At 71.7% G+C, this 57,671-nt stretch carries 42 protein-coding genes and 1 pseudogene (1 of these 43 running past the window's edge); 21 read left to right on the forward strand and 22 right to left on the reverse strand.

Translation table 11 applies throughout. From position 1 onward, the window contains the following. Both GTY47_RS38785 and GTY47_RS38790 read right to left on the reverse strand, forming a co-directional pair. Nucleotides 1-637 (reverse strand): maltotransferase domain-containing protein (locus GTY47_RS38785; RefSeq protein ID WP_158688418.1); only part of this gene is annotated, 637 nt, incomplete at its 3' end. A gap of 215 nt (nt 638-852) precedes the next feature. Then, nucleotides 853-2,055, reverse strand: coding sequence for a S8 family peptidase (locus GTY47_RS38790; protein ID WP_010041661.1), 1,203 nt, complete (start codon nt 2,053-2,055; stop codon nt 853-855). A gap of 288 nt (nt 2,056-2,343) precedes the next feature. Here GTY47_RS38790 and GTY47_RS38795 point away from each other — a divergent pair, with 288 nt between their 5' ends. Continuing rightward, entirely contained in the window at nt 2,344-4,965 is a 2,622-nt protein-coding gene (locus tag GTY47_RS38795; RefSeq protein ID WP_010041662.1) for a glycosyltransferase family 1 protein, read from the forward strand. A 49-nt stretch (nt 4,966-5,014) separates the two neighbouring features. Here the strand turns inward: GTY47_RS38795 and GTY47_RS38800 are convergent, their stop codons facing one another. The 8 genes from GTY47_RS38800 to GTY47_RS38835 all read right to left on the reverse strand — a co-directional run bounded on the left by GTY47_RS38800 (nt 5,015) and on the right by GTY47_RS38835 (nt 19,696). Next, a complete protein-coding gene (locus tag GTY47_RS38800) occupies nt 5,015-5,554 on the reverse strand; it encodes a DUF1990 domain-containing protein (RefSeq protein WP_086012533.1) in 540 nt (179 codons plus the stop codon). A 70-nt stretch (nt 5,555-5,624) separates the two neighbouring features. Further along, a complete protein-coding gene (locus tag GTY47_RS38805; protein ID WP_010041667.1) occupies nt 5,625-7,277 on the reverse strand; it encodes a M4 family metallopeptidase in 1,653 nt (550 codons plus the stop codon). Nucleotides 7,278-7,486: 209 nt separating this feature from the next. Further along, nucleotides 7,487-9,547: a M4 family metallopeptidase gene (locus GTY47_RS38810; protein WP_029181297.1), complete on the reverse strand. Its 2,061-nt coding sequence runs from the start codon at nt 9,545-9,547 to the stop codon at nt 7,487-7,489. A gap of 170 nt (nt 9,548-9,717) precedes the next feature. After that, nucleotides 9,718-11,490, reverse strand: coding sequence for an ABC transporter ATP-binding protein (locus GTY47_RS38815; protein ID WP_010041671.1), 1,773 nt, complete (start codon nt 11,488-11,490; stop codon nt 9,718-9,720). Further along, nucleotides 11,487-13,262, reverse strand: coding sequence for an ABC transporter ATP-binding protein (locus GTY47_RS38820; protein ID WP_010041673.1), 1,776 nt, complete (start codon nt 13,260-13,262; stop codon nt 11,487-11,489). Before GTY47_RS38820 ends, GTY47_RS38815 begins: the two co-directional genes overlap by 4 nt. Before the next feature lie 314 nt (nt 13,263-13,576). Continuing rightward, entirely contained in the window at nt 13,577-15,622 is a 2,046-nt protein-coding gene (locus GTY47_RS38825) for an NACHT domain-containing protein (RefSeq protein ID WP_231911234.1), read from the reverse strand. 370 nt (nt 15,623-15,992) lie between these two features. Next, complete coding sequence (locus GTY47_RS38830) at nt 15,993-17,870, reverse strand: ABC transporter ATP-binding protein (protein WP_010041677.1); 1,878 nt, start codon at nt 17,868-17,870, stop codon at nt 15,993-15,995. Then, nucleotides 17,867-19,696 carry an ABC transporter ATP-binding protein gene (locus tag GTY47_RS38835; RefSeq protein WP_010041679.1) on the reverse strand — a complete coding sequence of 610 codons (1,830 nt, stop codon included), beginning with the start codon at nt 19,694-19,696 and terminating at the stop codon, nt 17,867-17,869. Before GTY47_RS38835 ends, GTY47_RS38830 begins: the two co-directional genes overlap by 4 nt. Before the next feature lie 182 nt (nt 19,697-19,878). Here GTY47_RS38835 and GTY47_RS38840 point away from each other — a divergent pair, with 182 nt between their 5' ends. The 5 genes from GTY47_RS38840 to GTY47_RS38860 all read left to right on the forward strand — a co-directional run bounded on the left by GTY47_RS38840 (nt 19,879) and on the right by GTY47_RS38860 (nt 24,544). Further along, nucleotides 19,879-20,784, forward strand: a complete 906-nt coding sequence (locus GTY47_RS38840) for an ABC transporter ATP-binding protein (RefSeq protein WP_010041681.1) — start codon at nt 19,879-19,881, stop codon at nt 20,782-20,784. Continuing rightward, nucleotides 20,781-21,530 carry an ABC transporter permease gene (locus GTY47_RS38845; protein ID WP_010041683.1) on the forward strand — a complete coding sequence of 250 codons (750 nt, stop codon included), beginning with the start codon at nt 20,781-20,783 and terminating at the stop codon, nt 21,528-21,530. The genes GTY47_RS38840 and GTY47_RS38845 overlap by 4 nt, the downstream gene beginning before the upstream one ends. 25 nt (nt 21,531-21,555) lie before the next feature. Next, the gene (locus GTY47_RS38850) at nt 21,556-22,806 is read left to right on the forward strand and encodes a sensor histidine kinase (RefSeq protein WP_010041684.1); all 1,251 of its coding nucleotides are present in this window, start codon (nt 21,556-21,558) and stop codon (nt 22,804-22,806) included. Next, complete coding sequence (locus GTY47_RS38855; RefSeq protein WP_010041685.1) at nt 22,799-23,464, forward strand: response regulator transcription factor; 666 nt, start codon at nt 22,799-22,801, stop codon at nt 23,462-23,464. Before GTY47_RS38850 ends, GTY47_RS38855 begins: the two co-directional genes overlap by 8 nt. Before the next feature lie 87 nt (nt 23,465-23,551). Beyond that, entirely contained in the window at nt 23,552-24,544 is a 993-nt protein-coding gene (locus GTY47_RS38860) for a ScbA/BarX family gamma-butyrolactone biosynthesis protein (protein WP_102514989.1), read from the forward strand. 76 nt (nt 24,545-24,620) lie between these two features. Here GTY47_RS38860 and GTY47_RS38865 read toward each other — a convergent pair whose 3' ends face one another. The 4 genes from GTY47_RS38865 to GTY47_RS38880 all read right to left on the reverse strand — a co-directional run bounded on the left by GTY47_RS38865 (nt 24,621) and on the right by GTY47_RS38880 (nt 28,799). Beyond that, a complete protein-coding gene (locus GTY47_RS38865) occupies nt 24,621-26,072 on the reverse strand; it encodes an MFS transporter (protein WP_102514988.1) in 1,452 nt (483 codons plus the stop codon). A gap of 125 nt (nt 26,073-26,197) precedes the next feature. Further along, the gene (locus GTY47_RS38870; RefSeq protein ID WP_010041691.1) at nt 26,198-26,923 is read right to left on the reverse strand and encodes an HAD-IA family hydrolase; all 726 of its coding nucleotides are present in this window, start codon (nt 26,921-26,923) and stop codon (nt 26,198-26,200) included. Nucleotides 26,924-27,051: 128 nt separating this feature from the next. Next, nucleotides 27,052-27,750 (reverse strand): hypothetical protein, encoded by a 699-nt coding sequence (locus tag GTY47_RS38875; protein WP_010041695.1) that lies wholly within the window; start codon nt 27,748-27,750, stop codon nt 27,052-27,054. Nucleotides 27,751-27,806: 56 nt separating this feature from the next. Further along, on the reverse strand, nt 27,807-28,799 hold the full coding sequence (locus GTY47_RS38880; RefSeq protein WP_029181299.1) for an aldo/keto reductase: 993 nt from the start codon (nt 28,797-28,799) through the stop codon (nt 27,807-27,809). Between the two features lie 361 nt (nt 28,800-29,160). On the opposite strand from GTY47_RS38880, the gene GTY47_RS38885 reads away from it, so the two are divergent. From GTY47_RS38885 to GTY47_RS38900, 4 genes are all read left to right on the forward strand, one after another. Next, nucleotides 29,161-30,171, forward strand: coding sequence for a beta-ketoacyl-ACP synthase III (locus tag GTY47_RS38885; protein ID WP_010041704.1), 1,011 nt, complete (start codon nt 29,161-29,163; stop codon nt 30,169-30,171). Between the two features lie 77 nt (nt 30,172-30,248). Continuing rightward, complete coding sequence (locus GTY47_RS38890; protein WP_010041707.1) at nt 30,249-30,488, forward strand: phosphopantetheine-binding protein; 240 nt, start codon at nt 30,249-30,251, stop codon at nt 30,486-30,488. Beyond that, entirely contained in the window at nt 30,488-31,720 is a 1,233-nt protein-coding gene (locus GTY47_RS38895) for a beta-ketoacyl-[acyl-carrier-protein] synthase family protein (RefSeq protein ID WP_010041709.1), read from the forward strand. Before GTY47_RS38890 ends, GTY47_RS38895 begins: the two co-directional genes overlap by 1 nt. Before the next feature lie 79 nt (nt 31,721-31,799). Next, nucleotides 31,800-32,564 (forward strand): alpha/beta fold hydrolase, encoded by a 765-nt coding sequence (locus GTY47_RS38900; protein ID WP_010041711.1) that lies wholly within the window; start codon nt 31,800-31,802, stop codon nt 32,562-32,564. Between the two features lie 5 nt (nt 32,565-32,569). Here the strand turns inward: GTY47_RS38900 and GTY47_RS38905 are convergent, their stop codons facing one another. Further along, complete coding sequence (locus GTY47_RS38905; RefSeq protein WP_010041713.1) at nt 32,570-33,388, reverse strand: AfsR/SARP family transcriptional regulator; 819 nt, start codon at nt 33,386-33,388, stop codon at nt 32,570-32,572. Nucleotides 33,389-33,645: 257 nt separating this feature from the next. Between GTY47_RS38905 and GTY47_RS38910 the strand changes: the two genes are divergently transcribed. Both GTY47_RS38910 and GTY47_RS38915 read left to right on the forward strand, forming a co-directional pair. Then, nucleotides 33,646-37,473 (forward strand): type I polyketide synthase, encoded by a 3,828-nt coding sequence (locus GTY47_RS38910; protein WP_078602865.1) that lies wholly within the window; start codon nt 33,646-33,648, stop codon nt 37,471-37,473. A gap of 104 nt (nt 37,474-37,577) precedes the next feature. Next, nucleotides 37,578-38,258, forward strand: a complete 681-nt coding sequence (locus tag GTY47_RS38915; protein ID WP_050810262.1) for a TetR/AcrR family transcriptional regulator — start codon at nt 37,578-37,580, stop codon at nt 38,256-38,258. An 85-nt stretch (nt 38,259-38,343) separates the two neighbouring features. Here GTY47_RS38915 and glgX read toward each other — a convergent pair whose 3' ends face one another. Next, nucleotides 38,344-40,605 carry a glycogen debranching protein GlgX gene (gene glgX / locus GTY47_RS38920; protein WP_010041718.1) on the reverse strand — a complete coding sequence of 754 codons (2,262 nt, stop codon included), beginning with the start codon at nt 40,603-40,605 and terminating at the stop codon, nt 38,344-38,346. Between the two features lie 186 nt (nt 40,606-40,791). Here glgX and GTY47_RS38925 point away from each other — a divergent pair, with 186 nt between their 5' ends. From GTY47_RS38925 to GTY47_RS38955, 7 genes are all read left to right on the forward strand, one after another. Further along, nucleotides 40,792-42,036 (forward strand): Ig-like domain-containing protein, encoded by a 1,245-nt coding sequence (locus GTY47_RS38925; RefSeq protein ID WP_029181300.1) that lies wholly within the window; start codon nt 40,792-40,794, stop codon nt 42,034-42,036. A gap of 159 nt (nt 42,037-42,195) precedes the next feature. Continuing rightward, a complete protein-coding gene (locus GTY47_RS38930) occupies nt 42,196-43,428 on the forward strand; it encodes an Ig-like domain-containing protein (protein ID WP_010041721.1) in 1,233 nt (410 codons plus the stop codon). A gap of 78 nt (nt 43,429-43,506) precedes the next feature. Continuing rightward, nucleotides 43,507-44,274 (forward strand): enoyl-CoA hydratase-related protein, encoded by a 768-nt coding sequence (locus tag GTY47_RS38935; protein WP_010041723.1) that lies wholly within the window; start codon nt 43,507-43,509, stop codon nt 44,272-44,274. A gap of 167 nt (nt 44,275-44,441) precedes the next feature. Then, nucleotides 44,442-45,050, forward strand: a complete 609-nt coding sequence (locus tag GTY47_RS38940) for an ATP-binding protein (protein ID WP_078602867.1) — start codon at nt 44,442-44,444, stop codon at nt 45,048-45,050. A 107-nt stretch (nt 45,051-45,157) separates the two neighbouring features. Continuing rightward, the gene (locus GTY47_RS38945) at nt 45,158-46,336 is read left to right on the forward strand and encodes a PQQ-binding-like beta-propeller repeat protein (RefSeq protein WP_010041726.1); all 1,179 of its coding nucleotides are present in this window, start codon (nt 45,158-45,160) and stop codon (nt 46,334-46,336) included. Between the two features lie 59 nt (nt 46,337-46,395). Further along, nucleotides 46,396-47,310, forward strand: a complete 915-nt coding sequence (locus GTY47_RS38950; RefSeq protein ID WP_010041728.1) for a MerR family transcriptional regulator — start codon at nt 46,396-46,398, stop codon at nt 47,308-47,310. Nucleotides 47,311-47,371: 61 nt separating this feature from the next. Further along, the gene (locus tag GTY47_RS38955) at nt 47,372-47,584 is read left to right on the forward strand and encodes an EF-hand domain-containing protein (protein WP_010041731.1); all 213 of its coding nucleotides are present in this window, start codon (nt 47,372-47,374) and stop codon (nt 47,582-47,584) included. Between the two features lie 66 nt (nt 47,585-47,650). Here GTY47_RS38955 and GTY47_RS38960 read toward each other — a convergent pair whose 3' ends face one another. Continuing rightward, nucleotides 47,651-48,442, reverse strand: coding sequence for an ATP-binding cassette domain-containing protein (locus GTY47_RS38960; protein ID WP_010041733.1), 792 nt, complete (start codon nt 48,440-48,442; stop codon nt 47,651-47,653). Further along, nucleotides 48,439-50,151, reverse strand: coding sequence for a 2-isopropylmalate synthase (locus GTY47_RS38965; RefSeq protein WP_010041735.1), 1,713 nt, complete (start codon nt 50,149-50,151; stop codon nt 48,439-48,441). The genes GTY47_RS38960 and GTY47_RS38965 overlap by 4 nt, the downstream gene beginning before the upstream one ends. A 195-nt stretch (nt 50,152-50,346) precedes the next feature. Here GTY47_RS38965 and GTY47_RS38970 point away from each other — a divergent pair, with 195 nt between their 5' ends. Further along, nucleotides 50,347-51,039 (forward strand): FCD domain-containing protein, encoded by a 693-nt coding sequence (locus tag GTY47_RS38970; RefSeq protein ID WP_010041738.1) that lies wholly within the window; start codon nt 50,347-50,349, stop codon nt 51,037-51,039. 49 nt (nt 51,040-51,088) lie between these two features. Then, nucleotides 51,089-51,781 (forward strand): annotated as a pseudogene (locus GTY47_RS38975) (NAD(P)-binding domain-containing protein); the annotation flags it as partial. A 34-nt stretch (nt 51,782-51,815) separates the two neighbouring features. Here GTY47_RS38975 and GTY47_RS38980 read toward each other — a convergent pair. The 4 genes from GTY47_RS38980 to glyA all read right to left on the reverse strand — a co-directional run. After that, a complete protein-coding gene (locus GTY47_RS38980; RefSeq protein ID WP_010041745.1) occupies nt 51,816-54,278 on the reverse strand; it encodes a SpoIIE family protein phosphatase in 2,463 nt (820 codons plus the stop codon). 115 nt (nt 54,279-54,393) lie between these two features. Then, entirely contained in the window at nt 54,394-54,951 is a 558-nt protein-coding gene (locus GTY47_RS38985) for a glycoside hydrolase family 25 protein (protein ID WP_010041747.1), read from the reverse strand. A 196-nt stretch (nt 54,952-55,147) separates the two neighbouring features. Then, nucleotides 55,148-56,515 (reverse strand): L-serine ammonia-lyase, encoded by a 1,368-nt coding sequence (locus tag GTY47_RS38990; protein WP_010041749.1) that lies wholly within the window; start codon nt 56,513-56,515, stop codon nt 55,148-55,150. Between the two features lie 82 nt (nt 56,516-56,597). Further along, a protein-coding gene (gene glyA, locus GTY47_RS38995; RefSeq protein WP_010041751.1) for a serine hydroxymethyltransferase crosses the window boundary here: on the reverse strand, nt 56,598-57,671 show its 3' portion. It continues 201 nt past the right edge of the window; only the last 1,074 of its 1,275 coding nucleotides appear in the window; the start codon falls outside the window, past its right edge — the gene reads right to left on this strand; the stop codon is at nt 56,598-56,600.

Genomic DNA, 57,671 nt, shown 5'->3' on the forward strand with positions numbered 1-57,671 from the left:
CCTCCGGCGTCAGCGCCGCCGCCAGCCGCGCCGCCGCCGGGCGGTTCTCGTCCCGCAGGGCTTCGACGGCCGCGCGGATCACGTCCCGCGGGCCCCCCTCCTCGGGCACACCGGCGGCCGCCCTCTCGTACAGGCGCGCGCCCTCCTCCAGGACGACGTCCGTGTCCATGCCCGCCGGGATCTTGATCTGGGCGTGATGGCGCCAGGTGCTGACCGGGTCGCCCCACGCTTCCACGGCGAACGTCCACAGGCCGGGCTCACCGGCGGTGACCTCGGCGCCCCACCGGTCCGTCCCGGGGGCCAGCTCGCGCATCGGTGTCCACGGGCCGGGGCGGCCCTCCGGATCCCTCAGGACGACGTTGGCGGCGACCGCGTCGTGCCCCTCCCGGAACACGGTCGCCGAGATCTCGAAGGTCTCGCCGGTCACGGCCTTGGCCGGCCGGCGTCCGCGCTGGACGACCGGGCGGACATCGAGAACGGGTATGCGCCCGACGGCGGTCGCGTCGCCCACGGGGGGCGGTGTCGGGACCGGCGGACCGGCGTCGGCCGGGCGCGCGGGGCGTGCTTCGCCGCCGGGAGCGCGCGCCCCGGTGGTGCGGCGGTTGGGGGGTGCTGGCGAATGGTGCTTGGCGGGCATGACCGCTCCTGTCCGCGTCAACGTGGGTGGGCGGATGTCTGTGGGGAGGTGGGTCCTGCATGGTGCTCCTGAGAGGGGTACCCGGAGGAGCCTTCCCACCCTATTCGGGTGGGCAATCCGGCACTTTGTTAACTACTCACGCGTATGTCGACACACAAGACCGGCCTCGTCCGCGACGGACGAGGCCGGCCCCTTCGCGTGGCTGTTCCTTCGCCCTAGGTCCGCGGCACCCGCAGTAACTTGTCCGGCGAACCGAGACCCCGGCCGGAGACCTTTCCGGTCGCCGCTCCCGCGGTCAGGGCCCTCCCGACCTGGGCCGGAGCCGCCTTCGGGTGCTCCGCCAGATACAGCGCGGCCGCGCCCGCGGCGTGCGGTGCCGCCATCGAGGTACCCGAGAAGGAGGCGTGTGCCGTGTCGCTCGCGGCGGACGCGGAGGTGATGTGCACGCCCGGGGCGAAGAGATCCAGGGCCGGACCGTGGTTGGAGAAGGCCGGTTTCGTATCCCTCCGGTCGGTCGCGCCGACCGTGATCGCCTGCTTGACGCTCCCCGGGGAGTACAGGCCGGCCGGCCTGCCGTCGTTGCCCGCGGCGACCGTGTACGTGACGCCGGAGGCGATGGAAGCGCGGACGGCGGCGTCCAGCCGGTCGTTGCGCGGGCCGCCCAGGCTGAGGTTGGCGACGGCGGGCTTCTTCGCGTGCCGGGTCACCCAGTCGATCCCGGCGATCACCCGGGCCGTGGTGCCCGCCCCCGCGGCGTCGAGGACGCGTACGGAGACGATGCGGGCCCGCTTGGCGACACCGTGGGCCCTCCCGGCGACCGTGCCGGCGACGTGCGTGCCGTGGCCGTTGGCGTCCGACGCGACCTCGTCGTCCCCGACGAAGTCCCAGCCGTGGCTCGCCCGGCCGCCGAAGTCCTGGTGCGTGGTCCGGACACCGGTGTCGATCACGTACACCGTCACCCCGGCGCCCGCCGACTCGGGCGAGGTGTAGCTCCGGTCCAGCGGCAGACTCGGCTGGTCGACGCGGTCCAGCCCCCAGGAGGGCGGCTCGGGCTGTGCGCGGTCCAGCCGCACGCGGGTGTCCTGGACGACCGAGGCGACCCGGGGGTCGGCGGCGAGCCGCCCGGCCCGTCTCGCGTCGGTCCTGATCGCGTAGCCGTTCAGGACGGTGCCGTAGGTGTGGCTGATGTCCACCCCGTACGTCTCGGCGAGGGCCCTGCCGGCCGCCGACGGAGCCCGTATGCCCTCCTTCAGTGTCACCACGTAACTTCCGTGCACGGAGCCGGGTTCTCCGGCGCCGAGTATCCGCCCCTCCGGTACGGCGTGCGCGGGCAGGGTGATGGCCGAAAACGCCGCGGCGCAGACCGCCGCCACCAGGCCCCCCGTCCAGCGCAGACGCCGTGTGCGCGTCCGTCCCATGGTCCGAGTTCCCCTCCTCGACTCGGCGTACGGCTGCCGCGCGGCACCGCGTACGGCAGGCGCGGGCCGGTACGCCAGGGGCAGCCTCTCGTGGCAGGTGAAGCGCCACAAGGACGCCTGTGGGACGGAATCGGCCATATCCGTGGATGGTCCGGTTCCGGCCGATCGGGGGTCGGGAGGCGGAGCTTCAGCGGCGGCGGCGCCGACGCCGGTACTGTCGTAGGTGACGTCGATGAAGCCCTGTGTCAGAACCCTGCGTCATCCTGCGAACGCGCCGAGGTGGAACCCGTGAAGGCGATCCGTCGATTCACCGTCCGACCCGTTCTCCCCGAACCCCTCCGGCCGCTCAGTGATCTGGCCCGCAATCTGCGCTGGTCGTGGCATGCGGAGACCCGTGACCTGTTCCAGTCCGTCGATCCCGAGCGCTGGGCCGCCTCGGGCGGCGACCCGGTCCGGCTGCTGGGCAGCGTGCCGCCCGCGCGGCTCGCGGACCTGGCCTCGGACCGCCGCTTCCTGCGCCGCCTCGCCACGGCCACGGGCGATCTGAACGACTACATGACCGGCGACCGCTGGTACCAGGCCCAGCCCGACGAACTCCCCGCCGCGATCGCCTACTTCTCACCCGAGTTCGGCATCACGGCCGCCCTGCCCCAGTACTCCGGCGGCCTCGGCATCCTGGCCGGCGACCACCTGAAGGCCGCCAGCGACCTCGGTGTCCCGCTGATCGGAGTCGGCCTGCTCTACCGGCACGGCTACTTCCGCCAGACCCTGTCCCGGGACGGCTGGCAGCAGGAGCACTACCCCGTCCTCGACCCCCACGAGCTGCCCGTGGTCCTCCTGGAGGAGCCGGACGGCAGCCCCGCCCAGGTCGCCCTCGCCCTGCCCGGCGGCAGGCGACTGCACGCCCGGATCTGGCTGGCGCAGGTCGGCCGGGTCCCGCTGCTGATGCTGGACTCGGACGTCGAGGAGAACGACCTCGGCGAGCGCGGCGTGACCGACCGGCTCTACGGCGGCGGCAGCGAGCACCGGCTGCTCCAGGAGATGCTGCTCGGCATAGGAGGGGTCCGGGCGGTGCGCACGTACTGCCGGCTGACCGGGCACCCCGAGCCGGAGGTGTTCCACACCAACGAGGGACACGCCGGGTTCCTCGGCCTGGAGCGGATCGCCGAGCTCTGCGCCGGGGGCCTCGACTTCGACTCGGCGCTGGAGGCGGTCCGCGCCGGGACCGTCTTCACCACCCACACCCCCGTCCCGGCCGGCATCGACCGCTTCGACCGCGAGCTGGTCGCCCGCCACTTCGGCCCCGACGCCGAGCTGCCCCGCATCGACGTCCAGCGCGTCCTCGGGCTCGGCATGGAGACCTACCCCGGCGGCGAGCCCAACCTGTTCAACATGGCCGTGATGGGCCTGCGCCTCGCCCAGCGCGCCAACGGCGTGTCCCTGCTGCACGGCAACGTCAGCCGCGAGATGTTCTCGGGACTGTGGCCCGGATTCGACGCCGACGAGGTGCCGATCACCTCGGTGACCAACGGGGTGCACGCGCCGACCTGGGTCGCGCCCGAGGTGTTCCGGCTCGGCGCCCGGCAGATCGGCGTCCAGCGCGCCGAGGACGCCCTGACCGTCGGCGGCTCGGACCGCTGGGACGCGGTGGCGGACATCCCCGACCAGGAGATCTGGGAGCTGCGGCGGGGCTTGCGCGAGCAACTGGTGACGGAGGTGCGGGAGCGGCTGCGGGCCTCCTGGCGGCAGCGCGGCGCCGGCACGGCCGAGCTGGGCTGGATCGACGGCGTGCTCGACCCGGACGTCCTCACCATCGGTTTCGCGCGGCGGGTCCCGTCGTACAAGCGCCTGACGCTGATGCTGCGCGACCGGGACCGGCTGATGGGCCTGCTGCTGCATCCCGAGCGGCCGGTCCAGATCGTCGTGGCGGGCAAGGCACACCCCGCGGACGACGGCGGGAAGCGGCTGGTGCAGGAGCTGGTGCGGTTCGCGGACGATCCGCGGGTACGGCACCGGATCGTGTTCCTGCCGGACTACGGCATGGGGATGGCGCAGAAGCTCTACCCCGGCTGCGACATCTGGCTGAACAACCCGCTCAGGCCACTGGAGGCCTGCGGCACCTCCGGGATGAAGGCGGCGCTCAACGGTTGTCTCAACCTGTCCGTCCTGGACGGCTGGTGGGACGAGTGGTTCCAGCCGGACTTCGGCTGGGCCATCCCCACGGCCGACGGGGTGGGGACCGACCCGGACCACCGCGACGACATAGAGGCCGCGGCGCTGTACGACCTGCTGGAACAGCGGGTGACGCCGCGCTTCTACGAGCGTGGTGGCCAGAGCGGGCTGCCGGACCGCTGGATCGAGATGGTCCGCCAGACCCTGAGCCTGCTCGGGCCGAAGGTGCTGGCCGGGCGGATGGTCCGCGAGTACGTCGAGCGGCTCTACGCGCCCGCTGCGCTCTCCCACCGGTCCATGGGCCCGGACGCGGCGCGCGATCTCGCCGAGTGGAAGACCAGGGTGCGGGCGGCGTGGCCGGGGGTCACCGTCGACCATGTGGAGACGTCGGCGTCGGCGGCGCTGGCGGAGCTGGGTACGACGCTGGGGCTTCGCGTGCGGGTCGGTCTCGGTGAGCTCGGACCGGACGACGTGGAGGTGCAGGCCGTTTCGGGGCGGGTGGACGAGGAGGACCACATCGCCGACGCGGCGGTCGTTCCGTTGAAGCCGGTGGGCTCCGCCGAGCAGGACGGGCGGTGGGTTTATGAGGGGCCCTTGTCGCTGGATCGCACCGGGCCTTTCGGGTATACGGTGCGGATCCTGCCTGCGCATCGGCTGTTGGCGTCCAGCGCGGAGTTGGGGCTTGTGGCCGGACCGTCCGAGGAGTTGGTGGAGGCGGCGGGGCTGTTGATGCGTTGAGTCTCGTCTGCGGGTGCGTGGGGGGTGAGCGCGCAGTTCCCCGCGCCCCTCAGGGCAACTCGCCACCCGGCGTCGCCAGGTTCCGTAGGACGGTGCCGCACCTGCGTGCGTAAGCGTGCTGGAAGCCTCTGGTCGCCGGGCCGCCCGCCTTCGCGTACCACTTGGCGCCGCGGCTGAAGGCGTTCACCGTCAGCCAGACCGTGCCGTCGCCCGTGCGGTCCACCACGAAGGACTCCTCGCCGGTTTCCGGGTGGCCGGGCAACGTGCCGTACGCCCAGCCCGCGCGGCGGGGTTCCTCGACCGTCCACACCACGCGGCAGGGGGCCTTGATCATGCCGGCCAGGGTGACGGTGACGTCGACGCCGGGGGCGGCCCGGTCCGCGCCGGCGTCGATGCCGACGCCCAGGGCCCGGTGCATCTCCCAGGTGAGCACCGCCTCCGAGGCCCGGCGGAAGACCTCCTCGCCCTCGCCGAGACGGGTGCGCACGTTCATGGGATGGAAGCCCGGCGGGCAGAAGCCCTCGTCGCGGGTGGCGCCGACATCGGCGTAGGTGAAGTCCTTCGGATCCGGATAAGACACGGTCACCAAGAGTAGGGCGGCACCCGGGTCTGCCTTCGGTCCGGGTACCGCCCCAGGGGGTGTCCTGGCCGTGCTTCGGTCAGCCGACGTTGACGGCGGACCAGGCGGCCGCGACCGCCTTGTACTCGGCGCTGGACGCGCCGTACAGCGCCGAGGCCGCGTTCAGGGTCGCCGTGCGGGCGCCCGCGTACTTGGTCGTCGACGTCATGTACGTCGTCAGCGCCTTGTACCAGATCTGGAGCGCCTTGGTGCGGCCGATGCCGGTGACCGTGGAGCCGTTGGACGTCGGCGAGTTGTAGGTCACGCCGTTGATGGTCTTCGAGCCGCTGCCCTCGGAGAGCAGGTAGAAGAAGTGGTTGGCGGGGCCCGAGGAGTAGTGCACGTCCAGGCCGCCGAGGCCGGCGGACCAGGCGTCCTTGGACGAGCCGTCCTTGCTGGGCTTGTCCATGTAGCGCAGCGGGGAGCCGTCGCCGTTGATGTCGATCTCCTCGCCGATGAGGTAGTCACCGACGTCGGAGGAGTTGTTCGCGAAGAACTCCGCGCCCGCGCCGAAGATGTCGCTGGTCGCCTCGTTCAGGCCGCCGGACTCGCCGCTGTAGTTGAGGCCGGCCGTGGCCGAGGTCAGACCGTGGCTCATCTCGTGCGCGGCCACGTCGAGCGAGGTCAGCGGGTGGGTGTTGCCCGAGCCGTCGCCGTAGGTCATGCAGAAGCAGCTGTCCGACCAGAACGCGTTGACGTAGTTGTTGCCGTAGTGGACGCGTGAGTACGCCGCCTTGCCGTCGTTGCGGATGCCGCTGCGGCCGAAGGTGCTCTTGTAGAAGTCCCAGGTCACCTGGGCGCCGTAGTGCGCGTCGGCGGCGGCGGTCTCCAGGTTGGACGGGTTGCCGTTGCCCCAGACGTCGTCGGAGCCGGAGAAGAGGGTGCCGGTGCCGGAGGTGCCGCGGTTCAGGTTGTACGTCTTGTGGCCGCCGCGCGTGCCGTCCGTGAGGTTGTACGTCGACCCGGACTTGGTGGTGCTGAGGGTGACCGTGCCGCTGTACGTGGTGTTGCCCGTGCCGGTCTCGATGCCCTGGTACTCGTAGAGCTTCTTGCCGGTGGCGGCGTCGGTGACGACGTGCAGCTCGTTCGGGGTGCCGTCCTCCTGGAGGCCGCCGACGACCGTCTCGTAGGCGAGGGTGGGCTTGCCGTCGGCCGCCCAGATCACCTTGCGGGGCGTGGAGTTCGCCTCGGTCTTCTCCGAGCCGGCGACCTTGGCGAGCGTCACGGCCTGCTTCTCCGCCTTGGCGGCGGTGACGGCGGGCTTGAGCGAGTCGACCTCGAGCTTGGCCTTCGTCGCTCTGGTGACGCCCTTGGTCGCGCCGGACTTCGACTCGTGCACCACGAGGTCGCCGCCGAGGACCGGCAGGCCCGCGTAGGTGCGCTCGTAGCGGGTGTGGACCGTGCCGTCGGCGTCCTTCACGACGTCCTTGACGACCAGCTTCTCCTGTGCGCCGAGGCCTATCTCGCCGGCGGTCCCGGTGGCCTCCGCCTGCTGCTCCTTGATGAGGGCGGCGCGGGCGGGCGCGGTCAGCAGGACGGGTGCGGCGGCGAGGGCCGGCTTGCCGGCGGCGGAGGAGTCGGCGGCGACGCTGCTGCCGGAGGCCAGGCCGGTGGTGAGCAGGGCGCCGGCCGCGACGGCGGTGGCGATGGCGAGCGTGGTGCGCTTGTGACGCGCGTAGAGAGAGGTGGACACACAAGCTCCTAGGTGTGGGGGAAGCGCTGTGGTGCTGTGCGGCGGGTGGGGGAAGAGTGGCACTTGAGACGCGTACATGTCAGGAGCCCGCGTGATGTTGGCCGGAAATCGACGACGAGGTGTACGCCCGGGCACGTGAAGCGGGCGCCGTCCCGGGGGAGTCGAACCCACCGGGGCGGCGCCCTGCCCTGGGCAGACCGCGAACGGGCCTACGGGAAGGTGAGCTTCCAGCTGTTGATGTAGCCGGTGTCGCGGGCCGCGTTGTCCTGGACCCGCAGCTGCCAGACGCCGTTGGCGGCCTCGGACGAAGCGTTCACCGTGTACGTCGTGTTCAGGTTGTCCGCGCTGCCGCCGGTGCCGTAGCCCTTCAGCGTGTACGCCGTGCCGTCGGGGGCGACCAGCTGCACCTGGAGGTCGCCGATGTAGGTGTGGACGATGTCCACGGCGACCTGGAGGTTCGACGGCGCGTTGCCCGTCCGCCCGGAGACGGTGATCGACGACGTGACCGCCGCGCCCCGGTCCGGGATCGCCACGTCGGCGGTGTTCTCGAAGGACGTACCGCCGCCGCCTCCGCCGCCGGAGCGCGTGCCGACGTTCACGCCCGCCCACGCGTCCTGGACCCCCTTGTACTCGGCGCTGTCGGTGCCGTACAGCTCACCGGCCGCCGCGAGGGTGCCGGTACGGGCGCCCGCGTAGTTGGTGGTCGAGGTGAACTTGGTGGTCAGCGCGCGGAACCAGATCTTCTCCGCCTTGTCCCGGCCGATGCCGGTGACCGGAAGGCCGTCCGAGGTGGGCGAGTCGTAGGTGACACCGTTGATGGTCTTGGTGCCGCTGCCCTCGCTCAGCAGGTAGAAGAAGTGGTTCGCGGGGCCCGAGGAGTAGTGCACGTCGATCGAGCCGATGCCCGAGTACCAGGCGTCCTTGGACGAGCCGTCCCTGCTGGGCTTGTCCATGTAGCGCAACGGCGTGCCGTCGCCGTTGATGTCGATCTCCTCGCCGATGAGGTAGTCACCGACGTCGGAGGAGTTCTTCGCGTAGAACTCGACGGTCGAGCCGAAGATGTCGCTGGTCGCCTCGTTCAGGCCGCCGGACTCGCCGCTGTAGTTGAGGCCCGCCGTGTTGGAGGTGAGCCCGTGGGTCATCTCGTGCGCGGCCACGTCGATCGACGTCAGCGGGTTCGCGTTGCCCGAGCCGTCGCCGTAGGTCATGCAGAAGCAGCTGTCCGACCAGAACGCGTTGACGTAGTTGTTGCCGTAGTGGACCCGCGAGTACGCGCCCGTGCCGTCACCGCGGATGCCGCTGCGGCCGTGCACGTTCTTGTAGTAGTCCCACGTCAGCGCGGCCCCGTAGTGCGCGTCGGCGGCGGCCGACTCCAGGTTGGAGGGGCTGCCGTTGCCCCAGACGTCGTCGGAGCCGGAGAAGAGCGTGCCGGTGCCGGAGGTGCCGCGATTGAGGTTGTACGTCTTGTGGTTGCCGCGGGCGCCGTCGGTGAGGTTGTACGTCGACCCGGACTGCGTGGTGGTGAGGTCGACCGTGCCGGAGTACACCGTGTTGCCGGTGCCGGTCTCGATCGCCTCCCACGCGTACAGCTTCTCGCCGGTGGTGGCGTCGGTGACGACGTGCAGTTCCTGCGGGGTGCCGTCGTGCTGGAAACCGCCGACGACCGTCTCGTAGGCCACGACCGGCTTGCCGTCGGCCGCCCAGATCACCTTGCGGGGCTCGCGGTTGACGGCGGGGCTCTTGGCCTTCTCGGCCCTGCCCGCGGCCAGGGCCTGCTGCCGGGCCTTCGCGGCGGGCACCGCGGCCTTCGTCGTGGCCGGCTTGATCGCGGCGCGGGCGGCCTTGACGACGGACGCGGTGGCGTCCGCCTTCGTACTCTGGACGACGAGGTCGCCGCCGAGGACCGGCAGGCCGTCGTAGGTGCGCTCGTAACGCGTGTGCACGGTGCCGTCACGGTCCTTGAGGACGTCGCGGACGACCAGCTTCTCCTTGGCGCCGAGGCCCAGCTCCTTCGCCGTCCCGGCCTTGGCGGCGTCGGCCTCGCGGATCAGCGCGGCGCGCTGGGCGGGGGTGAGCTTGACCGACTCCGAGCCGGGGGTCGCCTTGCTCGCGGCCGACGGTGCCTTCTCCGGGGCTGCGAGGGCGGTGCCGCTCTGCACGGCGGCGGCGATCAGCGCGGCGACGCCGGCGAGGGCCACGGCCGCGGTACGGCGGGGGGTGTGGGACGTGCGTCTGTGGGAGCTGCTTCTTCGCGAGGAACTGCTTCTCAACACTGGCTCCTTCTGCGGGACCGGGGGTCGCCCGGCCTGGGGAGGTGGAGGTGTTGCTGTGGGGTTGCTGTGGAGCAGTCGTGGGAAGCGTGGCAGGCGAGTGCGCTTTCTGTCAGGAGCGCGTCAACAGTATGGCCGGAAACCGTTCGTTGACCGGAAATTCATGTTCGCTATACGGACGGTTTCCGGGCGTCGGGCAGGTCCCCGTGCCAGGAGTGCCACAGCGCCGCGTAGGCCCCGCCCGCCGCCACCAGCTCGTCGTGCGTGCCGAGTTCGGTCAGCCGGCCGCCCTCCATCACGGCCACCCGGTCGGCGTCGTGCGCGGTGTGCAGCCGGTGTGCGACGGCGATGACGGTGCGCCCTTCCAGTACGGCTGCCAGGGCGCGCTCGGTGTGCCGGGCGGTCGTCGGGTCGAGCAGCGCGGTCGCCTCGTCGAGGATCAGCGTGTGCGGGTCCGCCAACACCACGCGGGCCAGGGCGAGTTGCTGGGCCTGCGAGCCGTCGGTGCGGCAACCGCCCTGGCCCAGGAGCATGTCCAGGCCGTCCGGCAGCTCCCGCACCCACGCGTCGGCGCCGACCACCGAAAGCGCCTTCCACAACTCCTCGTCACCGGCGGACGGTTCGGCGATCCGCAGGTTGTCGCGGACCGTGCCGAGGAACACGTGGTGCTCCTGGGTGACCAGCACGACCTGGCGGCGCAGCCGCTCCGGCCCGAGCCCCACGACCGGCACGCCGCCGACCGTCACCGAGCCGGCGGTCGGCGCGTCGATGCCCGCCATCAGCCGGCTCAGCGTGGTCTTGCCGGCGCCGGACGGCCCGACCATGGCCAGTCGCTCGCCGGGCGTCACCGTCAGGTCGACGCCGCGCAGCACCTCGACGCCCCCGTCGTAGGCGTAGCGCACGCCGGTGACGTCGATACGGTCGCCGTCCGGATCGGGGCCGTCGCCCTCCTCGGCGGCCCGCGGGGCCCGGGCCAGTCCCTCCACCCGGGCGAACGAGGCCCCGCTGCTCTGCAGTTGCTCGACCCGCACCAGGATCTCGTCCAGCGGATTGCTCAACTGGTGCAGATACAGGGCCGCCGCCACGACCGCCCCGAGACTCATCGCGCCCGAGGTGTGCAGCGCCCCGCCGATCACCAGCGTCCCGGCCACGGGGAGCACGTACGAGACTTCCACGGCCGGAAAGAACACCGACCGCAGGAACAGGGTGTGGAAGCGCGTGCGGCGGGACTTCTCCAGGGCGTCACGGCTCGCGGCCGTCCGCCGCTCCTGGAGCCGGAACGCCTCCACCGTGCGCGCCCCGGCCGCGGTCGCCGCGAGGATCTCCGCGACGTCCGAGGTGGCCGCACCCTCGGCGAGATACCCGTCCCGGGCCCGCCGCAGATACCAGCGCAGCGCCAGCCAGATCGGCGTCAGGCCGAGCACGCCGAGGACACCGAGCAGCGGATCCAGCAGGAACACCGCGCCGATCAGGAACAGGCACTGCACGAGGTTGATGAGCAGGATCGGACCGGCGTCCCGCAGGGTGTTGCCCACGGTCGTGACGTCCGAGGTGCCCCGGGCCGTCAGATCGCCGGTGCCGGCGCGTTCCACCACCGAGGCGGGCAGGGCGAGGGCGCGGTCGACGAACCGCTCCCGTACGCGCGCGAGGGTGCGTTCGCCGAAGCGGTGACCCACGTAGCGGGCCCAGCGGGCGAGGAGCAACTGGGCGACGGCGCAGAGCAGAAGGACGAGGGCCAGCCGGTCCACGGCTGCGACGCCGTGTCCGGCGCGGACGTCGTCGATCATCCGGCCCAGCAGCCAGGGTCCTGCCAGACCGGCCATGGCGGCGAGGGCGTTGAGGCCGAGGACGGTGCCGAAGGCCAGGGTGTCGGCCCGTACGAGGTCCAGCAACGCCCGTCGGACGTCGGCCCGTTCGGCCACGGGGAGGTGTCCGCGGCTCATCGGACGGACTCCTCGGTGTCCCTGGCCACGAGGGCGCGGTAGCCGGGAGTGGTGTCGAGCAGGTCGTGGTGGCTGCCCGAGGCCGCGACCTTGCCGTCGACCAGGTAGTGGACGGTGTCCGTGCGGTCCAGGACGAGGGGGGAGGTGGTGGTCACGACCGTGGTGCGGCCTTGCCGGGCCTCACGGAGGCGGTCGGCGACGGTGGCCTCGGTGTGGGCGTCGAGGGCGGAGGTCGGCTCGACGGTGAGGAGGATCTCCGGGTCGGCGAGGAGGGCTCTGGCCAGGCGGATGCGTTGGCGCTGGCCGCCGGAGAGGTTGCGGGCCTGGGCGTCCATCCGGGTGTTCAGGCCGTCGGGGAGGGCTTGGACGATGTCTTCGGCTGCGGCTGTGTGGAGCGCCGTTCGGAGTGCCGCTTGTTCGCCGTGGGCGGGTGCGGGTGGTGTGTGGCTTGTCGCGCCCCGCGGCGGAGCCGCAGATCGAGACAGCCCCGCGCCCCTGAGAGGTCCGATCATGTCCTGGAGAGTTCCTGCGAACAGGTCGGACTCGTGGTCGGCAACCAGGATGCGGTCCCGGATCTGGCCCAGGGCGATGTCCTCCAGTCGCACTCCGCCCCAGGTCGCGTCCGACGGGGTGTAGCGGCCGAGGCGGTCCACCACCGCCACGGCGTCGGCCGGGTGTTCCGCCACCAAGGCCGTCAGGCGGCCGGGCAGGACGCGGACACCGGACTCGGGGTCGTGCAGGGCCGACGGCTCGGACGGGGCGTCGCGCGTCCCGGTGTCCGGCGTCGGCTCCAGCCGCAGGAACCGTACGACGCGGCGCGCGCACACCAGGCCGCGGCTGATCTGGTATCCGCACTCCACCCAGAAGGACACCGGGCCCACCAGCACCGCGACATAGCCGTAGACCGACACCAACTGGCCCACGGTGATGTCCCCCTGGGCGGCGAGGCGGGCTGCCAGCCAGGTCACCACGGCGAGGAACAGCGTGGGCAGGCCGATGCCGAGGGCCTGGACCCAGCTGGTCACCGCGCCGACCCGGTACCCCTGCTCGCGCAGCCGCTGCGAGTCACGGCGGAAGGCGTCCGCGACCAGCGTCTTGCCGCCCAGCCCGGCGAGGACCCGCAGACCGCCCGCCAGGTCGCCGATCCGCGCGGTGAGCACGCCCTGCCGCTCGCGGTACTCCGTCTCGGACCCCTGCAGCCGCCCGAGCAGCGGCCCGACGAGCAGGACGATCACCGGGATCCCGAGCAGCACGACCAGGGCGATGAGCGGGGAGACCGACACCAGGAGGACGGCGACCACCAGATAGGCCACGACCGCGCCGACGCCGGGGCCGACGACCGTCAGCGACTGGCTGATCGTCTGCACGTCGCCCACCCCGATCGTGACGACCTCCCCGGCCCCCGTCTGCCGCGACAGCGACGCGCCGAGCCGCACCGCCTGACCGACGACGACCTTCACCGTGCGGAAGTTGGCGTCCATCCGGACGCGGGTCATGGTGCGGTGGCGCATGATGCTCAGCCAGGCGTTGAAGGCGCCCACCGCGAACAGCGCCCCGCTCCAGGCGGTCAGCGCGCCCATGTCCCCGGGCTCCAGCCCGTCGTCGATCGCCCGGGACATCAGATACGGGGTCGCCGCCAGCAGCACCATCCACACGCTGCCGAACATCGCCCCGGCCGCGCACCGCCAGGGCTGCCGGGTGACCAGCCACCACAGGTAACGGGCGCCGCCCCGGTGGTCGGGTGTGCCGGGGTCCTCGTACGCGTCGATCATCCGCCCGCCCTCCGCCGTCCTCTCCGTCTGTAGGGTCCGCGACTTCGTGAGCACTGGTTCCTGCGGATACGTCGGAATCCGTGCGAGGTGAGCAGTAGCCGTGTCGGTGGATCGTTAGCAGTCGGTGGTCTCCGTGAGCGGGGTTGGTGACAGCGAGTTAAGCCTGATCAATGCCAGCCTGAGGGCTTGGCCTTGCTCGGCAGCGTGTTGGTCGTGGCAGAAACGTCGAGGGCCTGCGCCCGTGAGCTGTCTGCCTGACGTCCGCTTAGCGGCCGTATCGTCCCCCATCCGCAGCCTCCCGGCGCCGGCTGTCGTCAGTGGTGGGCAAGGAAGTCCTGCAGTTCGCGGTGGCGGAACTGGTAGGCAGTACCTGCCTTCCGCAGCAGCCCGGTTCCGGAGCACCAGTCCAGGAATCGGCTCAGCCGCCACGGCAACCACCGTCCGAAGCCCTGCCGGGTACACAGCAAGAGGGCCATGTACCACAACCCGGCCTCCCCGGACGTGACCCCCCACACGAGCCCGCCGACGAGTCCGATAGCGAGTCCGGGTAAGAGGGCGTCCGCGAGCAGAGTCACGATCCCGTCCATGATCCCGGTCACGTGCAGGTGATCGAACTCGAGAAAGGTGCCAAACCAGGCATAGGCTCCGCACGCGAATCCGAACATAAGACCAGTCACAAGCCCGACCACGAACCGGCCCTCCTGCCCAACTATGCCACCGGCGATGGCCCCGAACAGGAGCGCTACCGCGATCGCGTGAGCCAGCTGGCTTTCGGCTGCAAGACCGGCCAGGAGCCCGGACAGGAGCCCGAGCCAGAGCGTGATCCAGAGCGAGAACGCGAGGACATATAGGGGTTCGGCCGCTGCCCCGATGACAAAGCGGTGTGGGGGTGGGCCAAATGCCATGGGACCGAGCACTGGGGACAATCTTGCTGTCCGGCCTGGCTGCACCCAGGTCCTCAACGACACGATCCCTGCGCCGACGGCTGTGGGGAGCAGTGGGTCGAATGGCGGGTCAAGGAAGAGCCAGGCCGCGGTGCTGGCCAGCGTGGCGGTGGTGGTGATGGCGGCGACTGCGGCGCGCACCGGGCGGGAGCCGACTAGGGGCCATAGTTCGGCGAGCACGATGTCGGTGCTCGGAAGGGCCTGCCCTCCGACGGCACGGTTGGTGGTGGCGTTGTGGTTGAGGTAGCGGGCCAGGACGGTCAGCCCCGTGCGGACGCGGTCGGGGCTGTACGGAGCACGGTGGCGGGGCGCGCTGGCCAGAGCAGTGGCTGCGGGTATGAAAAGGTCCAGGAGGTGTTCGCCCACCGCGTCGGGGGTGTTCAGAGACGGGGCCAGCAGGGCGTCGGGGTGGCGCAGATAGGCCCCGGTGTGTGGGGCGCGCTGTTCGTAGACGGTGGCGGCCAAGGTCAGGCGCCATGGCGTGGACAAGCCCGCGGCCAGGGGGCCGTCCGGGGCTGCAGCCAGGGCGTCGAGGACGTTCTGCCAACGGTCGGGGCCATCGACGCGGTCGGTCAGGAAGTCCCAAGCGGTCGCAGCGTCGAGCGGGGTGAGTTCGATGCGGGCGGCGTCGTGTAGCCATGCGCCTACCGCTTGGAGGGTGGTGTAGGAGCCGCTGCGGCAGGTCAGGATCAGCTGGGCCTTGGCCACGCCCTGCTGGTAGGCGTTGAGGGCGCGCAGCGCGTGGGCGGCGCGAGAGTCGTAGCCCGGCTGGGGGTCGGCGTCCATCTCGTCCAAGCCGTCGAGTACCGGCAGCACCCGCCGGTCCTTGACCAGCGCGTGGGCAGCGTTTTTGGACAGGCCGTAGGTGGTCACCAGGTGACGGGCGATCCACTCCTCCATCGGGCGATTGGTGTCGAAGGAAGGCAGTGACAGTCGTACCGGGACTGCCTCGCCCGGCGAGCGGTGCTCAAGGAGGAGGAGCACGAGCTGGAGGGCCAGGGCTGTCTTGCCGGCGCCTGGAGCGCCGGTGATGACCAGCCGGCCCGGGCGCAGCCGCTGGTAGTAGTCAGCGATGTCCTGGAACGTCCCGTGCGGGACGGCGCCGGCTGCCTCGTGCGCGGGGGCGGGGCGATGGACGAATGGGACGTTGATGGTCCGGTCATGAGCGCCCAGCAGGTGCCGCCACGCGGCGCGTTCCGCGTCCACCACGTCCACCGCCAGCCGGTCGGCATTCCCGGCGATGTCGGTCTCCTGCCACCGCAGCGCCTGCACCGCCATCCAGCCCGACCACAACGCGGCCACCAGGGACACCAAACCCACCGTCAGCCCGGCCGGATCAACATCCCCCCTGCCCGCCCCCGGGAACAACCGCAGGCCGACAACAACCGCCACACCTAGCAGCAGCACCGTGCCCATGCCGAACACGCCCGCCTGCCTACGCCTGGCCCCCATCACCCGCCCCGTCACCCAGCGAAGACCAATTCCGGCGTCCAACACCCTAATCTTCTGGAAAGTACGGCGCAGCAATCTCCCGCTTCCGACGCGCCCTCGTATCAGATTGACGCCGTGGGAGCCCTGCGTGCACGACGGGCGCTGCCCGTGCTCCGTACTGCCACGACCGGGACAGCGGGGGAGCGGCTAGCACATACGCAAGAAGATCGAAAGAGACCCGGCGGAGACCGCCGCTGAACGTAGTCATTGTCAACGGGATCGCGGTTTTGCTAATCCACTGCTAACGAACCGCCTTCATTGCTAACGAAGTCACGGATCCTAGACCGTCGCCGTCCTACGCGAGGCTGTCCCGCCAGGCCCGGTGCAGATCCGCGAACCTGCCCGTGCCCGCGACGAGTCCGGCCGGTTCGCCGTCCTCGACGATCTCCCCGTGTTCCATCACCAGGACACGGTCCGCGATCTCGACGGTGGACAGCCGGTGCGCGATGACCACGGCCGTACGGCCCTTCAGCACCGTCGCCATCGCCCGCTGCACCGCGCGCTCGCCCGGGATGTCCAGCGAGCTGGTCGCCTCGTCGAGGATCAGCACCGCCGGATCCGCCAGCAACGCACGTGCGAAAGCGACCAGTTGCCGCTGTCCGGCCGAGATACGGCCGCCCCGTTTGCGTACGTCGGTGTCGTAGCCGTCGGGCAGGGAGCTGATGAAGTCGTGCGCGCCGATCTCCTTCGCCGCTCGCTCGATCTCCTCGCGCGTGGCGTCCGGGCGGCCGATCGCGATGTTCTCGGCGACCGTGCCGGAGAACAGGAACGCCTCCTGCGTCACCATGACCACCCCGCGCCGCAGTTCGGGCACGGCGAGGTCGCGCAGGTCGACGCCGTCCAGCAGGACCCGGCCGTCGGAGGGGTCGTACAACCGGGCCAGCAGCTTGGCCAGCGTCGACTTGCCGGCGCCCGTGGAGCCGACGACCGCGACCGTCTGCCCGGCCGGGATCGTCAGGTCGAAACGGGGCAGCACCTCGCCGCCGGTGCGGTAGCCGAAGCGGACGGCGTCGAAGACGACCTCGCGGCCCGGCTGTTCGCCCTCCAGCGGAGGGAGTTGCCGGGGAGTCGACGGCTCGGGCACGGAAGGGGCCTGGGCGAGCAGTCCGGCGATCTTCTCCAGGGAGGCCGCCGCCGACTGGTAGGAGTTGAGGAACATCCCCAGCCGGTCGATGGGGTCGTACAGCCGCCGCAGGTACAGCACGGCGGCCGCCAGCACACCGAGGGCCAGCGTGCCGTCCGCGACCCGGTGGGCGCCCCACAGTACGATCGCCGCGACCGTCGTGTTGGCGATCAGCCGTGAACCGGTGACGTACCGGGCCATCTCCAGCAGCGCGTCCCCGTTGGTGCGCTCGTGCCGCTCGTTCAGCGCGCCGAAGTCGGCGTCGTTGACGGCCTCGCGGCGGAAGGCACGCACCGGCCGGATGCCGTTCATGGTCTCGACGAACTTGACGATGACGGCGGCGATGGCGGTCGACCGCGCCCGGTACACCCGCCCGGCCCGGCGCTGGTACAGCCGCACCAGGGCGTACAGCGGCACGAACGACGCCATCGCCACGCCGCCCAGCCCCAGATCCAGCCAGAGCAGCATCGCCGAGATGTAGACGAAGGACAGGATGACCGTCACGAGCTCCTGAAGACCCTCGTCCAGCAGCTCGCGCAGCGACTCCACGTCCGTCGTGGAGCGGGAGATGAGCCGGCCCGAGGTGTAGCGCTCGTGGAAGTCGACGCTCAGTGCCTGTGCGTGGCGGAAGATCCGGCCGCGCAGATCGAGCAGCACGTCCTGGCTGACGCGGGCCGCGGCGGCGACGAACGCGAACTGGAGCCCGCCCGCGGCCAGCGCGCACGCCAGATAGCCGACGGCGACCGCGATCAGCGGCCCGTGGTCCTGCGCCCGGAAGGCCGGCACGGCCCGGTCGATGGCGTACGCCACGAGCAGCGGGCCCGCCTGCACGACCGCCTGCTGGAGCAGCAGAAGCAGTGCCGTGACCGTGACGCGGGCCTTCAGGGGCGCGAGCAGGGAGCGCAGCAGGGCGGCGGTGGCGCCCGGGGGCGTGGGCAGGACGTCCCGGTCGAAGGGGTCACCGGTGGCCCGGGTCCCAGCGTCGGGTCCCCCGGCGCCGGGTTCGTCGTCGGGTGTCCCGTCGGCCGGTGCGGTGGTGGCCGCCGTCATCGTGCGCCCTCCTGTTCGCCTGACCGGTCGCCCGATTGTTCGCCCGGCTGTTCCCCTGAGTGTTCGCCGGACATCAAGTGGGCGTACTCGGCGTTCGTCCGCAGCAGTTCGTGGTGGGTGCCGACCGCGGCGATCCGGCCGCCGGACAGCAGCGCGACCCGGTCGGCGAGCAGCACCGTGGACGGGCGGTGCGCCACGATCAGGGCGGTGGTGTCCGCGAGGACCCGCCGCAGGGCGGCCTCCACGGCGGCCTCGGTGTGCACGTCCAGGGCCGACAGCGGGTCGTCCAGGACGAGGAACTCCGGCTGCCCGACGACAGCTCTGGCCAGCGCCAGGCGCTGCCGCTGCCCGCCGGAGAGACTGTGGCCCTGCTCGCCCACCCGGGTCCGGGTCCCCTGCGGCAGCGCGTACACGAAGTCGGCCTGGGCGACGGCCAGGGCGCGCTCCAGCTCGGCCGGGCCGGCCGTGTCGTCGGCGCCCATCAGAACGTTGTCGCCGACCGGGGCCGAGAAGAGCGTGGGCTCCTCGAAGGCGACCGCGACCTTGGCGCGCAGCGCCTGACGGGACAGGGTCGTGATGTCGACCCCGTCGAGGGTGATGCGGCCCGAGGTCACCTCGTAGAAGCGGGGGATGAGCGCGGTGAGGGTCGTCTTGCCGCTGCCCGTCGCGCCGACCAGGGCCATGGACTCGCCGGGACGGATGTGCAGGTCGACCCTGTCCAGGACGGGAGGGGAGTGGGGCGGGGCGTCGGGGTAGCGGAAGGTGACGTCGTGGAACCGGAGACCGGACCCGGCTGCGGGCGGTGACGCCGGGTCACCGGCAACGCCCCGCTCCTCCACCTCCTCGTCCATCACCTCGAAATACCGCTCCGTCGCCGTCGCCGCCTCCTGGCTCATCGCCAGCAGGAATCCGATCGACTCCACCGGCCACCGCAACGCCAGCGCCGTGGACAGGAACGCCACCAGCGTCCCCGCCGACAACCCCCCGTCGGCCACCTGCACGACCCCCACCACCAGCGCCGCCCCGATCGCGACCTCCGGCAGCGTCACGATGACGCCCCAGATCGTCGCCAGCAGCCGCGCCTTGCGCAGTTCCGTGCCGCGCAGCGTCCCCGACAGCTCCCGGAAGGCCCGGGCCTGACTCCGGTGCCGGCCGAAGCCCTTGATGATGCGGATGCCGAGCACGCTCTCCTCGACGACCGTGGTCAGGTCGCCGACCTGGTCCTGGGCGAGCCGGGCCACCTTGGCGTACCGCTTCTCGAAGATCGCGCAGGTGACCATGACGGGCACGGCGGGCCCGAGGATCACCAGCCCCAGGGTCCAGTCCTGGAGCAGCATGATGACCACGCCGACGAGGATCGTCACACCGTTGACCAGCAGGAACGTCAGCGGGAAGGCGAGGAACATGCGCAGCAGCATCAGGTCCGTCGTCCCCCGGGACAGCAACTGGCCCGAGGCCCACCGGTCGTGGAAGGCCACCGGCAGCCGCTGGAGGTGCCGGTACAGATCCGCCCGCATGGACGCCTCGACATGGGAGAGCGGCCGGGCCACCAGCCACCGCCGCAGCCCGAACAGCAGGGCCTCGGCGACGCCGAGCAGCAGCAGGTACAGCGCGCCGAGCCAGACCCCGCCCGGGTCCCGGTCGGCGACCGGCCCGTCCACCATCCACTTCAGGACGAGCGGGATCACCAGGCCCACGCAGGAGGCCAGTATCGCGACGAACGCGGCCGTGAACAGGCGCACCCGCACGGGCCGCACGTACGGCCACAGGCGCAGCAGCGTACGCACGGCGGAACGGTCCTGGGCGGGGGCGGGTGTCGTGGCCATCAGCAGCGAGCCTACGGATCGCCACTGACACCGCCCACCGAGTTTTCGCCGTACCGGGCGCGTCCATCGGCCCTACGACCTGGGCGTTCGAGGGGTCGTACGCCGGCATCAGCCGAACGGCTGATGCCCGTTCGAGCGCGACGGCCGATGCGCGGATCCCGCCGCCCCGGGACCCTCGACGCATGTCCGTCATCGAAGTCACCGACCTGCGCAAGGCCTACGGCGGCCGCCCGGCCGTCGACGGTGTCTCCTTCGCCGTCGAGGAGGGCGAGATCTTCGGCATCCTCGGCCCCAACGGCGCCGGCAAGACCACCGCCGTGGAGTGTGTCGAGGGGCTGCGCGTGCCCGACTCCGGCCGGGTCCGCGTCACCGGTCTCGACCCCGTCACCGAGCACGAGGCCACCCGCCGCGTGCTCGGCGCGCAGCTCCAGGAGAGCGAGTTGCAGGCGAAGCTCACCGTCCGCGAGGCGCTGGAGCTGTACAGCGCCTTCTACCCGAGCCCGCTCGACTGGCGGCCGCTCGCCGAACGCCTGGGCCTGACCGCCAAGTTGACGACCCGGTTCGCCAAGCTCTCCGGTGGCCAGAAGCAGCGGCTGTTCATCGCGCTCGCGCTGGTGGGCAACCCCCGGGCCGTCGTCCTGGACGAGCTGACCACCGGCCTAGACCCGCGCGCCCGCCGGGACACCTGGGAGCTGATCGAGGACATCCGCGCGAACGGCGTGACCGTCCTCCTCGTCACCCACTTCATGGAGGAGGCGCAGCGGCTGTGCGACCGGATCGCCGTGATCGACAAGGGCCGGGTGGCCGCCCTGGACACCCCGGCCGGACTGATCCGCCGCTCGGCGGGCTCCACCGTCATCAGCTTCACCCCGTCCGCCCCGCTGGACGACCGTGACCTGAACGCGCTGCCCGCGCTCGCGTCGGTCGAGCACCGGGACGGCCGCGTCACCCTGTCCGGCACCGACGAGACCGTCAACGCCGTCATTTCCCTCCTCGCCCGCAGCCACGTCACGGCCCACCAGCTCCGGGTCACCGACGCCACCCTGGACGACGCGTTCCTCGACCTCACGAAGGAGGCGGCGGCATGAGCACGGCCCTCGTCAACACCGCCGTACTGAAGAGCGAGATCCGCCTCTTCCGCCGGGAGCCCGGCAGCCTCTTCTGGATCCTGGTGTTCCCGACGCTGCTGCTGGTGATCCTCGGCTCGATCCCGTCCTTCCGCGAGGCCGACCCGTCCTTCGGCGGGCTGCGCCCGGTCGACGGCTACGTCCCGGTGAGCGTGCTGCTCGGCCTCATCATGGGCGGGATCCAGGCGATGCCGCAGACCCTCACCGGCTACCGCGAGCGCGGCATCCTGCGCCGGATGTCCACCACCCCGGTCCGCCCCGCCGCCCTGCTGTCCGCGCAGATGCTGCTGTACGGCGGGGCCGCCCTGGTGTCGGCGCTGCTCGCCCTCGCGGTCGGCCGGCTCGCCTTCGGCGTACGGCTGCCGCGGCAGGGCTTCGGATACGCCATCGCCCTGCTGCTGGCCGTGCTGGCCGCCCTCGCGCTGGGCGCGGTGATCTGCGCGCTGTCCCGGTCCACGAAGATCGCCGGTGCCATCGGGTCGGCGGTGTTCTTCCCCGCGATGTTCTGCGCGGGCGTGTGGATGCCGGTGCAGACCATGCCGGACGCACTGGCGCGGTCCGTCGGCCTCACGCCGTTCGGCGCGGCGGCCGAGGCCCTGAACCGGTCCGCCGCGGGGGACTGGCCGGGCTGGGGGCACCTGGGAGTGCTCGTGGCCTGGACCGTGCTGCTGACGGCCGGTGCCTCGCGCTGGTTCCGCTGGGAGTAGGCGACGTGCCGTGCACACTGGGGAGATGACCGCGGCGGACGAGCAGATCGAGCACCGTCAGAACCAGTTCCACACCTGGGGCGTCTACGGACTGCTCGCCGTCTCGACCCTCCTCTCGATCGCCGCGCACGAGCTGATGACGAGCCCGGCCGAGTGGTACGCGGGCGGGGCGCTGGTCGTCGCGGCGGTGCTGCTCCAGCTGTGGCACGGGCCCCGCCGGGGCCGCCGGACGCCGTCCGCGCGCGGGACCGTCTACTACGTCCTGCGCTGGGCGATCTCCTTCGCCCTCACGTGGCTGAACCCGTTCTTCGGGTTCTACGCGTCCAGCGGCTACTTCGACAGCGACGAACTGATCCCCGGCAGGCGCCGGCAGTGGCTCGGTCTCCTCGCCACCGTCGTCGTCGTGGCGGGCTCGCAGTCCGGCGGGATGCCGATCCGCAGCCCGACCCAGTGGCTGCTGTTCGCCGTGCTGCTGGTCGCGAACTACGGCCTGCTGACGGTGGTCGGCCACATCACCCAGCAGGAGGAACAGCGCTCCCGCGAGCGGGCCGTCACCATCACCCAACTCGAACGCACCAACGCCGCCCTGCAACGGGCCCTCGACGAGAACGCCGCCCTGCACGCCCAACTCCTCGTCCAGGCACGGGAGGCGGGCGTCGCCGACGAACGCCGGCGGCTGGCCGCCGAGATCCACGACACCATCGCCCAGGGCCTGACCGGCATCATCGCCCAGCTCCAGGTCGTCGCGAACGCGCCCGACCCGGCCGTGGCCCGCACGCACCTCGACCGCGCCTCGGACCTGGCCCGGCACAGCCTCGGCGAGGCCCGCCGCTCCGTGCACAACCTCGCCCCCGTGGCGCTGACCGACGCCGGACTGCCGGAAGCCCTGAAGAAGACGGTCGCCGAGTGGGGCGAACGGACCGGTGTGCGCGCGGAGTTCACGGTCACCGGCACCGCCGAGCAACTCCACGAGGAGGTCGCGGCGACGCTCCTGCGGATCGTCCAGGAGGCCCTCTCCAACGCCGCCCGGCACGCGGCCGCCGAACGCGTCGGCATCACGCTGTCCTTCCTCGGCGACGAGGTGATCCTCGACATCCGCGACGACGGACGCGGCTTCGACCCGGTCGCCGTCCCCACCCGCACGAGCTCCGGCGGTTTCGGCCTCGACGGCATGCGCGCCCGCGCCGAACGCATCGCCGGCTCCCTCACCGTCGAGTCCGAGCCGGGCCACGGTACGGCGGTCTCCGCTCGCGTACCGTTGGTCCGCCATGACTGAAGACGCCGCGACGGGTGACGCCGCGATCACCCTGCTCATCGTCGACGACCACCCCGTCGTACGGGACGGCCTGCGCGGCATGTTCGAGTCCGCCCCGGGCTTCCGGGTCCTCGGGGAGGCGTCGAACGGCGTCGAGGCGCTCTCGCTCGCCGCCGGCCTCGATCCGGACGTGATCCTGATGGACCTGCGCATGCCGGGCGGCGGGGGAGTGGACGCCATCCGCGCACTGACCCGCACCGGCGCCCGCGCCAAGGTCCTCGTCCTCACCACCTACGACACCGACTCCGACACCCTCCCCGCGATCGAGGCGGGCGCCACCGGCTACCTGCTGAAGGACGCGCCCCGCGAGGAGCTGTTCACCGCCGTACGAGCGGCGGCGCAGGGCCGTACGGTCCTCTCCCCGGCCGTGGCCTCCCGCCTGGTCTCCGCGGTCCGCACGCCCAGGGCTCCCGGCAACGAACCGCTCTCCGCCCGCGAACGCGAGGTGCTGGCCCTGGTCGCCAAGGGCACGTCCAACCGCGAGATCGCCCGCGAACTGTTCATCAGCGAGGCGACCGTGAAGACCCACCTCACCCACCTCTACGCCAAGCTCGGCGTCAAGGACCGCGCGGCGGCGGTGGCGGTGGCGTACGACCGGGGGATCCTGGGCGAGGCGTGACGAGCGCGTGAGCGGTGCGTGAGCCGTCGCTGGGAGTGTGGGCCGTCGTCAAGGACAGTCTGCACAAAGGGGATTCGCGTGACCGTGATGGCCGAGACGGACCGTGTGGGGGCCGCACTGCGTGCGCTCACGTTCGAGCGCACCGTGGCGAAGGGGCTCGTACACCGGCGGGCGCTGTCGGAGGTGTTCCTGACCGACGGCACGGCGGTCGACGACGACCGTTTCGTGGCCGGAGCGCAACTGCCGCCGTCCCACGCCTACTACACCGATCACACCACTGGCTCCGCGGTCGATCCGCTGTTCCTGCTGGAGTGCTGCCGCCAGGCCGAGACGCACGCGGTGCACGCGCACTTCGGGGCGCCGGACGGCACCAAGTTCGTTCTCCAGCAGTGGTCGATGGAGCTGCCGGGCCTGGCCGCGCTGGAGCGGGCCGACGGGCCGGCCGAGGTGGCGATCGCGGCCACGACGCACGACGCGCAGTGGGCCGGGGGATCGCTGCGCGGTCTGCGGTACCGCATGGTGATCACCGTGTCCGGGCGGCCGGTGGGCGAGGTGACCATGCGCGTGAAGTACGTCGCCGACAGCGTGTACGGGATGCTCCGCGGCCGCCGGGACGGCGGGAGCACGCCGACGTCCGAGTCGTACCGCCGCCCGGTCACGGAGGGCCTCGTGCGGCCCGGGCGCGTGGGCCGGGAGCGGCCGGAGAACGTGGTGCTGCTCGACCCGGCCACCGAGGGCCGGCAGGTCCGGGCCCGGCTTCGGGTGGCCGGCGGGCACCCCAGCCTGTTCGACCACGCCCAGGACCACGTGCCCGGCATGGTGCTGATGGAGGCGGGACGGCAGACGGCCCTGCTGACCGCGGAGGAGCTGTTCGGGGCCCCGGCGGCGTCGTGGTCGGTCACCGGGCTGGAGGCCTCGTTCGACGCCTACGCGGAACTCGACGAGCCCCTGACGGTGGTCGGCGACGGCCACGAGCAGGCGGCCGACGCCGCCGGGACCGTCTCGGTCCCCGTGACGTTCGAGCAGGGCGGGCGCACGGTCGCCCGGGGCGCCTTCAGTCTGGAACGCGGCAGCCGGTGACCGAGAAAGACCGTCCGGACCCCATGCGGTGGGGTCCGGACGGTCTTCTCGTTCCGTAGGCGGAGTGAGGAGGGGCTCACGCCTCCTGAGCGGTGGCCGGGTCCAGGTCACGGTCACGGACCATGGTGAAGATGGCGATCGCCCCGGCGAGCGCCACGCAGGCCAGCACCACGTAGACGACGCTCCAGCCGTGCTGGAGACCCTGGACCGCCCGGTCCACCAGGTCCTGCCCGCCGTCCGCGCGTACGGACCCCAGCCGGCCCTGGACCACGTCGTCGGCCATCGCGCCGTCGCCCGCGGCCAGCTGCTGACGGGTCGAGGTGAGCAGCAGCCCGCCCACGCACGCCACGCCGATCGTCTCGCCGGCGACCCGGAGGGTGTTGAACATGCCCGACGCCATACCGCTGCGCTCGGCCGGCACCACGCTGACCGCCGCGTTGTCCATGACGCCGAAGGCGAGACCGATGCCGACACCGGCCAGCAGCAGCGCCGCGAACAGCCCCGTACGGGACGACACCGGGTCGGTGAACGTCATCAGCAACAGCGCGACGGCCAGCACCGCCGGTCCGACGGCGAGCAGCATCCGTACGGACAGCAACCGCACCAGCGTGCCGGTGAACAGGGGCAGGACGAAGACCGGCAGCGTCAGCGGCAGCAGCATCGCACCGGACATCGTCGACCCCGCCCCGCCCGCGCCCTGGAAGTACGGCGGCAGGTAGACGAGCAGGGCCGCGAACGCGAAGACGATGCTCACCGGCTGCCAGATGATGGCGACGAACGTGGGGCGCCGCAGCAGGCTCAGGTCGAACATCGGCTCCGCGACGCGCAGTTCGACCACGACGAACAGGGCGAGGAACAGCGCCGCCCCCGCGAAGGAGCCGAGCGTGACGACTCCGCCCCAGCCCTGTGAGGGCCCCTCGACGAAGCCGAGGGCGAGCAGCATGAGGGCCAGGGTGAAGGTCACCACGCCGGGCAGGTCGATGCGCCGCGCAGCCGGGTTCTTCGACTCGGGCAGCGGCCGGGCCAGGACGAGCACGACCGCACCGAGCAGGACGTTGACCAGGAACACGGCGTGCCAGGAGGCCACGCCCACCAGCAGGCCGGACACGAACGGCCCCATCGCCAGGCCGAACCCGATCGAGGCGCCGAAGATGCCGAAGGCCCTGGCCCGGGCGGCCCCGCCGAACGTGTGGGCGAGCAGTGCGGAACCACTGGTCAGCACCGCTGCCGCGCCCATGCCCTGCACGAAGCGCGCCAGGTCCACGAGCAGGATGGTGGGAGCGGTACCCGCGACGAGGGAGGCCAGTGCGAAGACGGCCGTGCCGCTCAGGAACAGGCGGCGGCGCCCGAAGAGGTCGGCCGCCGAACCGGCCGCGAGCATGAAGGCGGTGAACGCCACGTTGTAGGCGTTCAGCACCCACTGGGTGGAGGCGGCCGAGGCGTGCAGCGCGCCCGACATGTCGGCGAGGGCGACTCCCGGACCCGTGACGGAGATGGGCAGCATCACGGCGGCCAGAGCGATGGCCACCAGCACCCGCGTGGGACCGGGGCCGGTCTCCGCAGGGGTGGTCCCGGGTGGTGACAGCTCGGAATCAGCAAGTGACTGGGACATCGAAACCTATCAATCCTGTGACTACGGGGTCGGGTGCGGGGTCAGAGCCGGGAGACCGGCAGCGCGGCCGGCGAGGTGTCCTCGGCGGTGAGCGCGTCCTGGGCGGTGAGCAGAGCGCCGAGCTCCGCGAACGAGGTCACCTGTGTGTCGATGAAGGACCCGAACGCCGACACGTCGTCCTCCGAGAAGACCGCGCCGCGCATCAGCACCGTGCGCAGGCCCGCGATCTTGGCCGCGCGCAGGGCGAGCGGGGAGTCGTCCACCAGCAGCCACTGCCCCGGGTCCGCCTCGCCCTCGGCCGCGAGCAGCGCCGCGTAGGTGTCCGGATCGGCCTTGGAGGCGTGGTCGAGCGCCACGTAGTCCTCGGGCCGGAACAGCCCGTCGAGCAGCGAGCGGCGCGCGGTGGTGCGGTCCATCGTGGAGAACACGCGCAACCGCACGCCCCGCGCACGCTGTTGCGCGCAGAACGCCTCCACGCCCTCGCCGAGGGCCAGCGGCGTGCCCCGGACGGAGGTCAGCGACCTGAGCGCCTCGATCTCGGCGTTCAGATGCTGTTCGATGCCGAGGCCCGCGAACAGCACGCGCAGGCTCTCCCGTTGGGGGAAGGTGCTGATGGCCTTGAACTGCGTGACAGTCGCCTCGATCGGCAACTCCGTGTGGCGGTTGATGCCTTCGTGCAGGGCGAGCAGCAGCAGGCTCGACGCGTTCAGGCTCAGCACTCCGTCGAAGTCCAGCAGCACGGTCTGCGGGGAAGCGGCGCGGTCCAAGGCGTAACTCCTGGGGTGGTGGAGGGGGCGCGGCCGGAAGGGCCGGGACCGCGCGGGGGAGGGAGGGGCGCCGGCGGCGCCGGACCGGCCGGGGGCTGCCGGTCCGGCACACGGGGCGGCGCGTGGGGTCAGTCGCGCCAGACGGAGTGCGCGGCGGCCTCGGCGTCGAGGGTGCGCAGCAGGTCCTCGTCGATGGAGTGCAGCGAGTCGACGATGTGCCGGGCACCGGTCTCGCGCATCAGCTGGGGCTGGAAGCTGTGCTCGAAGGAGCTGGGGTGGCCGATGAAGGGGATGTCGAGGGCCTTGGCGACCTCCGCAACGCGGGCCACGTCGTCGATGAACAGCACCTCGTCGTACTTCAGGCCGAAGACCTCGGTGGTGATCTCGCGCAGGCCGGGGCGGAAGTCGTTGGTGCAGACGTAGCCGGGCTCGTCGAAGAGGTCGGCGTGTTCGCCCAGGAAGTGGTCGAAGTGCGACTTGGCGAGGCCGCCGTAGCTGACCGTCTTCAGTCCCAGTTCGCGCAGCCGGCGCAGCAGGTCGATCGCACCGTCGAGAAGCTCGACCGGGTGCTCGCGGGTGTACTCCTCCCGCTCCTTGAAGTAGACGTCGATCGCCTCCTGAGCGGTCCACGGAACGCGGGCCGCGTTCGCCATGCCCTGGCCGCCCACCAGCTGCGGCTGGGAGAAGATGCTGCGCTCGACGTCGGCGGTGTACTCGCCGCCACGACTGACGATGAAGTTGTGGATGACGGGGCTGAACGTGTCGTTCAGCAGGACGCCGTCGATGTTGACGGCGGCCAGCTTGAGCTGCTTGAGCTTGTCTGCCATGGGATTCCTCGTTGCCTGGTGAAACGTGAAGAGTGGAAAGTGAAGAGTGAAGGGAGTCAGTGGCCGACGGTCGCCATGCCCGCCGGGTCGTAGCGCTCGCCGGAGACGACGTCGTGGGGCACCGCGGCCGACACGGCGGCCAGTTGCTCGTCCGTGAGCCGCAGTTCGGCGGCGGCGACGTTCTCGCGCAGGTAGCCGATCCGGCGGGTGCCCGGGATGGGGACGATGTCGTCGCCCTGAGCCAGCAGCCAGGCCAGCGCCAGCTGGACGGGGCTGCAGCCGTAGCTCTCCGCGAGCTCGCGGAGCCGCTCCACCATCCGGACGTTGCGCGCCAGGTGCTCCTGCTGGAAGCGGGGGTGCGAGTGCCGGAAGTCGGTGGGGTCCAGGTCGTCGGGCCGGGTGATCGCACCGGTCAGGAAACCCCGCCCGATCGGCGAGTACGCCACGAGCGAGGTGCCCAGCTCCCGCGCCACCGGCAGGACGTCCGCCTCCACCTCGCGGGTCCACAGCGAGTACTCGGTCTGCAGGGCCGCGATGGGGTGGACGGCGTGCGCCCTGCGCAGGGTCTGCGCGGTCACCTCGGAAAGCCCCAGGTGCCCGACCTTGCCGGCCCGCACCAGCTCCGCCATGGCGCCGACGGTCTCCTCGACGGGGATGTCGGGGCTCTTGCGGTGGAGGTAGTAGAGGTCGATGTGGTCGACGCCCAGGCGCTGCAGTGAGGCGTCGACGGCCCGCCGGCAGTGCTCCGGGCTGGAGTCGATGTTCCGGCCCTGCCTCGGGTCGCTGTCGTCGCGCCGGATGCCGAACTTGGTGGCGAGGACCACCTGGTCGCGGCGGCCCGCGACGGCCCGGCCCACCAGGCGCTCGTTGTGGCCCTTGCCGTACATGTCGGCGGTGTCGAGCAGCGTGACCCCGCTGTCCAGGGCCGCCTGGAGGGTCGCCAGGCTCTGGGCCTCGTCGGTCGGACCGTAGAACTCCGACATCCCCATGCAGCCGAGACCGATGGCGGAGACCACCGGACCGTTCGTGCCAATCCTGCGTTGCTGCACTCAGTTCTCCTCGTGCGCGGTCGTGAGCGGGGTCGTGTGAAGGGGTGTCCGGAGCACGGCCCGCCTGCACCGCGGCGCGGGGCGGGCCGCTGCCGGACGCATTCCAGGCTGGCAGTGCGTACTTACGCGCCACTCATGTGCCGCTCACGGCCGACGTGAGCGGCGCGTGTCCCCTGCGTGGGCCGCTCGTGAGGGAAAGCGGAGCCCGCGTTGCGAGGGTGAGAACTCCGACGAGCGCCACAGCGCATCGGTGCACCACGACACCAGCCAGGAGGAACGACGCAGTGACGGCTACGACAGCGACAACGGCTGTGGCTGACAGCAGCACCTCGACAACGTCCCACGGTGCCGGAGCTGCCGGATGACCGGGTCGGACCGCGCGGCGGTCGTCGCCGGTCTGGGCAGCTGGGTCCCGCCCACGGTGGTCACCAACGACGACCTCGCCCGGCACCTGGACACCTCGGACGAGTGGATCAGCAGCCGGACCGGGATCCGCCGGCGGCACGTCATCGACCCGGGCGGATCGACCGGCGACCTCGCCGTCGAGGCCGGGCGCAGGGCCCTGAAGTCCGCGGGCGAGGAACGGGCCGACATCGTCGTCGTCGCCACCAGCACCCCGGACCGCCCCTGCCCGGCCACCGCGCCGGAAGTCGCCGACCGGCTGGGGCTCGGCGGTGTCGGCGCGTTCGACATCGCCGCCGTGTGCACGGGCTTCGTCTACGCGCTGGGCACGGCGGCCGGTTTCGTCCAGGCTGGCTTCGCCCGCTCCGTCCTGGTCATCGGGGCGGACACCTTCTCCACCATCCTCAACCCGGCCGACCGTACGACCAGGGCCATTTTCGGGGACGGCGCCGGAGCGGTGTACCTGCGCGCCGGCGCGGCGACGGAGCCGGGCGCCCTGAAGGGGCTCCACCTCGGCAGCGACGGCGGCCAGAGCGACCTCATCCAGGTCGCGGCCGGCGGTTCACGGCAGCGTTCCACCGGCCTGCCGGCCGCCGCGGAGGCCACCTACTTCACCATGGAGGGCCGCCCGGTCTTCGCGGAGGCCGTGCGCCACATGGCGTCCTCCGTGACGACGACGGCCGACGCCGCGGGCTGGGCCGTCGAGGACATCGACAAGGTCGTCCTCCACCAGGCCAACGCGCGGATCCTGGCAGCGGTCGCCGAGCGCATCGACGTACCTCTCGAACGCTTCCCCGCCAACATCGAGCGGGTCGGCAACACCGTCGCGGCCTCGATCCCGCTGGCCCTGGCCGACGCGTCGGCCGACGGCGAACTGCTCCCCGGCCAGCGCGTCGTGCTCGGCGGGTTCGGCGGCGGGCTCACCTGGGGGTCGGTGGCGCTCGTATGGCCCGACATCACGGCGGCCTGACGCCGGCCCTCGCCGCAGCACAGCCACCCTCGTCCCTTCACCCCTACATCACTCACCGCACCACAAGGAGAAACACCATGCAGGCGATCGCGGAGCGGGTCTCGGTCCTTCTCTCCGACCAGTTCAAGGTCAAGCCGGAGACCATCGCGTCCGAGGTGACCCTCGGCAAGCTGTCCTTCGACTCCCTGGTCCTGATCGAGCTCGGCCTCGTCCTGGACAAGGAGTTCGGCGTCGAGATAGCGGACGGTGAACTCACCGAGCAGCACACCCTGGACGACCTGGTCCAGCTGCTGTCGGCCAAGGGAGCGGCGGTCTGATGGCGGACGGTCGTACGCAACGGACAGCCGTCACCGGTCTGGGCCTGGTGACCCCGGCCGGACTCGGCGTGGAGGAGAACTGGGAGCGGGTGCTGTCGGGACGCTCCTGCGCCACGCGCGACCCGGCACTCGCCGAGCTGTCGGTCGACTTTTCCTGCCGGGTACCGGGGTTCGACGCCGGCGAACTGCTGGGCGGCTTCGCCGGCTGGCAGCTGGAGCGCTTCGTCCAACTCGCCGTCGTGGCCTCCCGGATGGCCGTCGCCGACGCCGGATGGGACGCCACGACCTGGGATGGAACCCGGGTCGGGGTGGTGCTCGGCAACTCGCTCGGCGGCGCAGCCACCTTCGCGGAGCAGCACGACACGCTGCGCGATCGCGGCGCCGGCAAGGTCTCGCCCCTGCTGGTGACGAAGTACATGCCGAACATGGTCGCCGGCTATGTGGCGATCGACTGCGGTGCCCGGGGGCCGAGTCTGGTCACCGCCACGGCCTGCGCGTCCGGGGCGACCGCCATCGGCATCGCCCGGGACCTGCTGCGCTCCGGCGTGTGCGACATCGTGCTGGCGGGCGCCAGCGAGTCCGCGCTCACCCCGACGGTGATGGCCGGGCTGTGCAAGATGGGCGCCCTGTCCAAGTCGGGGGACGCGCCCGAGCACGCCGGCAAGCCGTTCGACGCGGAACGGGACGGTTTCGTGGCCGCCGAGGCGGCCGGCGTGCTGGTCCTGGAGCGGGAGGCGGACGCCCGTGCCAGGGGCGCGGCGATCCGCGCCGTCGTCAGCGGTTACGGATCCTCCTCCGACGCCCACCACGCCACCGCCCCGCACCCCGACGGGGAGGGCATCGAGCGGGCCCTGCGCGCCGCCCTGGCGGACGCGGGTGCCGACCCCTCCGACGTCCGCCACGTCAACGCGCACGGCACCGCCACCGCGATGAACGACCTCGTCGAGGGCAGGATGCTGCGCCGTGTCCTGGGCGACACGCCCCTGGTCACGTCGACCAAGGGGGTCACCGGCCATGCGCTGGCGGCCGCGGGCGCCATCGAGGCCGCGTACACGGTGCTGGCCGTGCAGCACGGCACGGTGCCGCCGACGGCGAATCTGAAGAACCCGGATCCCGCCATCGAGTTGGACGTGGTCAGCGGCGAACCCCGCACCACCCCGGTGGACGTCGCCGTCAGCACGTCGCTGGGATTCGGCGGCCACAACGCAGCGCTCGTCATCACGTCGGCCTGAGCCCCACGGAGCGCGCCGGGCCGGGAGCACGCTCCCCGCCGGCGCGCTCCCCACGGCCCCGACCCACCTAGGAATGAGCATGGCTTCCCCCTCCGACGATTCCGACGACTGGACGCACGTGCTGCGCCCCTCGGCACACCGCACGGCCCGCATCGTCGTCTTCCCCCACGCGGGCGCCGGAGCCCAGCGCTACGCGAGCGTCCTGGCCGGTCTGCCGGAAACGGTGGAGGTGGTGGGCGTCACGCTGCCCGGGCGGGAGCGGCGCGCGGGCCTTGCACCCCGTACGACGCTGACCGCCGCCGTGACGGGCATCCGCCGGGAGCTGTGCGTCCTCGCCCCCGCCCCCACGGTCTTCTACGGGCACAGCCTGGGCGGGCTGCTGGCACTCGCCGTCGCCCACACCGGCGGACACTGCGACGGCCTGGTCGTGAGCTGTTCGCAGCCCGGGGCCGGAAGCCGGCCACGCCCGGAACACCCGGGCCCCGCCGCCGAACTGGCCGGGATCTTCGCCCGCCACCGCCTGCCCGCCGACGCCCTGCGCGACCCGTCGCTCAGCCCCGCGCAGCAGGCCCTGGCCCAAGACCTGGCGCTCGCGCGGGAGGCGCTGCACACCGTGGAGCCTCTCCGCCTCACGGTGCCGGTGACCGCGCTGGCCGGTACGGAGGATCCGCTCGTCGCGCCGGGCGTGCTGCCGCTGTGGGCCCGCTTCACGTCGGGCCCGGTCCGCTGCCGGCTCGCCGAGGGCGGGCACTTCTTCCCCTTCACCCCGTACGGCCAGGGCGTCCTGCTCGAAGAGCTCCTCGCGTCCCTGACGGCCGCTCACCCGGGGGCGCCCGCCCGTTGACGCGGCTACGCCCCGACGAGATGGGGGGAGCGGTCGTCCAGGAACGGGTGCTCCAGGGCGTCGTCGGAGTTCAGGATCTGCTGCTGGAGGCGTCGCAGACGGTGTGAGGGCTCCAGGCCGATCCCGTCGGTCATCGCGGCGCGCACGCCCTGGTAGGCCGCCAGCGCGTCGTTGCGGCGCCCGGAGAGGTACAGCGCCAGCATCAGGTACTCGTGCAGCACCTCGTCGTAGGGATTGAGCGCCACGAGGGCGTGCAGTTCGCCGACGACCTCGGCGTAGCGGCGCAGTCGCAGGTCCAGGCCGACGCGCTGGCTCAGCACCGCCTTGCGGTCCTCCTCCAGCCGTAGCACGTGCGGGTGCAGCACGGGCCCGGCCGGCACATCGGCCAGGGGAGCGTCACGCCACAGTCTCAGGGCGTTGTTCAGCTGGGCCGACGCCTCGGACAGATCCCCCCGGGCCTCGGCCTCTCCCGCCGCCGAGACGAGCCGGTGGTAGCCGACGATGTCGAACTGTTCGCCGGGGACTTCGAGCCGGTAACCGGTGGCCTCGGTGATCAGCGTCTCCTTGGGAAGACGGTCCGAGGGGCCGCCGTCGACGGCGCGGCCGATGCTCTTGCGGATCTGCATGACGCAGTTCTGGATGCCTGTCGAGGCGCTCATGGGCACGTCGAGGCCCCACAGTTCGCGCTCGATGGCGGCTCGCTGCACCACGCGGCCCCGGTTCAGGATGAGCACGGCGAGGAGCTTTCTGGCCTTCAGCGCCGTGGGGACCACCGACACGCCGTTCATGGTCACGCGCAGGGGGCCCAGCACTCTGGCGATCATCCGTCCTCCTCGCTCAGGCAACCTGTGTAGCGGTTTATCAATGGACTGTAGCCCATTTTTCTACTCGTGTCGTTCGAGGGGGCGGCGCACGGTATGAGTAAATCGCAGGTCGTCAGCCGCACGGAGTGGTCAAAAGTCACCCGTGGCCCACCCTTTTCCTGGCGTTCATAGAGTCAACTGGAAGTCAAACTTGGTCTCTGGTGTACTTTTGGACCTGACACCGCACAACTGAGGGGGGCTTCGTGCAGCAAGGCGGCATGCCTGACATCGCGATCGTCGGGATGGGATGCAGATTTCCGGGAGCGCGCGGGGTGCGTGCCTTCTGGCGCCTGCTCGAAGACAACACCGACGCCGTCACACCCGTGCCGGAGGACCGGTTCGACGTGCGGCGGTACTACTCGGCGCGGCCGGGCGAACCGGGCACGACCGTCTCGCGGCACGGTGGGTTCATCGATGACCTGTACGGCTTCGACGCCGCCTTCTTCGGAATCGCCCCGCGCGAGGCGCTGGCCATGGATCCTCAGCAGCGGGTCCTCCTCCAGGTCGTCTGGGAGGCGCTGGAGGACGCGCACATCCTGCCGTCCTCGCTGGCGGGCAGTCGCACCGGCGTGTTCGTGGGCCAGGCGACCGCCGAGTACGGAGACCTGGCGGAGTCCGACGGGCATCAGGACGTGCACGGCATGGCGGGCAGCCGGCTGCGGACGATCACCGCGGGGCGCCTCTCCTTCGCCCTCGACCTGCGGGGGCCCAGCCTGGTGGTCGACACCGCGTGCTCCTCGTCCCTGGTGGCGGTGCACCTGGCCCGGCAGAGCCTGCTGACCGGGGAGAGCGACCTGGCCGTCGCCGCGGGGGTCAACGCCGTGCTCTCGCCGTCCGACGCCATCACCTACTCCCGGGGCGGCATGCTCGCACCCGGTGGACGCTGCAAGTTCGCCGACGCCTCGGGCGACGGCTTCGTCCGCAGCGAAGGAGTGGGGGCCGTGCTGCTCAAGCGGCTTCCCGACGCGCTGCGCGACGGCGACCAGGTCCTCGCCGTGCTGCGGGGCAGCGCCGTCACCAACGACGGCCAGGGCAGCGGAACGCTGCTGCAGCCCGCCGTGTCCGGACAGACCGAGATGATCCGCTCCGCCTGCCGCAGCGCGGGCATCACCCCCGCCCAGTTCGACTACGTGGAGGCGCACGGCACCGGCACCCCCGTCGGGGACGACGTCGAACTGCGCGCCCTGGCAGCGGCCTTGGGCGACGAACGGCGGCCTGGGTCCCGCCCGCTGCCCATCGGTTCCGTCAAGACCAACATCGGCCACGCCGAAGCCGCCGCCGGGATCGCGGGCCTGATCAAGACGGTGCTCATCGCCCGGCACCGCACCATCCCCGCGTCACTGCACCTGCGCACGCCGCACCCGGTCCTGGCCGGGGACGCCGCCGCCCTCGCCTGCGTCACGCGCAACACCTCGCTCGTGCCGGGCGGCCCGGCCGCACTCATGGGAGTCAGTTCCTTCGGTCTCTCCGGCACCAACGCGCACGTGATCGTCGGCGAGTACGTGCCCGAGCCGCGCACGGCGCAGCTCTCGCACGGAGCTTCGGACGTTCCCGGAGGACCGCAGTTGCTGCTGCTCAGTGCCCGCACACCGGCCGCCCTGAGCGGACTCGCCGCGCGCTACGCCGGCTTCCTGGAAGGCGCCGAGGGCCGAGCGTTCACGCTGCGCGACATCTGCCACACCGCCGCGACGCGCCGTGACGCCCACCCCCACCGCCTGTGGGCCGTCGGCCGCACCCACGACGAACTCGCCGCCGCGTTGCGCGCCCTGGCCGCGGGCGAGGAGACCCCGGACGGAGGGACGGCGGACGCCGGATTCGCGGGCGACCGCCGGACCGCCTTCGTCTTTCCCGGACAGGGCTCCCAGTGGCTCGGCATGGGCCGCCGTCTGCTGGCCTGTGAAGCGGTGTTCCGCCGGACCCTGACGGAATGCGACGCGGCCGTCCGGGAGGAACTGGGGTGGTCGGTCATCGGCCTGCTGACCGGCGACGGCGAGGACACACCCCCGCAGGAACTCCCCGATGACGTCGCAGTGGTGCAACCCCTGCTGTGGGCCGTGCAGGTGTCGCTGGCCGCGCTCCTGCGCGCCAAGGGCGTCGAACCCGACCTGGGTATCGGACACAGCATGGGTGAGGTGGCCACCGCCCAGGTCTGCGGGGCGCTGTCGCTGAAGGACGCCGCCTCGGTCATCTGCCGGCGCAGCTCCCTGATGCAGCGCCTGGCAGGGCGCGGCGCGATGCTCGCCGTCGAACTCGACGCGCTGAGCGCGGCGGACGCCGCGGCGCCCTACGGGGACGCGGTGTGCGTCGCGGCGGAGAACGCCCCCGGGAGCACCGTCCTCGCCGGGGACGCGCACGCCCTGCACCTGGTCGCCGAACGCCTCCAGGCCGAAGGGGTGTCGTGCCGGCCCGTCAAGGTCAACGTGGCGTCGCACTCCCCGTACATGACGGAACTGCGGGACGACCTGGCCGACGCCCTCGCCCACGTCACGCCGTCGCCCGCCCGTACCGCGATGTTCTCCACCACCCGTTGCGAGCCGGTCGACGGACCCGAACTCGACGCCGCCTACTGGGTGGACAACCTCTGCGAGCGGGTGCGTTTCGTCGAGGCCGTGCGGGTGGCCGCCAAGGAGGAGACGGTGTTCCTGGAGGTCGGCCCGCACCCGTTGCTCGTCCAGTCCGTCACGGCGGTCCTCGACGAGCAGGGCGCCGCCCCGGCCGCCGTCGCCACCCTCAAGCGCCACCAGGACGACGGCGAGAACATCACCCGGGCGCTCGGGCAGCTCTTCTCCCACGGCGGGCGCATCGACTGGAACCGCTTCTTCCAGGGGACCGCGCCCCGCGTGCCGCTGCCGACGTACGCCTGGGACCAGGAACAGTTCAGGAGGGAACCGGCTGCCGTCCCGGCCCCCGCCGCGGCGTCCGCCACGCCGGCCGAGCACGTACGGGAGGTCGGACTGCGCGAGTTGGGCCTGGACGACCTGGGGGAGAGCGTCCGCACCCGGGGCGGCGCGGCCGTCGTACCGCCGGTGCTCTACGTAGAGGCCGTCCTGCGGGCGGCGGACGACATCGCGCCGGGCGGTGCGGGCGTGCTGGAGGACGTCGAGTTCGGGACCCGGCCCTGGGAGCTGGCACAGGCGCGCGACGCCGCGGTACGCGTGTCCCTGGCGCCCGCCGCACAGCGGGGCTGTTTCGTGTTCACCGTCACCACGCTGCGCACCGTGGACGGCACCCGGGACGGTGAGCTGTGCATGACCGGCAGGTACCGCACCGCCGGGCAGAGCGCGGTGGCCGGACCGCACGGCCGGGAACTGCTGGACGCCGGCCTGACCCGGTGCACCGGGTACGTGCCGGCGGCGGAGTTCTACCGCCGCGCCCAGGGCCGCGGCTACACCGTCGACGCGGCGCTCCGCACCGTCGCGCAACTGTGGTGCGCCGAAGGTGAATCAGTGGCTCGCATGCGCCGCTCGCCGGGCGCGGGGACGGCCGGGCTCGAAGCCGGGCTGCTGACCATGCTCGCCACATGGCCGCACTTCACGGGCGCGGGGGGAGAGGCGGACGGCTACGTGCCGGTGTCCTTCGGCCGCGTCCAGGTCCAGGACGCGGCGGGAGTCGGCCGGGACCACTGGTGCGTGGCCCGCTTCACGCCCTCGGACGGTACGGACGACGCGCGCTGTGACGTGTGGCTGACGGGCGAGGACGGCGGTCCGATCGCGGAGTTCCGTGACGTACGGCTGCGTCGCCGAGCGGTGGGGCCCGCCCACGAGGCGCGCGCCGCGCAAGCCCCGGTGCCGGCTCCCCCGGCCGCCACCCCTGAGCACGCCCCCACACCCGACGACGTCCTGAAGCAGGCCGCCACCGTGCTCGGCCTCTCGGCGACCCGGCTCGATCCGCGCAGGCCCCTGCGGACCCTGGGACTGGATTCCCTGCTGGCGGCCGAGCTCAGGGTGCGCCTGCACCGCACGGCGGGTGTCGACATACCCGCCACCCGGTTGCTGGGCCGCGAACCCATAGGCGTGATCGCCGCTTCCGTGGCGTCCCCGTCCTGAAGTCACCACAGAAAAACGAAGACCATGACTCATAGATGTACCGTGGTATAATTTTCTCCTGGCCGGGGGAGCCCGCACAACGACGTGAGAAGGCGAGGAAGCACATGGCCTCTGAACCTGCCCGCCCCCTCGGGCGCAGAGAGCGCAGCAAGCAGCGGGTGCGGGACCGCATCTACACCTCTGCCCTGACCCTCTTCGCGGAGCAGGGTTACGACCGCACCACGATCGACCAGATCGCCGAGCACGCCGACGTGGCCCGGGGCACCTTCTTCAACTACTTCCAGCGCAAGGAAGACCTGGTCACCGCTTGGGCCGAGGCCCGCAAGCGGCGCCTGGAGCTGTGCATGGAAGAGTCGATGAGGTCCCGGGACGACGATGTGACGGTGCACCTGGAGCGCTGCATGGCGGCACTGGCGGAGTTCAACGAGTCCGAGCGGGAGATCACCGCCGCCATGCTCCAGGCCTGGGTGAAGGCCGGCCAGCCACTCCTCGAGGAGCCCTACGCGGGCCAGGTCTTCGCCAACATCATCGAAGCCGGGCGCCAGCGCGGGGAGGTCACCTTCGACATCGACCCGATGCGGGTCGGCAACATCCTGCGTGATTCCTACCTGGGGCTGCTCTACCGCTGGTCACAGAACCCGGGCGGGCGCGTGCCGCTCCACATCGAACTGCGCGAGGTCCTCAGGATCGTCCTCACGGGCGTCCTGTCGTACTCCCAGCACGGGCGCGGCACTCCGGCGTCGTCGACTCCCGCCGCCCCGCTCGCACCGGCGTCGCAGGCGTAGCGGCCCGGCCAGGCGCGGACCGGCCCGCCGACCGCCAGGTCGGCGGGCCGAAGCGCTGCGCCGCCCCGGCCGGCGAAACGATGCCTCAGCCCGCCACCCGCAGCAGCAGCACCGCCCGCGCCGGCATCGTGATCTCCGTCCCCGCCGGGTGCTCCACCCCCGGCGCCTCCCCCTGCTCCTCCAGACTGGTGTCGACGACGACCTCGTACCGCTCCGCCCACGGCGGCCCCGGCAGCACGAAACTCACCGGCTGCTCGCCCGCGTGCAGGACGGCGAGGAAGCTGTCGTCGAGTATCTGGTCGCCGCGCTCGTCCCGGCCCGGGATGTCCCGGCCGGAGAGGTACATGCCCAGCGTGGCGGCGGGCGCGTACCAGTCCTGCTCCGTCATCTCGGTGCCCCGGGACGTGAACCAGGCCAGGTCGCGCAGGCCGTCGGCGGTCTGGGCGCGGCCCGAGAAGAAGGCCCGGCGCCGGAGCACCGGATGCCGGTGGCGCAGCTCGATCAGCCGGGAGGCCAGCTCGAACAGCGCCTTCCAGCCCGGGTCCGCCAGCAGGCCCCAGTCCACCCAGCTGATCTCGTTGTCCTGGCAGTAGGCGTTGTTGTTGCCGCGTTGCGTGCGGCCCAGCTCGTCGCCCGCGACCAGCATCGGCACACCGGTCGACAGCAGCAGCGTGGTCAGCAGGTTCCTGAGCTGTCGCCGCCGGAGCGCCCGTACGCCCTCGTCGTCCGTCTCGCCCTCCGCGCCGCAGTTCCAGGCCCGGTTGTCGTCCGTGCCGTCGCGGTTGCCCTCGCCGTTGGCCTCGTTGTGCTTGTGCGAGTAACTCACCAGGTCGCGCAGGGTGAAACCGTCGTGCGCGGTGATGAAGTTGACGGACGCGTAGGGCCTGCGGCCGCCCCAGGCGTACAGGTCGCTGGAGCCGGACAGGCGGTAGCCCATCTCCCGTACGTCCGGCAGCGCGTGCCGCCAGAAGTCCCGTACGGCGTTGCGGTACCGGTCGTTCCACTCCGTCCACAGCGGCGGGAACGCCCCCACCTGGTAGCCGCCCGACCCCACGTCCCACGGCTCGGCGATCAGCTTCACCCGGCGCAGCACCGGGTCCTGGGCGATGACCGCCAGGAACGGGGAGAGCATGTCGACGTCGTGCATGGAGCGGGCCAGCGCCGCCGCCAGGTCGAAGCGGAAGCCGTCCACGCCCATCTCCGTCACCCAGTACCGCAAGGAGTCCGTGATGAGGCGCAGCACGTGCGGCTGGACCACGTGCAGGGTGTTGCCGCAGCCGGTGTAGTCGGCGTAGCGGCGGGGGTCGTCCTGGAGGCGGTAGTAGCCGCGGTTGTCGATGCCCTTCAGTGACAGCGTCGGCCCCAGCTCGCCCGCCTCCGCCGTGTGGTTGTAGACCACGTCGAGGATGACCTCGATCCCGGCCGCGTGCAGGGCGCGCACCATGCGCTTGAACTCGCCGACCTGCTGGCCGGTCGTCCCGGAGGCCGCGTAGGCCGCGTGCGGGGCGAAGTAGCCGATGGAGTTGTAGCCCCAGTAGTTCCTCAGGCCTCTGCGCAGCAGATGGTCCTCGTGCGCGAACTGGTGCACCGGCAGCAGCTCCACCGCCGTCACGCCCAGCTTCACCAGGTGCTCGATCGCCGCCGGGTGCGCGAGGCCGGCGTAGGTGCCGCGCAGCTCCTCGGGTATGTCCGGGTGCAGCCGGGTGAAGCCCTTGACGTGCAGCTCGTAGATGACCGAGTCCGCCCAGGGCGTCTTCGGGCGGCGGTCGTACGTCCATTCGTCCTCGGTTCCGCCATCGTGGACGACGACGCCCTTGGGGACGTACGGCGCCGAGTCCCGGCCGTCGCGCACGGTGTCGGCGACGTGCTGCTGCGGCCAGTCGCGCACGTGCCCGTACACCTCCGGCGGCAGGCTGAAGTCTCCGTCCACGGCACGGGCGTACGGGTCGAGGAGCAGTTTCGCCGGGTTCCAGCGGGCGCCCGTCCACGGGTCCCAGCGGCCGTGCACCCGGTAGCCGTAGCGCTGCCCGGGCAGTACGCCCGGGACGAAGCCGTGCCAGATCTCGTGGGTCAGCTCGGCGAGCCGGACCCGCGACTCCTTGCCCGTCTCGTCGAAGAGGCACAGCTCGACCCCTTCGGCCCCGCCCGCCCACAGGGCGAAGTTGGTCCCGGCCACCCCGTCCGGGCCGACCCGGAACCGGGCGCCCAGCGGCGTCGGCGCGCCCGGCCGGGCGGGCACCGCGGGCGGCGGCGCGGCCCGCCGTGTGCCGTGCGCGGCGGCGGCCTGGCGCCCGTTCCCGGTGGCCTGATGACCGGCCACCGCCTCCTGCTCGGCTGCGCTGGACACCTGTCAGCCTCCCGCGGCTCGTGGGACGACGGGGGACAGAGGGGTGCGGTCCTGCTGCGGCCCGGGTCGCGGCTCCCCTGCGCGTCGTCCTCCCCACTGTTCTGCCCAGAGCGTGGGTCGCACTCACGTTTCCCCGGGGGCGGGCATGGTCGTTTCCCGGGGACGCGACCGGTCGTTGGGCACCTCGTGAGGCACGTACAAGGGCGCGCGCGGCGCGCGAGGGCCGCGCTGGCCGCCGTAGTGACATGGGCAGGGCTCCTGACCGGGGCCACCGGCTGTACCTCGGACGACGTGGGCGGGATCGCCGGGGCGTTCGGCGCGCCCCCGGCGCCCGAGGACGTCATCCGGGTCTCGCCCGGCGACGGCAGCAGGGGTGTGCGCCCCGGGAAGAAGCTGCGGGTGCGTGTGCCCGACGGCAGGCTGGAGTCGGTGAAGGTCGTCCGCTCGCAGGACGCGCAGGAGTCCCCGGTGCCCGGGCACCTCTCCGCCGACGGACTGACCTGGGAGCCCGACGACGAGCGGCTCGCGCTGGCCGCCAAGTACACGGTCGACGCGGTGGCGGTGGACGGCGACGGACGCCGCTCCGCCCGGCACACCACGTTCACGACGTACGTCCCGGAGGAGCGCTTCATCGGCTACGTCAGCCCGGAGAACCGGGCCACGGTCGGCACCGGCATGATCGTCTCGCTGGAGTTCAACCGGCAGATCGCCCACCGCGCCGCCGTCGAACGCGCGGTGCGGGTCACCGCCCGCCCGGCCGTCGAGATCCGCCCGCACTGGTTCGGCCGGACCCGCCTCGACTTCCGCCCCGAGCAGTACTGGAAACCCGGCACCCAGGTCACCGTCGCCCTGCGCCTGCGGGACGTCGAGGGAGCGCCCGGCGTCTACGGCCTCCAGCACAAGACGTTCTCCTTCACCGTCGGCCGCAGCCAGGTCTCCGTGGTCGACGCCGCCCGGCACACCATGGAGGTGCGGCGCGACGGCGAGGTGCTCGCCACCGTGCCGGTCACGGCCGGGGCTCCCAAGAACACGACGTACAACGGCAAGATGGTGGTGACCGAGATGCTCGAGGTCACCCGGATGAACGGAGCCACGGTCGGCTTCAAGAAGCGCGACGGCAAGGGCGAGTACGACATCCCCGACGTCCCGCACGCCATGCGCCTGACCGAATCCGGCACCTTCCTGCACGGCAACTACTGGGCCCACCGCACCGTCTTCGGACGGACCAACGTCAGCCACGGCTGCGTCGGGCTGCGCGACGTGAAGGGCGGCGGTTCGGACACCCCGGCCGGCTGGTTCTTCGACCGCAGCCTCGTCGGGGACGTCGTGGAGGTGGTGAACAGCAACGACAAGAAGGTCGCTCCCGACAACGGGCTCGGAGGTTGGAACATGGGCTGGACCGCATGGAAGGCGGGCAGCGCGGTGAAGTGACCCGACCGGGGGGCGGGTTGCTTCAACGTTCCGTGGAAGTTGGGACTGAACGGTGACAATCGCAGGCCGCCGGAGCCCGTCGCCTTGTGGTTAATATTCGCCGGTGCGCGGGGGACGCGCAGGGGTGGGCCTGACCAGGCCCTGGGAGGGGAGAACAACGTGAACGGGCGACCGATATCGGGGGCGTCGGTTGGCGGCAGGCAGGGGCTGCTCGCACTGATACTGGGCGGGCTGCTGCTCGCCGTCACGGCGTGCGGCGGCGGGGGGACCGGCTCCGGTTCCGGCGCGGGCGCCGGTCAGGGCAAGGACGCGGACGCCGCGCGGAGCAAGCAGTCCGAGGCCGTCGTCGGCATCACGCCCAAGGACGGCGCCAAGTCCGTCGACACCAGCGGGGCGCTGAAGGTGACCGCCGCCAAGGGCAAGCTGACCGAGGTCGTGGTCAAGGACGGCAAGGGCAAGAAGGTCGACGGCGAGATATCCGGCGACGGCGCCACCTGGACGCCGTCCACCCACCTGGCCGCCGCCACCAAGTACACGGTCCACGCGGTCGCCAAGGACTCCGAGGGCCGCACGGCGGCGGAGGACGCGGGCTTCACGACCCTGACGCCGAAGAACACCTTCATCGGCACCTTCACCCCCGAGGACGGCTCCAAGGTCGGCGTGGGCATGCCGTTCTCCATCCGCTTCAGCCGGGGCATCACCAACCCGGACGACGTCGAGAAGGCCATCCGCATCAAGACGGAGCCGGCCGTGGACGTCGAGGGCCACTGGTTCGGCAACGACCGGCTCGACTTCCGCCCCGAGAAGTACTGGAAGCCCGGCACCAAGGTGACCGTCGACCTCGGCCTCGACGGCGTCGAGGGCCGCCCCGGCGTCTACGGCGAGCAGGACAAGAAGGTCGAGTTCACCATCGGCCGCAACCAGGTCTCCGTCGTCGACGCCAAGAAGCTCACGATGAAGGTCATGCGCGACGGCAAGGTCATCAAGACGATCCCGGTCACCACCGGCAAGCCCGGCATGGAGACCTGGAACGGCCAGATGGTCATCAGCGAGATGCTCACGGTGACCCGGATGAACGGCGAGACCGTCGGCTACGGCGGCGAGTACGACATCAAGGACGTCCCGCACGCCGTGCGCCTCACCACCTCCGGTACCTTCCTGCACGGCAATTACTGGGCGGGCGGCGCCTTCGGCAACTACAACGCCAGCCACGGCTGCATCGGCCTGCGCGACGTGCGCGGCGGCTGGGACAAGAAGGTGCCGGCCGCGTGGTTCTTCAACCACTCGATGGTCGGCGACGTGGTGGTCGTCAAGAACTCCGAGGACCGGATCGTCGACCCGGACAACGGGCTCAACGGCTGGAACATGTCGTGGGAGAAGTGGAAGAAGTGATCCCGGCCTGACGACGAGGCCCTGGTGTGACGGACCGCACCAGGGCCCGACCCGTTAGCCCCCGTTAACCTGCTGCCTATGACCGTCTCTCTCGAAGTCGCTGAAGGCGTCGGCACGCTCCGTCTCGACCGCCCGCCCATGAACGCGCTGGACATCGCCACGCAGGACCGGCTCAAGGAACTCGCCGAGGACGCCGCGCGCCGCGAGGACGTGCGGGCCGTGGTGGTGTACGGCGGCGAGAAGGTGTTCGCCGCCGGCGCGGACATCAAGGAGATGCAGGCGATGGACCACACCGCGATGGTCCTGCGCGCCCGCGCCCTCCAGGACTCCTTCACGGCGGTGGCCCGGATCCCCAAGCCGGTCGTCGCGGCCGTGACCGGCTACGCGCTCGGCGGCGGCTGCGAACTCGCGCTGTGCGCGGACTTCCGCATCGCCGGCGAGAACGCCAAGCTCGGCCAGCCGGAGATCCTGCTCGGCCTGATCCCCGGCGCGGGCGGCACCCAGCGCCTGGCCCGCCTGGTCGGCCCGTCCAAGGCCAAGGACCTCATCTTCACCGGCCGGATGGTGAAGGCCGACGAGGCGAAGGAGATCGGTCTGGTGGACCGGGTCGTGCCCGCCGACGAGGTGTACGCGCAGGCGCACGCCTGGGCCGCGAAGCTGGCGCAGGGCCCGGCCCTCGCCCTGCGCGCCGCGAAGGAGGCGGTCGACACGGGCCTGGAGACGGACATCGACACCGGCCTGGCGGTCGAACGGAACTGGTTCGCGGGCCTGTTCGCCACCGAGGACCGCGAGCGCGGCATGCGCAGCTTCGTGGAGGAGGGGCCGGGCAAGGCGAAGTTCCTCTGAAACTCCTGCGCAGGGCTTGCACTTGACGCCGTGTCTGATACGGGTCCCTCGTTGGGGCGGTTATGCCAGCCTTAAGGCAGCCTTAAGCGTGCCCGGTCGCGCATCTCCGTCGGTTGCCGTGAAACGGGCTGTCAGTGCAGGTCAGAGGGGCTGCGGGCGATATCGAACTGCCCTTGGCATATGCCGTCGGCTCGCCGGTCCGCACCCCGTTCCCGGGGGTGTTTTCCCCGGGAACGGCCCCCGGGGGCGCTCCGGGCGGCCATGATGGGGGCATGGCGGGGCTGGAGGGTATGGAACAGCCGCGGGGACACGCACATGCGGCCGCGGCGCGCTGGTCGCCGACCGTCGAGGACGAACGCGCGCTGAAGGCGCTGGAGTTGTACGGCAATCCGACGGAGGCGGAGGTCCCCCTGCCGTCCCGCCCCGAGTCCGCGGCCACCGCCAGACGACTGACCCAGGTCGTGGTCCTGCGCCACTGGGGACTCCCCCCCAAGACCACCGAGGAAGCGGTTTTACTCGTCTCCGAGCTGGTGGGCAACGCCGTACGCCACACCGGCGCCCGGGTCTTCGGGTTGCGTCTGCACCGGCGCCGCGGCTGGATGCGCGTCGAGGTCCGTGACCCGTCCCGGGGACTGCCCTGTCTGATGCCGGTCCAGGAGCTCGACATCAGTGGCCGGGGGCTGTTCCTCGTCGACAAGCTGGCCGACCGCTGGGGGGTCGATCTGCTGCCCCGCGGGAAGACCACGTGGTTCGAGATGCGGGTCAACGACCGCTGAGAACCGTCCCGGCCGGCCTCGACGAGGGGTGTGACCTGCGACGGCTCGCCTGGCCGCCGATCGGGCGAATCACCGGTTTCCCCGTGAAGCAGACCTTAAATGGTGCAATGCACCGCCACCTTGTCAAAAGCGCCCTCGTCGCGGGCGTCGCCCTCGCCGTCCTCGCCGCCTGCGGCACCGAGGGCGGGGAACGGCCCTCCGAGACACGCGGCACCAAGGCCGCCGTGCCCGCGCCGCGCGAGAAGAAGCCCGTCGACGGGCTGCCCGGGATGCCGCCCGTCCTCGACCCCGAGGACGTGTACGCGGCCGACCGCCCGAACAGACTGTCCCCCGTGGTCAAGGACTTCCCGTCCCGGGTCTACGTCCCCAACACCGAGTCCGACACGGTCTCCGTCATCGACCCGAAGACGTACGAGATCATCGAGACGATCCCCGTGGGCCGGCAGCCCCAGCACGTCGTCCCCTCCTGGGACCTGAAGACGCTCTGGGTCAACAACAACCGCGGCCATACCCTCACCCCGATCGACCCCAAGACCGGCAAGGCGGGCAAGGAGGTCGAGGTCCACGACCCGTACAACCTCTACTTCACGCCCAACGGCAAGTACGCCGTCGTCATGGCCTCCCTCGACCGCGAACTGGTCTTCCGCGACCCGCACACCATGAAGCGCAGGAAGACGGTCCCGGTCTCCTGCTACGGCGTCAACCACGCCGACTTCTCCCTCGACGGCCGCTACTTCATCGTCTCCTGCGAGTTCAGCGGCGAACTGCTCAAGGTCGACACGGAGAAGATGAAGGTCGTCGGACAGCAGCGACTGCCGTTCGAGGGCGCCATGCCGCAGGACGTGAAGGTCTCGCCCGACGGCAAGAAGTTCTACATCGCCGACATGATGGCCCACGGCATGTGGGTCCTGGACGGCGACAAGTTCACCGAGCCCACCCTGATGCCCACCGGCAAGGGCTGCCACGGCCTGTACGTCAGCCGGGACTCGCGCGAGATGTACGTGTCCAACCGCGGCGAGGGCACGATCTCCGTCTTCGACTTCACCCAGGGCAAGCTGACCAGGAAGTGGCAGCTGCCCGACGGCGGCAGCCCCGACATGGGCGGTGTGTCCGCCGACGGCAAGGTGCTGTGGCTGTCCGGCCGCTACGACGGCGAGGTGTACGCCATCGACACCCGCACCGGCACCCAGCTCGCCCGCATCCCCGTCGGCAGCGGCCCGCACGGCCTCGCGGTCTACCCGCAGCCCGGCCGCTACTCGCTCGGCCACACGGGCATCTTCCGGTGAGCCCGTGGCACTGAGCGCGGCTTGAGTCTCCACCCGCTGGAAGGTCCAGACTCGCGGACATGACCGACGACGGCACCGGACTGCTCACCATCGGGGAACTGGCCCGGGTCACCGGACTGACCGTGCGCACCATCCGGTACTGGTCCGACGAGGGCGCGCTGCCCCCGGTGGCCCGGTCCGTGGGCGGCTACCGGCTGTACGACGCCGCGTCCGTGGCGCGTCTGGAGCTGATCCGGACCCTGCGCGAACTCGGCCTCGGCCTGGCGGACGTCCGCCGGGTGCTGGCCGGCGAGACGACCGTCGCGCAGGTCGCCGCGGCGCACGTGGTCGCACTGGACGCGCAGATCCGGTCGCTCAAGGTGGCCCGTGCGGTGCTGTCGACCGTGGCGCAACGTGGTTCGGACGCGGAGGAGATGACGCTCGTGAACAGACTGGCACGGCTGTCGGCGGCCGAACGGCGGCGCATCGTGGAGGAGTTCGTGGACGAGGTGTTCCACGGGCTGGACACGGCCGACCCGATGATCCGCGAACGCATGCGGAACACCGCCGCCGACCTGCCCGAGGAACCGACACCCCAGCAGGTGGACGCCTGGCTGGAGCTGGCCGAGATGCTCCAGGACCCGGACTTCAGGGCCGAGATGCGCAAGGTCGCCGAGTTCAACGCGGCCGACCGCGGTCATGACACACCCGCCGGGACCTCCCTGTGGTTCTCCCGGCGGCTCGTGCAACTGGGCGCCCGGGCCCGCGAGCGGGGCATCGCCCCCGACTCGCCGGAGGCCGCCGAGGTGCTGCGCGAGCTGCTGGGCGACGCCGACCCCGGCGCGGTGCTGGACCGGCTGCGGTCGCACGCCACCCACCGGGTCGCCCGCTACCGCGAGTTGCTCGCCGTCGTGAAGGGAGCCGGGCCCGAGGCGGCGTACCGCGAGGAGTTCGCCTGGGTGGTCGCCGCGCTGGAGGCACACACGGGCAGCTAATCTGACCTGCGTCAGCAAGGCGCGTCTGCACGGCGCGGAACACGAGAGTAGGGGCGGATCGGTGGCGGACATCGAGGAAGCACGCAAGCAGTTCGAGCGGATCGATACGGACGGTGACGGATTCATCACCGCTGCCGAGTTCAAGACCGCCCTGGCCCGGTCCGGTGACTGGAACGTCACCGAGTCGGTCGCCGAGGTCGTCATCAAGACCCGCGACCTCGACGGCGACAAGAGGCTGAGCTTCGACGAGTTCTGGGCCTACCTGAACAAGTGACGCCGGCGCTCCGGCGCTGCGAGGCGTGGGGGCCCGGTCCGTCCGCGGACGGACCGGGCCCCCACGTCATGCCCGCCGAGCCGTGCGCACGCTCCAGCGGCCGTCGTGCCGCTCCAGCACCAGTGGCAGGTCGAAGCACTTGCCGAGCTGGTCGGCGGTCAGCACTCCGGCGACCGGGCCGCCCGCCAGCGGACGCCCCTCGCGCAGCAGCAGGGCGTGCGTGGTGTGGGCAGGCAGCTCCTCCAGGTGGTGGGTGACCAGGACCGTCGCCAGGTGCGGATGCTCCCGGCGCAGCTCCCCGAGCGCCCCGATCAGCTGCTCCCGGCCCGGCAGGTCCAGGCCGGTGGCCGGCTCGTCCAGGAGCAGCAGCCGGGGCTCGGGCATGAGGGCCCGGGCGATCAGGGCCCGGCCGCGCTGCCCCTGGGAGAGTGTGGGCCAGCGCGCCTCACGGTGCTCGGCCAGCCCCAGCGTCCGGATCAGCCGGTCCGCCCGCTCCCGCTGCTCCGGCGCCGGAAGCCACCGGGGCAGCGGCTCCACCGAGTTGGTCAGGCCGGTCAGGACGACGTCCCGTACCGGCAGCGGCGAGGTGAGCGGATGCCGCGGGTCGACATGCCCGACGTGCGCGCGCAGCTCCCGCAGGTCGACCCGGCCCAGCCGGTGGCCCAGCACCTCCACGGAGCCCCGGGTCGGGTGCACGAGCGCGCCGAGCAGGCGGAGCAGGGTCGACTTGCCCGCGCCGTTCGCGCCGAGCAGCGCCCAGTGCTCACCGGCCCGGACGGTCAGCGACACCTCCTGAAGGATCGGCCGGCCGTCGCGTACGACGTGGACGTCCTCGGCGCGCAGGACGACCGGCGTCACCGCAGCGCCCTGTTCACCGCGGACAGCACCGCCCGGACCGAGGCGCCCAGGGCCGAGGAGTCCCGGCCCGCGCCCCAGCTCGTCCTGCCCCCGGCTCGGCACTCGGCGAAGGCGTCGGTGCCCTCGTCGCCGGTCCGCTCGCAGAAGTCGAGGACGTCGACGGTGATCCCGGCGCCGGCCAGCGCGTCGACGAACGCGGAGACCGGGCCGGTGCCGGTGCCCTCGTAGTCGCCGGTACGGTCGCCGGTGCGCAGCGTGCACACGAAGCGATGGCCGCCGGCCTCGTCCCGGTGCACGGACCAGGCCTCCAGCGCCACCTCCCCGTCCTCCACCAGATACGTCGCCCGGAACAGCGCGTACAGCTCCTTCGCCGTCATCTCCCGCCCGCTGTCGTCCGTCGCCTCCTGCACGGTCCGGGAGAAGTCCGGCCGCATGCGCGCGGGGAGGTCGACGCCGTGGTGGGTGCGCAGCAGATAGGCCGTGCCGCCCTTGCCCGACTGCGAGTTGACGCGGATCACCGCCTCGTAGGAGCGGCCCACGTCGGCCGGGTCGATCGGCAGGTACGGCACCGACCAGGGCGCCCGCCGCTCGGGCACGCCCAGCTCCCGGGCCAGCTCGGCGTGCCGGGCCAGTCCCTTGCTGATCGCGTCCTGGTGCGTGCCCGAGAAGGCGGTGTGGACGAGCTCCCCGGCGTACGGGTGGCGCGGGTGCACGGGCAGCCGGTTGCAGTGCTCGACCGTCTCCCTGACGGTGTCGATGTCACGGAAGTCGATCATCGGGTCGACGCCCTGGGCGTAGAGGTTGAGCGCCAGGGTCACCAGGTCGACGTTGCCGGTGCGCTCCCCGTTGCCGAACAGGCAGCCCTCGACGCGCTGGGCACCGGCCAGCACGGCCAGTTCGGCGCAGGCCACGCCGGTGCCGCGGTCGTTGTGCGGGTGCACGGACAGGATCACGCTGTCGCGGCGGGACAGGTGGCGGTGCACGTACTCGATCTGGTCGGCGTAGACGTTCGGTGTCGCGATCTCCACGGTCGCCGGGAGGTTGTGGGTGACCGGCCGGTCCGGGCTCGCGTCCCACAGCCCGGTCAGCCCGTCGCACAGTTCCAGGACGAAGTCCGGCTCGGTCAGGTTGAAGGTCTCCGGGGAGAACTGGAAGCGGACGCAGGAGGCCCGGTCCGCCCGGCGGGCCATGTGCTCGGCGGCCTCCCGCACGGTCCGCCACACCTCGGCCCGGCCCCGCCTGAGGACGACGTCCCGCCACACCGGCGAGGTCGCGATGTACAGGTGCACGACAGCCCTCGGCAGCCCCTCGATCGCCTCGAAGGTGCGGTCGATCAGGTCCCGGCGGGCCGGGGTGAACACGACGGGCGTGACATCGTCCGGTACGGCACCGGAGGTCACCAGGTGCCGTACGAAGTCGAAGTCGGTGCGGCTCGCCGAGGGGTAGCCGACCTCGATCTCCTTGAAGCCCATGCCGGTCAGCAGGTCGAAGAAGCGGCGCTTGCGGGGCGTGTCCATCGGCTCGGCGAGGGCCTGGTTGCCGTCGCGCAGGTCGACGGGGACCCAGAGGGGAGCGCGCTCGATCCGGGCGGCGGGCCAGTCGCGGTCCGCGGCGGGCACGTGCACGCGCTCCTGAAAGGGACGGTAGCGGTGGAAGGGCATGGGGCCCGGGCGCTGGGGGTTCCAGACCGGGGCAGGGGTGGTGGTCATCGTCGGCTGTGGCCTTCCGGCTCGGTCGGACGGTGACCGGCAGCACGGCGCCCCGCGGCGGGGTGCCGGTCGCGTCAGGCCCCGCCGCGGCAGCCGAGAAGAAGACCACGGAAGATCATGCGCAGTACGCTATCCACCACTCAGGTCCTCAGACAAGTGGAAACCTCCCACTCCTCAGACAAGTTGGTGAACCACATGCCGCTAGGCGCCGTCCGCCCCAGCCCCCTGGTCGAGCAGGCCGCCGCCCGGCTGCGCGAGCAGATCGCCGGCGGCGCATGGCCGGTCGGCACCCGGCTGCCCGGTGAGACGACGCTGGCGAAGGAACTGGGCGTGGGCCGCTCCACCGTCCGCGAGGCGCTGCGCGCGCTCGCCGGAGCCGGGCTGGTCCAACCCCGTCAGGGCGCCGGCGTGTTCGTCATCGCGACCGAGCCGGTCGAGGACTGGCCGACCCGGCTGCGCCGGGCCGCCGTGACCGACGTCTACGAGGTCCGGATGGCGATCGAGGTGCACGCGGCCCGGCTCGCCGCGCGCCGCCGCACCCCCGAGGACGTCACGGCGCTCCGGGCCGCGCTGGAGGGCCGCCGCGCCGCCGGCACGGCCGACGACGCCGCCTTCGTCGACGCGGACATCGCCTTCCACGCCGCCGTGATCGCCGCCGCCCACAACCCGGTGCTCGCCGACCTGTTCGCCGAGTTCAGCCCCGTCCTGCGCGAGGGCCTGATCGAGCTGCTGTCCCTGACCGGCCTGCGCGCCGACGACCCGGACACCGGCGACCAGGCGCACGAGGCACTCGTCCGGGCGGTGGCCGACGGGGACGCGGAGCGGGCGGCGGAGGTGCTGCGCGGGGAACTGGAGGACCCGTTCGCACCCTCCCCGAAGCCGGAATAGCCCCTCGTCCCCCGGAGTTGACCCTGACCACGAAGGCTGGGCCAGACGCTACCGACCCCTGGAAGGGCGAGGCGAGGACATGAAGATCGGCATCATCGGAGCGGGCAACATCGGCGGCAACCTGACCCGGCGGCTCACCGCCCTCGGTCACGACGTGTCCGTCGCCAACTCCCGGGGCCCGCACACGCTGGCCGCGCTCGCGGAGGAGACCGGCGCCAGGCCCGTGACGGTCGAGGAGGCACCGCGCGGCGCCGAGATCGTCGTCGTCACCATCCCGCTCAAGGCGGTCCCGGACCTGCCCTCCGGCCTGTTCGACGAGGCGGCCGACGGCGTCGCGGTCATCGACACCGGCAACTACTACCCCCGGCAGCGGGACGGCAGGATCGCCGCGATCGAGGACGAGGGACTCACCGAGAGCCGCTGGACGGAACGCCGGCTCGGCCACCCCGTGATCAAGGCCTTCAACGGCACGTACGCCCAGGACATCCTGGACCGCCCGCTCCCGGCCGGCGACCCCGGCCGCATCGCCCTCCCGGTGGCCGGTGACGACGAGGCCGCCAAGCGCACGGTACGCGACCTGATCGACGAACTGGGCTTCGACACCGTCGACGCGGGCGGACTCGACGACTCCTGGCGCCAGCAGCCCGGCACCCCGGTCTACGGCCTGCGCGGCGGCGTCGAGGCGGTCACCAAGGCCCTGGCCGAGGCGTCCCCGGAACGCACGCCGGAGTTCAGCGGCTAGGACGAACCGCGTGCTCGGGGGAAGGCCGAGGCGGTCACGGGATCTCCTGCTCGGCCCAGATGATCTTTCCTCCGGGTGTGTACCGAGCACCCCAGCGATGGGAGAGCTGAGCCACGAGGAAGAGCCCGCGGCCGCCTTCGTCCGTGCTGCGGGCATGCCTCAGACGCGGAGCCGTACTGCTGCCGTCGGCGACCTCGCAGGTCAGGCGGGCGTCACGGAGCAGTCGCAGGCGTACGGGGCCCGAGGCGTAGCGGATCGCGTTGGTGACGAGCTCGCTCACGATGAGCTCCGTCGTCATGGCCAGCTCCTGACAGTGCCACGCCTCGACCTGACGCGTCGCGCCGGCCCGGACGTCACCGACGACGGCCGGGTCCAGCGGCACGTCCCAGGAGGCGACCCGATCGGGGCCCAGGGCGTGGGTGCGGGCGAGCAGGAGGGCGACGTCGTCGGGCTGCGGCACGGGAACGAGCTGGCGCACCGCGTCCGCGCACAGCGTTTCCAGGTCGGAGCCGGGCGAGCACAGCAGGTGCCCGAGACGGGACATGCCGCGCTCGATGTCGCGGTCGGTCCCTTCGACGAGGCCGTCGGTATAGAGGCCGAAGACGCTGTTCTCGGGGAGCTCGATCTCGGTGGCCTCGAAGGCCATCCCGCCCAGCCCGAGCGGAGGCCCGGCGGGGAGCTCCGGGAAGGAGACGCGCCCGTCCGGAGTGACGAGGACCGGGGGCGGATGGCCGGCCCGGGCCAGCGTGCACCGCTGTGTCACCGGGTCGTAGACGGCGTACAGACAGGTCGCTCCGAGGAAGGCCGTGATGGTCTGGTCGGCCGTCCGGTCGGTGGTCCGCTCCTCGCTCAGCCGCAGCACCAGGTCGTCGAGGTGAGCCAGCAGCTCATCGGGGGGCATGTCCATGTCCGCGAGGGTCTGTACGGCGGTGCGCAACCGGCCCATCGTCGCCGCCGCGGTGAGGCCGTGGCCGACCACATCACCGATGACCAGTCCCACACGGGCGCCGGACAGCGGGATCACGTCGAACCAGTCGCCGCCGACCCCGTCCGACGCGTCTGCCGGCAGGTAGTGGGAGGCCACCTCCAGCGCTGTTCCACCCGTCAGGGCATGGGGCAGCAGGCTGCGCTGCAACGTGACCGCCGCCGTGTGTTCCCGGGTGTAGCGGCGGGCGTTGTCGACGCACAGCGCCGCCCGCGCCACCAGCTCCCGAGCCAGCAGCACGTCGTCCTGCTGGAACGAGGTGGGATTCAGCGATCGTGTGAACGTGGCGAGACCGAGGACGGTGTCGCGCGCCCGCATCGGCACGGAGATGAGGGAGTGCAGGCCGAACTCGCGGATGCTGGCGGCCCTGGCCGGCTGCTCGGTGGTCCACAGGCGATCGCTCGGGTCGAGAACGGGGATGAAGATCGGTTCGCCGTCGACGAGCAGGTTCGCGTCGTGCGGCGGGGGAACGAAGTCGACCTTGTCCCCTATCTGTGCGACGGCCTCCGGGCAGCCCTGTCGCACGGAGCTCATTCCGGCCCGGCGCATCACCGGCCGGGCCGGGGCCGGCCCGGCGTCGGGCAACCAGAGCCCCTGGCCCTCCCCGGTCAGGACCGGTTCGAGAAGGTCGACGATGACGAAGTCGGCGAAGCGGGGAACAGCGAAGTCGGCGAGTTCCTGCGCCGTGCGCATCACGTCCAGCGTCCTGCCGATGCTGGTGCCGGCTTCGCTGACCAGCGCCAGCAGCCGGCGGGCGTTCCAGCGCTCGGTGACGTCCATGACCATGTAACACAGCCCGGTGACGGAGTCGCCGGCGTCCACCAACGGGAAGAACGAGGTGGAGTAGGCGTGCTGACGGTGCGGGTCCGCCCAACTCCATCCCATGTACTCGTAGTCGGTGACCGGGACGCCGGTCGTGAGCACCTTGCGCATCACGCCCTCGAGGGTCTCCGCCTGCAGTCCCGGAAGCAGCTCGCCCAGACGGCGTCCCAGGCGCTGCTCACGTGGTACGCCGCCGAAGCGTTCCAGGGTGTCGTTCAGCCAGACGTAGCGCAGGTCCAGATCCATCACCGCCATGCCGACCGGTGAGCGGGTCAGGAAGCCGTCGAGGACGGACTGGCCCATGGTCCACTGCTGCCGCTCCTCCCGTGCCGAGATCAGAAAACACTCGTCCTCGCCGACGTGAAAGGACCCGGACACGCGCAGGCCGACCTCGACAGGGCCGCCGTCGCGGCGCCACACCGAGACCCGGCCGCTCCAGCCCATTCCCGCGCGGCACCGCTCCGCGATACGGGCCACGCGTACCGGGTCCCCGGGCATCGCCAGCAGGTTCGCGGCGGGGCGCCCGACCACCTCCGCACCGGAGTGGCCGAGGAGCGCTTCGGCGCCCCGCGTCCAGCCGATCACCCGGCCGGCCGTGGACACCAGCGCGACCGCGTCGTGGGACGCATCGAGGAGATCGCGCGGTTCTGCGGGCGGAGACGCGTCGAATTCATCTCGCACAGGCGCCATGGGTCTCACCTCTGAAGGCAAGGTCTCACCTCTAAAGGCAAGTATGTTCCCGCTCGGGCCCTGATGCGCATGCTGCGGTACCAGGGCGGCGCGGGGGCCCGCGCACGGTTCTCGATCAGGCGTCCTCCGCCCACTCCCGCAGTGCCGCCTTGCTCGCGAAGTCGGCCACGTTCTTGTCCAGCGGGTCGTCCGTGTACTGGTGGAAGCGCCACTTCGCCTTGATGCGGGGCTTGCCCGCGCTGACGTAGTCGGCGATCCACAGGCCGTCGCCCGCGTAGGAGGTCGTGTCGACGTTGAGCCAGAAGTCGCGGTTGGCGTAGAGGACGACCTGGTTGTCCGGCCGGAGATCCTTCAGCTTCCGGATGAACAGGTCCTTCTCCGCGTTGCTCGCGTGCGTTCCGTCACTGGTCGTCTCCCAGTCGACGGCGAGGATGTCCCCCGGCCGGTCCGGGGCCTTGCTGACGAAGTACTCGGCCTGGGCGCCGAGGTTGCCGGGCCAGAGGAAGTGGTAGAAGCCGACGACCAGCCCGTGGTCCCGGGCGCGTCTCGTCTGGGCGGCGAGTCTGGGGTTGACGTAGGAACGACCCTCGGTCGCCTTGACGAAGACGAAGGACAGGCCGTCGGTGTCGTAGGAGGAGGACTGGTAGGCGCTCACGTCGATGCCGCGCAGCATGGGAGGCTCCCTGAAGTGCTGGTGGGGGGAGGGGAGTTGTGTTCACCACCATGACACGGCCTCTTCCGCACTGACGTGGGAATGTCAACTTCGACGGGCGGCGGGGTGCGTCACCGTGAGCGGTGACGTCTGATCCGACCACCTGACGGACACTCGAAAAAACGTCGCACAGGGGTTCCGGCGGGAACCAGCGACTTCAGCACTCGATGATGTTCACCGCCAGCCCGCCCCGGGCCGTCTCCTTGTACTTCACCGACATGTCCGCGCCGGTGTCCTTCATCGTCTTGATGACCTTGTCCAGGGACACCTTGTGGGAGCCGTCGCCCCGCATCGCCATGCGCGCGGCCGTGACGGCCTTCACCGCGGCCATGCCGTTGCGCTCGATGCACGGGATCTGGACCAGGCCGCCGACCGGGTCGCAGGTGAGGCCGAGGTTGTGCTCCATGCCGATCTCGGCGGCGTTCTCGACCTGTTCCGGAGAACCGCCGAGGACCTCGGCCAGCGCGCCCGCCGCCATCGAGCAGGCCGAGCCGACCTCGCCCTGGCAGCCGACCTCGGCGCCGGAGATGGACGCGTTCTCCTTGAAGAGCATGCCGATCGCGCCCGCGGCGAGCAGGAAGCGGACCACGCCCTCCTCGTCGGCGCCCGGCACGAAGTTGACGTAGTAGTGCAGGACGGCCGGGATGATGCCGGCCGCGCCGTTCGTCGGCGCCGTGACGACCCTGCCCCCGGCCGCGTTCTCCTCGTTGACCGCCATCGCGTAGAGGGTGATCCACTCCATGGCGAGGGCCTTCGGGTCGCCCTCGGAGCGCAGTTTGCGGGCGGTGTTCGCGGCCCTGCGGCGTACCTTCAGACCGCCCGGCAGGATGCCCTCGCGGGACATGCCGCGTGCCACGCACGCCTCCATCACCCGCCAGATCTCCAGCAGACCGGCGCGGATCTCCTCCTCGGTGCGCCAGGCGCGCTCGTTCTCCAGCATCAGCGCCGAGATGGACAGGCCGGTCTCCTGGGCCATGCGCAGCAGCTCGTCGCCCGTGCGGAAGGGGTACTTCAGCACGGTGTCGTCGAGCTTGATGCGGTCGGCGCCGACCGCTTCCTCGTCGACGACGAAGCCGCCGCCGACCGAGTAGTACGTCTTCGTCAGCAGCTCCGCGCCCGAGGAGTCGTACGCCCACAGGGTCATGCCGTTCGCGTGGTACGGCAGGGCCTTGCGACGGTGCAGGACCATGTCGTCGTCGTAGGAGAACGCGATCTCGTGCTCGCCCAGCAGCCTCAGCCGGCCGGCGGCCTTGATCGTCTCCACCCGTTCGTCGGCCGTCTCCACGTCCACCGTGCGCGGCGAGTCGCCCTCCAGGCCGAGCAGCACCGCCTTGGGCGTGCCGTGGCCGTGGCCGGTGGCGCCGAGGGAGCCGTACAGCTCGGCGCGGACCTTCGCGGTCGGGGCGAGCAGTTCCTCGTTGCGCAGCCGCCGGGCGAACATCCGGGCCGCGCGCATCGGACCCACGGTGTGGGAGCTGGACGGGCCGATGCCGATCGAGAACAGGTCGAAGACCGAGATGGCCACGGGGACTCCTGACTACGGGGGTGGTGCGAGGGGGCAGGGCGCCCCGCCCACGCGGAACGGGGCACCCTGAAAGGTTTCTTCGTTATGAGTGCGAACCCGTGTGCGGACCCGGGTACAGCGGGTGCTTGTCGGCCAGGGCCTTCACCCGGGCCTTGAGCGCCTCGGCGTCGTAGGACGGCTTCAGCGCCTCGGCGATGACGTCCGCGACCTCCGCGAAGTCCTCGGCGTCGAAGCCCCGGGTCGCCAGGGCCGGCGTGCCGATCCGCAGACCCGACGTCACCATCGGCGGGCGCGGGTCGTTCGGGATCGCGTTCCGGTTGACCGTGATGCCCACCTCGTGGAGGCGGTCCTCGGCCTGCCGACCGTCCAGCTCCGAGTGGCGCAGGTCGACCAGGACCAGGTGCACGTCCGTGCCGCCGGACAGGACGTCCACACCCACGGCCCGGACGTCGTCCTTCACCAGACGCTCGGCCAGGATGCGGGCACCCTCCAGCGTACGGCGCTGGCGCTCCTTGAAGTCCTCCGAGGCCGCGACCTTGAAGGCGACCGCCTTGGCCGCGATCACGTGCTCCAGCGGACCGCCCTGCTGACCGGGGAAGACAGCGGAGTTGATCTTCTTGGTGAGCTCGGCCGTGGAGAGGATCACACCGCCGCGCGGGCCGCCCAGCGTCTTGTGGGTGGTCGTGGTCACCACGTGCGCGTGCGGCACCGGGTTCGGGTGCAGCCCCGCCGCGACGAGCCCGGCGAAGTGCGCCATGTCGACCATCAGGTACGCGCCGACCTCGTCCGCGATCCGGCGGAACGCGGCGAAGTCCAGCTGCCGCGGGTAGGCCGACCAGCCCGCGACGATCAGCTTGGGCCTGGACTCCTTCGCCAGCCGCTCGACCTCGGCCATGTCGACCCGGCCGGCCTCGCCCACGTGGTAGGCGACGACGTCGTAGAGCTTGCCGGAGAAGTTGATCTTCATGCCGTGGGTCAGGTGCCCGCCGTGCGCGAGGTCCAGACCCATGATGGTGTCGCCCGGCTTGAGCAGCGCGAACATCGCGGCGGCGTTGGCCTGGGCGCCCGAGTGCGGCTGGACGTTGGCGTGCTCGGCGCCGAACAGCTCCTTGACGCGGTCGATCGCGATCTGCTCGACCACGTCGACGTGCTCGCA

Origin of the sequence: Streptomyces sp. SID5464, from assembly GCF_009862985.1 — a bacterium.
Taxonomy (GTDB): domain Bacteria; phylum Actinomycetota; class Actinomycetes; order Streptomycetales; family Streptomycetaceae; genus Streptomyces; species Streptomyces chartreusis_D.

What these genes read in the sequence shown, in the direction of transcription:
- GTY47_RS38860 (WP_102514989.1), top strand. Translation starts at nt 23,552, where the DNA reads ATGGCCGAGACGGACCGTGTGGGGGCCGCACTGCGTGCGCTCACGTTC.
- GTY47_RS38815 (WP_010041671.1), bottom strand. Translation starts at nt 11,490, where the DNA reads ATGAGCCGCGGACACCTCCCCGTGGCCGAACGGGCCGACGTCCGACGG.
- GTY47_RS38945 (WP_010041726.1), top strand. Translation starts at nt 45,158, where the DNA reads ATGCACCGCCACCTTGTCAAAAGCGCCCTCGTCGCGGGCGTCGCCCTC.
- GTY47_RS38890 (WP_010041707.1), top strand. Translation starts at nt 30,249, where the DNA reads ATGCAGGCGATCGCGGAGCGGGTCTCGGTCCTTCTCTCCGACCAGTTC.
- GTY47_RS38965 (WP_010041735.1), bottom strand. Translation starts at nt 50,151, where the DNA reads ATGACCACCACCCCTGCCCCGGTCTGGAACCCCCAGCGCCCGGGCCCC.
- GTY47_RS38980 (WP_010041745.1), bottom strand. Translation starts at nt 54,278, where the DNA reads ATGGCGCCTGTGCGAGATGAATTCGACGCGTCTCCGCCCGCAGAACCG.
- GTY47_RS38830 (WP_010041677.1), bottom strand. Translation starts at nt 17,870, where the DNA reads ATGACGGCGGCCACCACCGCACCGGCCGACGGGACACCCGACGACGAA.
- GTY47_RS38875 (WP_010041695.1), bottom strand. Translation starts at nt 27,750, where the DNA reads ATGGCAGACAAGCTCAAGCAGCTCAAGCTGGCCGCCGTCAACATCGAC.
- GTY47_RS38835 (WP_010041679.1), bottom strand. Translation starts at nt 19,696, where the DNA reads ATGGCCACGACACCCGCCCCCGCCCAGGACCGTTCCGCCGTGCGTACG.
- GTY47_RS38970 (WP_010041738.1), top strand. Translation starts at nt 50,347, where the DNA reads ATGCCGCTAGGCGCCGTCCGCCCCAGCCCCCTGGTCGAGCAGGCCGCC.
- GTY47_RS38825 (WP_231911234.1), bottom strand. Translation starts at nt 15,622, where the DNA reads ATGGGCACGGTGCTGCTGCTAGGTGTGGCGGTTGTTGTCGGCCTGCGG.
- GTY47_RS38885 (WP_010041704.1), top strand. Translation starts at nt 29,161, where the DNA reads ATGACCGGGTCGGACCGCGCGGCGGTCGTCGCCGGTCTGGGCAGCTGG.
- GTY47_RS38845 (WP_010041683.1), top strand. Translation starts at nt 20,781, where the DNA reads ATGAGCACGGCCCTCGTCAACACCGCCGTACTGAAGAGCGAGATCCGC.
- GTY47_RS38910 (WP_078602865.1), top strand. Translation starts at nt 33,646, where the DNA reads ATGCCTGACATCGCGATCGTCGGGATGGGATGCAGATTTCCGGGAGCG.
- GTY47_RS38855 (WP_010041685.1), top strand. Translation starts at nt 22,799, where the DNA reads ATGACTGAAGACGCCGCGACGGGTGACGCCGCGATCACCCTGCTCATC.
- GTY47_RS38985 (WP_010041747.1), bottom strand. Translation starts at nt 54,951, where the DNA reads ATGCTGCGCGGCATCGACGTGAGCGCCTACCAGTCCTCCTCCTACGAC.
- GTY47_RS38900 (WP_010041711.1), top strand. Translation starts at nt 31,800, where the DNA reads ATGGCTTCCCCCTCCGACGATTCCGACGACTGGACGCACGTGCTGCGC.
- GTY47_RS38915 (WP_050810262.1), top strand. Translation starts at nt 37,578, where the DNA reads ATGGCCTCTGAACCTGCCCGCCCCCTCGGGCGCAGAGAGCGCAGCAAG.
- GTY47_RS38935 (WP_010041723.1), top strand. Translation starts at nt 43,507, where the DNA reads ATGACCGTCTCTCTCGAAGTCGCTGAAGGCGTCGGCACGCTCCGTCTC.
- GTY47_RS38950 (WP_010041728.1), top strand. Translation starts at nt 46,396, where the DNA reads ATGACCGACGACGGCACCGGACTGCTCACCATCGGGGAACTGGCCCGG.
- GTY47_RS38895 (WP_010041709.1), top strand. Translation starts at nt 30,488, where the DNA reads ATGGCGGACGGTCGTACGCAACGGACAGCCGTCACCGGTCTGGGCCTG.
- GTY47_RS38820 (WP_010041673.1), bottom strand. Translation starts at nt 13,262, where the DNA reads ATGATCGACGCGTACGAGGACCCCGGCACACCCGACCACCGGGGCGGC.
- GTY47_RS38905 (WP_010041713.1), bottom strand. Translation starts at nt 33,388, where the DNA reads ATGATCGCCAGAGTGCTGGGCCCCCTGCGCGTGACCATGAACGGCGTG.
- GTY47_RS38850 (WP_010041684.1), top strand. Translation starts at nt 21,556, where the DNA reads ATGACCGCGGCGGACGAGCAGATCGAGCACCGTCAGAACCAGTTCCAC.
- GTY47_RS38790 (WP_010041661.1), bottom strand. Translation starts at nt 2,055, where the DNA reads ATGGGACGGACGCGCACACGGCGTCTGCGCTGGACGGGGGGCCTGGTG.
- GTY47_RS38840 (WP_010041681.1), top strand. Translation starts at nt 19,879, where the DNA reads ATGTCCGTCATCGAAGTCACCGACCTGCGCAAGGCCTACGGCGGCCGC.